60 protein-coding genes (1 of these 60 running past the window's edge) are annotated in these 57,671 nt (G+C 31.7%); 53 read left to right on the top strand and 7 right to left on the bottom strand.

Going from position 1 to position 57,671, the window contains the following annotated elements; translation table 11 throughout:
* The 43 genes from CLMAG_RS25890 to CLMAG_RS32695 form a co-directional block, all read left to right on the top strand.
* Positions 1–1,121 carry the 3' portion of a methyl-accepting chemotaxis protein gene (locus CLMAG_RS25890; RefSeq protein WP_066629680.1) on the top strand. It extends 76 nt beyond the left edge of the window, so only the last 1,121 of its 1,197 coding nucleotides appear in the window; the start codon falls outside the window, past its left edge; it ends in the stop codon at positions 1,119–1,121.
* Between the two features lie 214 nt (positions 1,122–1,335).
* Positions 1,336–1,941 carry a hypothetical protein gene (locus CLMAG_RS25885; RefSeq protein ID WP_066629671.1) on the top strand — a complete coding sequence of 202 codons (606 nt, stop codon included), beginning with the start codon at positions 1,336–1,338 and terminating at the stop codon, positions 1,939–1,941.
* A 294-nt stretch (positions 1,942–2,235) separates the two neighbouring features.
* Positions 2,236–3,198, top strand: a complete 963-nt coding sequence (locus CLMAG_RS25880; RefSeq protein ID WP_139264314.1) for a thiamine pyrophosphate-dependent dehydrogenase E1 component subunit alpha — start codon at positions 2,236–2,238, stop codon at positions 3,196–3,198.
* 20 nt (positions 3,199–3,218) lie between these two features.
* Positions 3,219–4,199, top strand: coding sequence for an alpha-ketoacid dehydrogenase subunit beta (locus CLMAG_RS25875; RefSeq protein WP_066629669.1), 981 nt, complete (start codon positions 3,219–3,221; stop codon positions 4,197–4,199).
* A 13-nt stretch (positions 4,200–4,212) separates the two neighbouring features.
* Positions 4,213–5,589 carry a dihydrolipoamide acetyltransferase family protein gene (locus CLMAG_RS25870; RefSeq protein WP_066629667.1) on the top strand — a complete coding sequence of 459 codons (1,377 nt, stop codon included), beginning with the start codon at positions 4,213–4,215 and terminating at the stop codon, positions 5,587–5,589.
* A 94-nt stretch (positions 5,590–5,683) separates the two neighbouring features.
* A complete protein-coding gene (gene lpdA, locus CLMAG_RS25865) occupies positions 5,684–7,402 on the top strand; it encodes a dihydrolipoyl dehydrogenase (protein WP_066629664.1) in 1,719 nt (572 codons plus the stop codon).
* A 324-nt stretch (positions 7,403–7,726) separates the two neighbouring features.
* A complete protein-coding gene (gene lipA, locus CLMAG_RS25860) occupies positions 7,727–8,587 on the top strand; it encodes a lipoyl synthase (RefSeq protein WP_066629661.1) in 861 nt (286 codons plus the stop codon).
* A gap of 340 nt (positions 8,588–8,927) precedes the next feature.
* Positions 8,928–9,773 (top strand): MBL fold metallo-hydrolase, encoded by an 846-nt coding sequence (locus CLMAG_RS25855; protein WP_066629657.1) that lies wholly within the window; start codon positions 8,928–8,930, stop codon positions 9,771–9,773.
* Between the two features lie 153 nt (positions 9,774–9,926).
* Complete coding sequence (locus CLMAG_RS25850) at positions 9,927–11,162, top strand: NAD(P)-dependent malic enzyme (RefSeq protein ID WP_066629938.1); 1,236 nt, start codon at positions 9,927–9,929, stop codon at positions 11,160–11,162.
* 180 nt (positions 11,163–11,342) lie between these two features.
* Positions 11,343–12,371, top strand: coding sequence for a type II glyceraldehyde-3-phosphate dehydrogenase (locus CLMAG_RS25845; RefSeq protein WP_066629653.1), 1,029 nt, complete (start codon positions 11,343–11,345; stop codon positions 12,369–12,371).
* Positions 12,356–13,612, top strand: coding sequence for a phosphoglycerate kinase (locus CLMAG_RS25840; RefSeq protein ID WP_066629650.1), 1,257 nt, complete (start codon positions 12,356–12,358; stop codon positions 13,610–13,612). The genes CLMAG_RS25845 and CLMAG_RS25840 overlap by 16 nt, the downstream gene beginning before the upstream one ends.
* Before the next feature lie 173 nt (positions 13,613–13,785).
* Positions 13,786–15,030: a nickel-dependent malate racemase, LarAH6 family gene (gene larAH6 / locus CLMAG_RS25835; RefSeq protein WP_066629648.1), complete on the top strand. Its 1,245-nt coding sequence runs from the start codon at positions 13,786–13,788 to the stop codon at positions 15,028–15,030.
* Positions 15,031–15,247: 217 nt separating this feature from the next.
* Positions 15,248–16,198 carry a 3-hydroxyacyl-CoA dehydrogenase family protein gene (locus tag CLMAG_RS25830; RefSeq protein WP_066629646.1) on the top strand — a complete coding sequence of 317 codons (951 nt, stop codon included), beginning with the start codon at positions 15,248–15,250 and terminating at the stop codon, positions 16,196–16,198.
* Positions 16,199–16,324: 126 nt separating this feature from the next.
* On the top strand, positions 16,325–16,795 hold the full coding sequence (gene moaC / locus CLMAG_RS25825; protein WP_066629639.1) for a cyclic pyranopterin monophosphate synthase MoaC: 471 nt from the start codon (positions 16,325–16,327) through the stop codon (positions 16,793–16,795).
* Between the two features lie 79 nt (positions 16,796–16,874).
* Positions 16,875–17,555, top strand: a complete 681-nt coding sequence (locus CLMAG_RS25820; RefSeq protein ID WP_073393576.1) for a GntR family transcriptional regulator — start codon at positions 16,875–16,877, stop codon at positions 17,553–17,555.
* A 132-nt stretch (positions 17,556–17,687) separates the two neighbouring features.
* Positions 17,688–18,182, top strand: coding sequence for a MogA/MoaB family molybdenum cofactor biosynthesis protein (locus CLMAG_RS25815; protein ID WP_066629635.1), 495 nt, complete (start codon positions 17,688–17,690; stop codon positions 18,180–18,182).
* Between the two features lie 369 nt (positions 18,183–18,551).
* The gene (locus CLMAG_RS25810) at positions 18,552–20,918 is read left to right on the top strand and encodes a xanthine dehydrogenase family protein molybdopterin-binding subunit (RefSeq protein ID WP_066629632.1); all 2,367 of its coding nucleotides are present in this window, start codon (positions 18,552–18,554) and stop codon (positions 20,916–20,918) included.
* A complete protein-coding gene (locus tag CLMAG_RS25805; RefSeq protein WP_066629629.1) occupies positions 20,918–21,430 on the top strand; it encodes a (2Fe-2S)-binding protein in 513 nt (170 codons plus the stop codon). The genes CLMAG_RS25810 and CLMAG_RS25805 overlap by 1 nt, the downstream gene beginning before the upstream one ends.
* A 3-nt stretch (positions 21,431–21,433) precedes the next feature.
* On the top strand, positions 21,434–22,312 hold the full coding sequence (locus CLMAG_RS25800; protein WP_066629627.1) for an FAD binding domain-containing protein: 879 nt from the start codon (positions 21,434–21,436) through the stop codon (positions 22,310–22,312).
* A 77-nt stretch (positions 22,313–22,389) separates the two neighbouring features.
* Positions 22,390–22,752 (top strand): transketolase C-terminal domain-containing protein, encoded by a 363-nt coding sequence (locus CLMAG_RS25795; protein WP_066629625.1) that lies wholly within the window; start codon positions 22,390–22,392, stop codon positions 22,750–22,752.
* Between the two features lie 34 nt (positions 22,753–22,786).
* Positions 22,787–23,911 carry a DVU_1551 family NTP transferase gene (locus tag CLMAG_RS25790; RefSeq protein WP_066629622.1) on the top strand — a complete coding sequence of 375 codons (1,125 nt, stop codon included), beginning with the start codon at positions 22,787–22,789 and terminating at the stop codon, positions 23,909–23,911.
* On the top strand, positions 23,889–24,911 hold the full coding sequence (locus tag CLMAG_RS25785; protein ID WP_066629619.1) for a molybdopterin-binding protein: 1,023 nt from the start codon (positions 23,889–23,891) through the stop codon (positions 24,909–24,911). Before CLMAG_RS25790 ends, CLMAG_RS25785 begins: the two co-directional genes overlap by 23 nt.
* Before the next feature lie 20 nt (positions 24,912–24,931).
* Positions 24,932–25,882 (top strand): GTP 3',8-cyclase MoaA, encoded by a 951-nt coding sequence (moaA, locus tag CLMAG_RS25780; RefSeq protein WP_066629611.1) that lies wholly within the window; start codon positions 24,932–24,934, stop codon positions 25,880–25,882.
* A gap of 32 nt (positions 25,883–25,914) precedes the next feature.
* Positions 25,915–26,346: an MOSC domain-containing protein gene (locus CLMAG_RS25775; protein WP_066629609.1), complete on the top strand. Its 432-nt coding sequence runs from the start codon at positions 25,915–25,917 to the stop codon at positions 26,344–26,346.
* Between the two features lie 88 nt (positions 26,347–26,434).
* Entirely contained in the window at positions 26,435–27,190 is a 756-nt protein-coding gene (locus tag CLMAG_RS25770; protein ID WP_066629606.1) for a sulfite exporter TauE/SafE family protein, read from the top strand.
* 105 nt (positions 27,191–27,295) lie between these two features.
* Positions 27,296–27,958 carry a GntR family transcriptional regulator gene (locus tag CLMAG_RS25765; RefSeq protein ID WP_066629604.1) on the top strand — a complete coding sequence of 221 codons (663 nt, stop codon included), beginning with the start codon at positions 27,296–27,298 and terminating at the stop codon, positions 27,956–27,958.
* A gap of 109 nt (positions 27,959–28,067) precedes the next feature.
* On the top strand, positions 28,068–29,162 hold the full coding sequence (locus CLMAG_RS25760; protein ID WP_066629601.1) for an XdhC family protein: 1,095 nt from the start codon (positions 28,068–28,070) through the stop codon (positions 29,160–29,162).
* A gap of 82 nt (positions 29,163–29,244) precedes the next feature.
* Positions 29,245–29,532 carry a putative quinol monooxygenase gene (locus tag CLMAG_RS25755; protein ID WP_066629597.1) on the top strand — a complete coding sequence of 96 codons (288 nt, stop codon included), beginning with the start codon at positions 29,245–29,247 and terminating at the stop codon, positions 29,530–29,532.
* Between the two features lie 140 nt (positions 29,533–29,672).
* Positions 29,673–30,236, top strand: coding sequence for an RNA polymerase sigma factor (locus tag CLMAG_RS25750; protein ID WP_242873140.1), 564 nt, complete (start codon positions 29,673–29,675; stop codon positions 30,234–30,236).
* 39 nt (positions 30,237–30,275) lie between these two features.
* Complete coding sequence (locus tag CLMAG_RS25745; RefSeq protein ID WP_066629594.1) at positions 30,276–30,440, top strand: YvrJ family protein; 165 nt, start codon at positions 30,276–30,278, stop codon at positions 30,438–30,440.
* Positions 30,441–30,521: 81 nt separating this feature from the next.
* Positions 30,522–30,746 (top strand): DUF1659 domain-containing protein, encoded by a 225-nt coding sequence (locus CLMAG_RS25740; protein WP_066629591.1) that lies wholly within the window; start codon positions 30,522–30,524, stop codon positions 30,744–30,746.
* A 47-nt stretch (positions 30,747–30,793) separates the two neighbouring features.
* Positions 30,794–31,036, top strand: coding sequence for a DUF2922 domain-containing protein (locus CLMAG_RS25735; RefSeq protein WP_066629588.1), 243 nt, complete (start codon positions 30,794–30,796; stop codon positions 31,034–31,036).
* Between the two features lie 53 nt (positions 31,037–31,089).
* On the top strand, positions 31,090–31,770 hold the full coding sequence (locus tag CLMAG_RS25730) for a peptidoglycan recognition protein family protein (RefSeq protein ID WP_066629581.1): 681 nt from the start codon (positions 31,090–31,092) through the stop codon (positions 31,768–31,770).
* A 293-nt stretch (positions 31,771–32,063) separates the two neighbouring features.
* Entirely contained in the window at positions 32,064–35,183 is a 3,120-nt protein-coding gene (locus CLMAG_RS25725; RefSeq protein ID WP_066629577.1) for an AAA domain-containing protein, read from the top strand.
* The gene (locus CLMAG_RS25720; RefSeq protein WP_066629574.1) at positions 35,155–36,456 is read left to right on the top strand and encodes a hypothetical protein; all 1,302 of its coding nucleotides are present in this window, start codon (positions 35,155–35,157) and stop codon (positions 36,454–36,456) included. Before CLMAG_RS25725 ends, CLMAG_RS25720 begins: the two co-directional genes overlap by 29 nt.
* Positions 36,457–37,764: 1,308 nt before the next feature.
* Complete coding sequence (locus CLMAG_RS25715) at positions 37,765–38,235, top strand: SpoIIIAH-like family protein (RefSeq protein ID WP_066629571.1); 471 nt, start codon at positions 37,765–37,767, stop codon at positions 38,233–38,235.
* An 879-nt stretch (positions 38,236–39,114) separates the two neighbouring features.
* Entirely contained in the window at positions 39,115–39,423 is a 309-nt protein-coding gene (locus CLMAG_RS25710; RefSeq protein WP_066629568.1) for a hypothetical protein, read from the top strand.
* Positions 39,424–39,496: 73 nt separating this feature from the next.
* Positions 39,497–39,655 (top strand): hypothetical protein, encoded by a 159-nt coding sequence (locus tag CLMAG_RS33100; RefSeq protein WP_169809821.1) that lies wholly within the window; start codon positions 39,497–39,499, stop codon positions 39,653–39,655.
* Positions 39,656–41,128: 1,473 nt separating this feature from the next.
* A complete protein-coding gene (locus CLMAG_RS25705) occupies positions 41,129–41,734 on the top strand; it encodes a DJ-1/PfpI family protein (RefSeq protein WP_066629566.1) in 606 nt (201 codons plus the stop codon).
* Positions 41,735–41,919: 185 nt separating this feature from the next.
* Positions 41,920–42,819, top strand: coding sequence for a DUF4747 family protein (locus CLMAG_RS25700; protein WP_066629564.1), 900 nt, complete (start codon positions 41,920–41,922; stop codon positions 42,817–42,819).
* A gap of 17 nt (positions 42,820–42,836) precedes the next feature.
* On the top strand, positions 42,837–43,634 hold the full coding sequence (locus CLMAG_RS25695; protein ID WP_066629561.1) for a hypothetical protein: 798 nt from the start codon (positions 42,837–42,839) through the stop codon (positions 43,632–43,634).
* A 232-nt stretch (positions 43,635–43,866) separates the two neighbouring features.
* Complete coding sequence (locus CLMAG_RS34005) at positions 43,867–44,037, top strand: hypothetical protein (RefSeq protein WP_242873139.1); 171 nt, start codon at positions 43,867–43,869, stop codon at positions 44,035–44,037.
* A gap of 31 nt (positions 44,038–44,068) precedes the next feature.
* Entirely contained in the window at positions 44,069–44,242 is a 174-nt protein-coding gene (locus tag CLMAG_RS32695) for a hypothetical protein (protein ID WP_161487034.1), read from the top strand.
* Between the two features lie 385 nt (positions 44,243–44,627).
* Here the strand turns inward: CLMAG_RS32695 and CLMAG_RS34000 are convergent, their stop codons facing one another.
* Complete coding sequence (locus tag CLMAG_RS34000) at positions 44,628–45,218, bottom strand: thermonuclease family protein (RefSeq protein WP_242873138.1); 591 nt, start codon at positions 45,216–45,218, stop codon at positions 44,628–44,630.
* A 249-nt stretch (positions 45,219–45,467) separates the two neighbouring features.
* On the opposite strand from CLMAG_RS34000, the gene CLMAG_RS25680 reads away from it, so the two are divergent.
* The 8 genes from CLMAG_RS25680 to CLMAG_RS25650 all read left to right on the top strand — a co-directional run bounded on the left by CLMAG_RS25680 (position 45,468) and on the right by CLMAG_RS25650 (position 52,817).
* A complete protein-coding gene (locus tag CLMAG_RS25680; RefSeq protein WP_066629555.1) occupies positions 45,468–46,757 on the top strand; it encodes a hypothetical protein in 1,290 nt (429 codons plus the stop codon).
* A 301-nt stretch (positions 46,758–47,058) separates the two neighbouring features.
* Positions 47,059–47,376 (top strand): winged helix-turn-helix domain-containing protein, encoded by a 318-nt coding sequence (locus CLMAG_RS25675; RefSeq protein WP_066629553.1) that lies wholly within the window; start codon positions 47,059–47,061, stop codon positions 47,374–47,376.
* Between the two features lie 67 nt (positions 47,377–47,443).
* Entirely contained in the window at positions 47,444–47,659 is a 216-nt protein-coding gene (locus CLMAG_RS32025; protein WP_153041007.1) for a hypothetical protein, read from the top strand.
* Between the two features lie 34 nt (positions 47,660–47,693).
* The gene (locus CLMAG_RS32690; RefSeq protein ID WP_161487033.1) at positions 47,694–47,867 is read left to right on the top strand and encodes a hypothetical protein; all 174 of its coding nucleotides are present in this window, start codon (positions 47,694–47,696) and stop codon (positions 47,865–47,867) included.
* Positions 47,868–48,298: 431 nt separating this feature from the next.
* Positions 48,299–49,897 carry a hypothetical protein gene (locus CLMAG_RS25670; protein ID WP_066629550.1) on the top strand — a complete coding sequence of 533 codons (1,599 nt, stop codon included), beginning with the start codon at positions 48,299–48,301 and terminating at the stop codon, positions 49,895–49,897.
* 845 nt (positions 49,898–50,742) lie between these two features.
* Positions 50,743–51,147 carry a helix-turn-helix domain-containing protein gene (locus CLMAG_RS25660; protein ID WP_066629546.1) on the top strand — a complete coding sequence of 135 codons (405 nt, stop codon included), beginning with the start codon at positions 50,743–50,745 and terminating at the stop codon, positions 51,145–51,147.
* Between the two features lie 10 nt (positions 51,148–51,157).
* The gene (locus CLMAG_RS25655) at positions 51,158–51,976 is read left to right on the top strand and encodes an ImmA/IrrE family metallo-endopeptidase (RefSeq protein ID WP_066629934.1); all 819 of its coding nucleotides are present in this window, start codon (positions 51,158–51,160) and stop codon (positions 51,974–51,976) included.
* Complete coding sequence (locus tag CLMAG_RS25650; RefSeq protein WP_066629544.1) at positions 51,945–52,817, top strand: hypothetical protein; 873 nt, start codon at positions 51,945–51,947, stop codon at positions 52,815–52,817. Before CLMAG_RS25655 ends, CLMAG_RS25650 begins: the two co-directional genes overlap by 32 nt.
* A gap of 312 nt (positions 52,818–53,129) precedes the next feature.
* Here the strand turns inward: CLMAG_RS25650 and CLMAG_RS25645 are convergent, their stop codons facing one another.
* The 6 genes from CLMAG_RS25645 to CLMAG_RS25625 are packed head-to-tail and all read right to left on the bottom strand — an operon-like array spanning position 53,130 to position 55,616.
* On the bottom strand, positions 53,130–53,348 hold the full coding sequence (locus CLMAG_RS25645; RefSeq protein ID WP_066629541.1) for a helix-turn-helix transcriptional regulator: 219 nt from the start codon (positions 53,346–53,348) through the stop codon (positions 53,130–53,132).
* A gap of 17 nt (positions 53,349–53,365) precedes the next feature.
* Positions 53,366–53,554, bottom strand: a complete 189-nt coding sequence (locus CLMAG_RS31155; protein ID WP_073393498.1) for a helix-turn-helix transcriptional regulator — start codon at positions 53,552–53,554, stop codon at positions 53,366–53,368.
* 8 nt (positions 53,555–53,562) lie between these two features.
* Positions 53,563–54,417 carry an ATP-binding protein gene (locus tag CLMAG_RS25640; RefSeq protein ID WP_082832091.1) on the bottom strand — a complete coding sequence of 285 codons (855 nt, stop codon included), beginning with the start codon at positions 54,415–54,417 and terminating at the stop codon, positions 53,563–53,565.
* Positions 54,356–55,120: a conserved phage C-terminal domain-containing protein gene (locus tag CLMAG_RS25635; protein WP_066629537.1), complete on the bottom strand. Its 765-nt coding sequence runs from the start codon at positions 55,118–55,120 to the stop codon at positions 54,356–54,358. Before CLMAG_RS25635 ends, CLMAG_RS25640 begins: the two co-directional genes overlap by 62 nt.
* A 23-nt stretch (positions 55,121–55,143) precedes the next feature.
* Positions 55,144–55,371, bottom strand: a complete 228-nt coding sequence (locus tag CLMAG_RS25630; protein ID WP_066629534.1) for a helix-turn-helix domain-containing protein — start codon at positions 55,369–55,371, stop codon at positions 55,144–55,146.
* Positions 55,372–55,394: 23 nt separating this feature from the next.
* Positions 55,395–55,616, bottom strand: a complete 222-nt coding sequence (locus CLMAG_RS25625; protein WP_066629530.1) for a helix-turn-helix transcriptional regulator — start codon at positions 55,614–55,616, stop codon at positions 55,395–55,397.
* 234 nt (positions 55,617–55,850) lie between these two features.
* Between CLMAG_RS25625 and CLMAG_RS25620 the strand changes: the two genes are divergently transcribed.
* Both CLMAG_RS25620 and CLMAG_RS25615 read left to right on the top strand, forming a co-directional pair.
* Complete coding sequence (locus CLMAG_RS25620) at positions 55,851–56,411, top strand: helix-turn-helix domain-containing protein (RefSeq protein WP_066629528.1); 561 nt, start codon at positions 55,851–55,853, stop codon at positions 56,409–56,411.
* 69 nt (positions 56,412–56,480) lie between these two features.
* Positions 56,481–57,671 (top strand): site-specific integrase (locus tag CLMAG_RS25615; RefSeq protein ID WP_066629526.1); only part of this gene is annotated, 1,191 nt, incomplete at its 3' end.

The raw sequence follows: 57,671 nt of genomic DNA, 5'->3' as shown, positions 1-57,671 counted from the left end.
AAACTAGAAGGATGTTAGAACTGTTACAAAGTGGTAATTCAAAGACTAGAGGTGAAATTAAGGATGCTAAGTCTGAAGAAGTAATTAATAATATTAATAAAATGCTGGATATAATGCAAGATTCAATTGAAACTATTGATAAACAGCATGAAGTGACAATTAATACACTAAATGATAATTTACGAGAAATGCAAGCTGAAAATCAAAAATTAAAGGAGCGATTGGAATTTGCAAATAAGGTAGCTAAAATTGGTTTATGGGAAATAAATATTATTAATGGTGATGCAATGAATGAAAATAACACTGTTAATTGGACTAGTGAATTTCGTAATCTTCTGGGATTCTCTGATGAAGATGATTTTCCAAATGTTCAAAGTAGCTGGAGTAGCAGAATTCATCCTGATGCGGTAAAACTTGTTACAGAACTATATACAAAGCATGTAAATGATCCTTCTGGCAGTACACCATATAGCATACCATATAAACTTAGGTTAAAAAATGGAGAATATAGGTGGTTTCATTCAGAAGCTCATACAATTAGGGATAAAGCAGGTGTTCCTATAAAAGTTGTTGGTTCTATAAGAGATATTTCAAGCGAAAGAATTAAGGAAGAATTAGAAAATGAACTTGCAAATAAAATAACGGATTTTTCGCAATCTATGAAAGAATTAGTTGCAAGTATTGAAAGTATAACTACAACTGCCCAAGACTTAGCTAAGTATCAAGCAGACACAATGAAGGTATCACAAAAAATGAGATCTAGTACTGATGAAACACGAAAAATAACTGAATTCATTAAAAATCTATCAAATCAGACTAATTTATTAGGACTTAATGCATCTATTGAAGCAGCCCGAAGCGGAAAAGAAGGTCTTGGGTTTAATGTTGTGGCTACTGAGATTCGTAAATTATCTACAAGTAGCTCCAATGCAGTTGGTCAAATTGACAATAGTATCAAGGATATGAGTGAATTAATTGAAAAAATCACCATAAACGTTGAAAATATTAATGATATAACACAGACTCAGGCATCATCTACAGAGGAGATAAGTGCTTGTGTGGAGGAACTAAACATTAAAGCTGAAGACTTACTACATCTTGCAACAAAAATAGTAATATAAATATATTTTTGTATCTACTTTAGAGTAAATACAAAATATTGCATACTATTATAAACGATTATGAGTAATCGTTTAGTATCACGGGGTTTCTAAGTTTGAACTTAAATTTATATGCGTTAGAAGTATTGAAATTACCAAGTTTCAATTAATGTACAGTTTAAGTTTTCGGTTAGAAACCCTATTGTTTAAAACTAAAATAAATTGGGGGATAAATATGTCTTATCTAAAGAATATATTTAGTGTATCAAATGAAGAAACTGGTGATATAAATTCTGTATTTCTGATGGAAGATCATAAATTTTTAGTTGAAGAAGTCAAAGATGGAAAAAGGAATTGCTCTATTTATTCAAGCTTGGAAAATTATATAAAATCTTTAACTATACATAGGTGGATTGTTCAGAAAATAGATAAAGAACAATTAAAAAATCTAAAGAAAATTATTAAAACTCATGAACCTTTTGTTTTTAATAGTAGTTTTATGAAAAATGGCATGGTATATGTAGATATATTGTATAACTTTGATAAATTTGAGATTGAGTATGACTATGAGTTTAATGAGTATAGCATTGTTGGTGGATTTAAATTAAATGATGGATTAATGAAGATACTAATCCATCTATCACAAATAGAAATCTCCAATAAAACAAGGTATTACTATTGTAAACGTTGTGGTGATAAGTTCGTAAGTAAAAAGTTTGTAGATGATACCAAATGTATCTTATGTCCAAATAAGTGTGGTAACAATGGATTGATAGATATATCAAATGAGGAGGAAAGAGATAGCTATTTAAAAAGAGAATTTAAATTAGAAGTTTGTTAATCATTAAACAATTCAAAATTGTCCAATATTTAGCTTTACAGCAAAGTCAAACTATGATAACATTATATACATAATCGATTATATATAATAGTTTATTTGTACAATGTTATCATTTGATTAGCTGTACAGCATGCCCATATACATTTTAGAAAGATCCTAATATTGTTTAATTGATTTTATGTGCTTAAAAATCAAAAAAAAGTTTTTTGGTGAAATCGATTTGAGCAGAATTGTCGATTAAAGACTTAAGGATTTTTCAAAACATTAAAATAATATGAATTAGAGGTGTGTATTATGATAGATAAAGAACGTATGCTATGGATTTATAAGAAAATGCATGAAATCAGGAAATTTGAACTTAAGGCTGTGGAATTATTTGAAGCCGATAAACTAAGGGGTTCAGTACATTTATATGTTGGTGAAGAAGCTGTTGCTGCTACAGTTTGTTCCTCATTAAGAGATATAGATTATATTACAAGTACACATAGAGGTCATGGGCACTGCATTGCAAAAGGAGCTGAACTTGCACCAGCTTTAGCAGAACTTATGGGTAAAGCTACAGGTTACTGTGAAGGAAGAGGCGGATCTATGCATATTGCAGATGTTACAAAAGGTAATCTTGGAGCAAATGCTATAGTTGGTGGAGGGATCCCAATTGCAGTAGGAGGAGCTCTTGCTGCTAAATTGAAAGGAACAGATCAAGTTGCAGTAACTTTCTTTGGTGATGGTGCTTCAAATGAGGGAACTGCTCATGAAGCAATGAATCTTGCGTCTGTTTGGAAGTTACCAGTAATATTTGTTTGTGAAAACAACGGATATGGTATATCTGTACCACAGTGGCAAAGTACTTCAGTTGAGGATATAAGCGTTAGAAGTGTTGGTTACAATATGCCTGGTTACACTGTTGATGGAAACGATGTACTTGCAATTAATGAAGTTATGAATAAAGCTCTTGAAAGAGCGAAAAGTGGACAAGGACCTACTCTTATCGAATGCAAAACTTATAGATGGCTTGGTCACTGGACAGGCGATCCTCAAAGTTATAGAACTAGAGAAGAAGTTGAAGCTTGGAAGGAAAAATGTCCAATAAAGAGATTTGAAGAATATATGGTTAACAACAATATTGCAACTGCTGAGGAATTACAGAAAATTGAGAATGATGTTATTGCAGATGTTGAATATGCAGAAAAATTTGCATTAGAAAGTCCACAACCAGATACTTCTAAAGTTATGGACTATGTATTCTATGAAAATTAATGATGAAGGGCGGGGTTCAAATGACTAGAAAATCATATGTAAATGCTATTAGAGATGTATTAGCTGAAGAGATGAGACGTGATGAAAGAATTTTCATTATGGGTGAAGATATAGAAACACTTGGTGGTGTATTTGGAGCTACTAAAGGACTTGTTGATGAATTTGGTCCAGAAAGAGTGAGAAACACACCAATATCAGAAGCTGGATTTGTTGGAGCAGGCGTGGGTGCAGCTTTAGCAGGGATGAAGCCGGTAGTTGAACTTATGTATATGGATTTTACATTCGTAGCTGCAGATCAAATCCTTAATCAAGCTGCAAAGATAAGATATATGTATGGTGGAAAAGCTGAAGTGCCACTAATAATTAGAGGTCAGCAAGGAGTAGGGAGAGGTAATGCTGCTACACATTCTCAAAGTACAGAGGCAATATTTATGCATATACCAGGACTTAAAGTAGCAATGCCATCAACTCCAGCGGACGCTGCAGGGTTATTAAGAGCAGCTCTTAGAGATAATAATCCAATTATGTTCTATGAACATAAAGCGCTTTATGCAACAAAGGGGGAAGTGCCAGATGATCCGGACTTTGTAATACCTTTTGGACAGGCAAATGTAGTTAAGGAAGGTAAGGATGTAACTATAATAGCAACACATCTATATGTTAATAAATCTTTATCAGTTGCAAAAAAACTTGAAGCAGAAGGAATAAGTGTTGAAGTTATTGATCCAAGAACTCTTGTACCACTTGATACTGAAACAATTGTAAATTCAGTTAAAAAGACAGGAAGAGCAGTTGTTGTTCATGAAGCTCATAAAAATGCTGGTCCAGGAGCAGAAATTGCAGCTACGATTATGGAAGAGGCATTTAAATATTTAGATGCACCTGTATTAAGATTAGGAGCAAAATCTTGCCCTCTACCATTTAACCTTAACCTTGAAAATGCAGTAGTTCCTCAAGAAGATGATATTGAAAAGGCAGTTAAAGCTGTACTTTATAAATAGGTAGGTGATTTAAGTGGCAACAAAGGTTATAATGCCAAAACAAGGACTTCAAATGACAGAAGGAACTATAACAAGATGGATAATTGCTGAAGGTGGAAAAGTGGAAGTAGATCAGCCATTATTTGAAATGGAAACTGATAAGCTTACAATTGAAATAACAGCACCGGCATCAGGAACATTATTAAAGATTGTAAAAGGTGAAGGGGATGTTGTACCAATAACAGAAACAATAGCAGTTATTGGCGAGCCAGGAGAGGATTACTCCTCATTACTTGGAGACGCAGTACAAGCAAATATTGAACCAGCTGAAGCTTTAAAGGAAGAAGCTCAAAAGTCAGCTACTGCTGAAGTGACTGTAAGTGATAAGGTTATTAATAGAGATCCTTCAGAAAGAGTTTTTATAACTCCTAGAGCAAAAACTACAGCAGCAGAAAAAGAAATTGATTACTTAGAGATTTATGGTACAGGTCCGGAGGGACTTATTATAGAAAGAGATATACTTGCGTATATAGAAGAGGCAGCTAAAAATAAAATTAGAATATCTCCAGTTGCAGCTAAAATTGCTAAAGAAAACAATATTGATCTTTCTTTAGTTACTGGAACTGGAGTAAGCGGAAGAGTGATGAAGGAAGATGTTGAAAAATTCCTTGAAGCAAAAGCAACAGAGGTAGTTAATACAACAGAAGAGTCACTACCATCAGCTAAAACTTCAGGCAGAAAAGGTACAATAGTTCCATGTAAGGGAATGAGAAAAGTAATTTCTGATAGGATGATGGAAAGTCTCCATGGTATGGCGCAAGCAAATCATAGAATGAAAGTAGATATGACCGAAGCAATAAAATTAAGAGAGCAGCTCAAAAAGGCTGGAATCAAAGTTTCATTCAACGATATTTTGACAAAAGTGGTTTCAAAAGCTTTAATTGAGTTTCCATATATGAATTCTTCCATGGTAGAAGAAGGCATACTATTAAAAGATTATGTCAATATGGGCTTAGCGGTATCTGTTCCAAATGGATTAATTGTTCCAAATATTAAAGATGCAGATCTAATGTCATTACCTGAAATTGCAGCAGCATCTGCTGATATAATTCAAAAAGCTCTTAATGGTAAGTTAGGTCCAGATGAGTACACAAATGGAACATTCACAATATCAAATCTTGGAATGTTTGATATTGATGTATTTACAGCAATAATAAATCCTCCAGAAAGTGGAATTTTAGCAGTAGGTAAAATCGAGAAAACTCCAGTAGTTGAAGGTGATAATATAGTTATTAAACCATTGCTAACTTTGAGCTTGACATATGATCATAGGACAATTGACGGTGCATTGGCAGCTCAATTCTTACAGAGAATAAAACAACTTCTTATGAATCCTTACCTGTTATTATAACAGATGCAGCAATAATTTGTTTATTAATATGGCAGGAGTATAAGATTAAAAAGGCAGTTAGAACTGTACTTAAGAAAATAGGTGGGTGGTTTAAGTGGCAACAAAGGTTATAATGCCAAAACAAGGACTTCAAATGACAGAAGGAACTATAACAAGATGGATAATTGCTGAAGGTGGAAAAGTAGAAGTAGATCAACCATTATTTGAAATGGAAACTGATAAACTTACAATTGAAATAACAGCACCAGCATCAGGAATATTATTAAAGATTGTAAGAGAAGAAGGAGACGTTGTACCAATAACAGAAACAATTGCAGTTATTGGAGAACCAGGAGAAGATTACTCCTCACTACTTGATACAGCTACGTTGGCAGCGGTTACACAAGCTTCCGAACCGACAAAGGTGGAAGATGTAAAGGTAGAGACTAAGAAGAGTGCTAATCAGTATGACATAATTATTATTGGAGGAGGCCCAGGTGGATATCCTGCAGCTATATATGCAGCCAAAAAGAATGCAAAGGTTGCAATTGTAGAAAAAGATGAGTTTGGTGGTACTTGTTTAAATAGAGGTTGTATTCCTACGAAAACTCTTATTAAAACTGCAAGTTTATATAATGAAATTAAAGCTTGCGAACAGTTTGGTATAGAGGTTGAAGGAGTAAATATTAAGTGGGACAAGGCTTTGGCTAATAAGGACAAGGTTCTTAAAACTTTAAGAATGGGTATTTCTGGACTTCTTAAGAAAAATAAAGTAGATGTGTACAAAGGAAATGGACTCTTAGTTGATGAGAACACGGTTAAAATAGAAGGTAGTAAGGAAGAAACTATTACTGGTGACAAGATTATTATAGCATCTGGTTCTCTGCCAGTTACAATTCCAGTTCCAGGAGCTGAGCTAGAAGAAGTAATTACTAGTAATGAAGCTCTTGAATTTAAGGAGATTCCAAAGTCTATGGCTATAATAGGCGGTGGAGTAATTGGAATTGAACTAGGGTATGTATATAGATCATTAGGTACAGATGTTACAGTTATTGAAATGTTACCTGAAATATTACCAAGACAAGATTTAGATGCAATAAAAGTATTAAGAAAATCATTAGAAAAGAGCGGTATTAAGATTCTTACTGATACTAAATTAGCAGGTATAGAAAAAGACAGCAATGGACTTAAAGTAAATTACGAGACAAAGATCGGAAAAGATTGTGTAGTAGTGGAAAAGGTATTGATGTCTGTAGGAAGAAAGCCTGAGTTAGGTGTTATCAATGGGTTACCTATAGAAACTGATAGAAAGGGAATCGTTGTTGATGACTATTTAAAAACAAGTATACCAAATATATATGCAATTGGCGATGTTACAGGAAAAGTTATGTTAGCGCATGTTGCAACCCATCAAGCTATTACTGCAGTTAGGAATGCTTTAGGCCATGAAGAAAAAATGAATTATAAAGTAATTCCAGCATGCATTTATACACATCCTGAAATTGCTTCAGTAGGTCTTACTGAGGAAGAGGCTAAAGAACAGTATGGAAATATAAAGGTAGGAAAGTTTTCATTCTCAGCTTGTGGTAAGGCTATGACAATAGGTGAAACTGAAGGATTTGTAAAAATAGTATCTGATACTAAATGGAATGAGATACTTGGTGTGCATATTGTAGGACCTCATGCAACAGAATTAATTGCAGAAGGTGCACTTGCTATAAAACTTCAATGTACAGTAGAAGAACTTACGGAAACTATACATGCCCATCCAACACTTTCTGAATGCGTAATGGAAGCAAGCTTAGATGTGATTGGAGAGGCAATTCATAAATAGGTTACAAAATCATATTATGTAGATAAAATAATGATTTAATCAAAGTCATGGGCTTAAGCTACAGACTGATTATATTTTTATTATTTAATAAACTGCTAATAAATAACTAGTCAGTGTGCACATTTGACTCATATAGAACTATTAAACTTGGATTCAGCCTCCAGATAATAGTCAATTGAATTTATTCCCTTCTTTAATGCAAGTTGTATACTGCACTTTGGCTAGTTATTATTGGTTGTTTGTAGGACAAAATGTCTTTGAATATTTACCAGATATAATAAAGTAATGTATGAATTGAACTTTAAGGAATTGAGGAGAGATAAAATGCAGCAAAGGAAACCAGAATGGTTAAGAGTTAAGGTCAGAGGAGGAGAAACTTCAGGTAATGTTAATGAGGTAGAAGAGATACTAGAAAAATATTCCCTTAACACTGTATGTAGAGAGGCGAACTGTCCTAACAGAATGGAGTGTTTTAGTAATAGGACGGCTACTTTTATGATATTGGGAAAAAATTGTACGCGTAATTGTACATTTTGTAATGTTACAAAAGAAAAGCCTGAATCAGTTGATTCAAATGAACCTTATAACATAGCTAAGGTTGTAGAAAAGTTTAACTTAAAGCATACCGTTATTACAGCAGTTACAAGAGATGATTTACCAGACGGAGGAGCTGGACATTTTGCAAAGGTTATAGAAGAGATAAAAAAATTAAATAAAAGCACAACCACAGAAGTCTTAATACCAGATTTTAAGGGAGATGAGAAGGCTTTAAGAAAAGTAATTAATGCAAAGCCAGATATTATAAATCATAATGTTGAAACAGCAGCTGCCCTATATAGTAAAGTAAGACCAATGGCTGTTTATGAGAGATCATTAGAATTATTATATAGAGTTAAAAATGAGAATAAATCTATTTTAACTAAATCAGGATTTATGCTGGGACTTGGGGAAACAGAGGAAGATATACTGGGTATACTTAAAGACTTGAGAAAAATAGATTGTGATATTGTAACTATTGGTCAATATTTGGCACCATCACCAAAGCATCACCCAGTTATAGAATATGTTCACCCAGATACTTTTGAAAAGTATGGAAAGGTTGCTACCCATATGGGCTTCAAACATGTTTTTTCAGCACCATTGGTTAGAAGTTCATACCATGCAGAGAAAGTATTTAATTTATAAATCTAATTGGTGGTTAATAAAAAAAAAATAAAATCGATTATATATAAAAAATAATTGACTGTATCAAGGAACATGTTATAATTTTATTATAAAATATAATCGATTATATTTTATAATAAGGTTGTATTATTAAAGAAATAAGCTTAAAGGATAAATTCTAGATGATAGTGTCCTTGAATTATTAATGTAAAGTTGTAGATAATCCAAGCTTCCCAAGTGGTCGAAAAAAATAACATATTTAGTAAAATGCAACCGTTGTCATTAAGTGCGTATAAAGTGTTAATAATGAAAATTCAATATATTCTTTGTCCTTAAAAATTAAAAGAAAGAGGGTAATAAAGTGGAAAAGATAACAGAAAACGTGTATACAGAAACCAAAATAAGAGGATGTAATCCTAGTATCGTATTTACAAAGGAAGGTGCAGTATTTATAGACAATGCGCAATGGATCAGTACATTGTTAGAAATGATTGATTTTGCAAAAAGCAAAGGTCCAATCAAATATCTTATAAACACAGAACCACATATTGATCATATTTTTGGAAACCACTGGTTTGCGTCTGAATGTCCAGTTATTGGTCATGAAAAGATTAAAGATACTTTCTTCCTTGTTCCAGGTGAGATGGATGGATACGACTATAGTGTTGATGTTTTACAACGTCAGGATGAAAAATCACTTCATTTTATGCCATCAAGAGAGGATTATATCGTTAATATGCCACAAATCACTTTTAATGATAAAATGTCTTTTAAATTAGGGGATCACACATTTAATTTATATCATACACCAGGACATGCTGATTCACAGATAGCAGTACATGTTCCTGAGGAAAGAGTTGTATTTGTAGGTGATACTATATTCTCAGAGTGTCAAACATGGCTTCATAGTGCAAATATTGATGATTTGATTAATTCATTACACTTCCTTAAAACTTTAGATGTAGACTATATAGTTCCAGGTCATGGACCAGTAGTAACAAAAGCTTATATAGATGTTCAGCTTGCAGTAATATACAAATGGATTGGCGCAGTAGCAGATGGAATTTCAAAAGGTTGGTCGAAAGATGAATGTATTAAGAATATAAAATTCGAAGAACTTCCAGTAGATATCGGACAGGATGAAATGATGGAGTATATCCAAACAACAAATGTAATCAAATGTTATAACTACATATCTGGAAAATAGTTTTCTAGAATACGTATGGGGTGAGGCTATTTTTTCACTAGGTAGTATATATAATTTTTATTTATTATAGGAGCGTATTTAATGATAGTAAAAAAGAAATGGTTTAACTTTTTTAAGTTTAAAAGTTCAGCTAATTTAGAGGGAGTGAAAAATTTGAGTTTAAGAGAAACAGCATTGAAATTTCACAAAGATAACGAAGGTAAAATAGCCTTAGAGTGTAAAGTACCAGTAAAAACTAAAGAAGATATGACACTTGCATATACGCCAGGAGTTGCAGAACCTTGTCTAGAGATTGAAAAGAATCCAGAAACTATCTATGATTATACTTCAAAAGGGAATTGGGTAGCGGTTGTAACTAACGGAACAGCGGTACTAGGGTTAGGAGATATAGGAGCAGCAGCAGGACTTCCAGTTATGGAAGGAAAATCAGTATTATTCAAAGCCTTTGCAGGAGTAGATGCTTTTCCAATATGTCTAGAAACAAAGAGTATAGACAAGATAGTAGAGACTGTAAAGCTAATGGAGCCTACTTTTGGAGGAATAAATTTAGAAGATATAAAAGCTCCAGAATGTTTTGAGATAGAATCTAAACTTAAAGAAATAAGTAATATACCAATTTTTCATGATGATCAACACGGAACAGCAGTAGTTTCTTCAGCGTGTCTTATAAATGCATTAAAATTAGTAAATAAAAAATTTGAAGATATAACTGTTGTTATAAATGGAGCAGGAGCAGCTGGAATAGCTATCACGAAATTACTTATAAAAATGGGGACTAAAGATGTTATTTTATGTGATACAAAAGGACCTATATACAAAGATAGACCAGCAGGTATGAATAAATATAAAGATGAGATAGCAGAAGTAACAAATAAGAAACTAGTAAAAGGAACTCTAGCCGATGCACTAAAAGACGCAGATGTATTCTTAGGAGTGTCTGTAGCAAATTGTGTAACTCAGGAAATGGTTAAGTCCATGAATAGGGATTCAATTATAATGGCAATGGCAAATCCAAATCCAGAAATAATTCCAGACTTAGCTTTAGAGGCAGGAGCTAAAGTAGTATGCACAGGAAGGTCAGATTATCCAAATCAAGTTAATAATGTACTAGCTTTCCCTGGAATATTTAGAGGGGCTTTAGATGTAAGAGCAAGCGAAATAAATGATGAAATGAAAATAGCAGCGGCATATGCAATAGCTGAACTTGTAAGTGAAGATGAATTAAAGTCAGAGTACGTTATACCACAGGCATTTGATTTAAGAATAGCACCAAAGGTAGCCTACTATGTAGCTAAGGCAGCTATAGATACAGGAGTAGCAAGAAAGACACAGGTTACTCCTGAAATGGTAGAGAAGCACACTAAGGAATTGTTAGCAAAATTGAAATAGTTAAGTTATGTGGTTTTTATAGTATAAGGAATAATCAACCCAATAGCTATAAAACAACATTTAAATTATATAAAAATTGTTAGGAGGTTAAAGTCCTAAATGGACTTTAACGGGTAATTTGTGAGCGGGAGCGAACGGGTTAAATTACCCCGTGTTTCCGACTAAAAGGAGGAATTTTTTATGATAAAAGTAGGAGTTGCAGGATATGGAGTTATAGGTCAAAGATTGGCAGATGGCGTTGCTGCACAAAAAGACATGGAACTTGTAGGAGTTGCAGATGTTGCACCTACCCTTTCAGTAAGAGCATTAAAAGAGAAAGGAATGCCTTATGACTTATATAATTCATTACCAGATAACCAAAAATTATTTGATGAAGCTGGTATACCAATAAGTGGAACACTTGAAGATTTAGTTCAAAGAGTAGATATAATGCTTGATGCAAGCCCTGGTGGAATAGGAGCAAAGAATAAAGCAATCTATGAAAAATATAATAAAAAAGCAATATTCCAAGGAGGAGAAAGTAACAGTGTTGCTGATGTATTCTTCCATGGTTATGCAAATTATGAAAAAGGTGTTGGACATCAATTTTTAAAATTAACATCCTGTAATACTACTGGTTTAATAAGAGCAGTTGACTGCCTAGATAGAGAAGTTGGCATAGAAAAGGTTGCAATTACAATCATAAGACGTGTTGCTGATCCAGGTGATTACCATAGAGGGCTTACAAATGCATTACAAGTTGACAAGGCACCGAGCCATCAAGCGCTAGATCTTATGACAATAATGCCACATGTAGATGCAACTGGAATACTAGTTCATACACCAGTAACTCATGGACATATAATTACTGTTTTAGCTACACCTAAAAAAGACATATCAAAAGAACAATTGATAGAATTGTTCAGTAAGCACCCAAGAATAAGAGTTGTAAAACTTGCTGATGGATTCCAAGGAAATGCTTCTTTATTTAGATATGCAAGAGACCTTGGAAATCCAAGAGGAGATATGTATGAAATAGCATTATTTGAAGAGTCTATTGTTAAATCCGGTAAGGATATAATGTTTGCAATAAATATTCCACAAGAAGCTGTAGTTATACCTGAAAATATGGATGCTATAAGGGCAGCGATGGAAATGCAAACAGACAGACTTGAAGGTGTTGCAGAGACAAATAAGTATTTGGGGTTGGGAAAATGGATACAAAAATAGGAATCAAATCAATTGAAGAGTTCAATTATAAAGGAAAAACTGTTCTTTTAAGATTAGATATAAATTCACCTATAGACCCAGAGACTAAAAAAATAGTTAGTGAAAATAGAATTAAAAAGAGCCTTCCTACACTAAACTATCTTATAGATCAAGGCGCTAAAATAGCAATAATAGCACATCAAGGAGATACTTTAGATTATCAAAATTTAATACCAATGGAAGAGCATGCAGAAAAATTATCTAAACATCTAGGTAGAGAAGTTAGATATATAGATGATGTTTGCGGGCCAGCGGCTATCGAGGAAGTAAATAAACTAAAAGAAGGACAACTTATTTTCCTTGGAAATTTAAGATATCTTACAGAAGAAATATCCACTTTCGAAGATGCTGTTAAACTTGAGGCTAAGGATATGTTAAATACCTATCTTGTAAGAAGTTTGGCACCAGTTGTAGATTGCTATGTAAATGATGCTTTTGCAGCAGCACATAGAAATGCTCCTTCAATGGTAGCCTTCCAGGAAATACTTCCTACCGCAGCAGGACTTTTAATGTTTAAAGAATTAAGCGCACTTACAAAGGTTATGAAAACACCAGACAAGCCTTCTGTATTTGTACTGGGAGGATTAAAGATATCTGATGCTTTTGGCATGATGAAACAGGTTCTTGAAAACGGAAGTGCTGATAAAATACTATGTTCAGGTATAACAGGACATATAATGCTGATAGCTAAAGGATATAATCTTGGACAAACAAATTTAAAGTTTATTAAAGATAGAAATCTTGATGTATTTGTAAAGCCAGCTAAGGAGTACTTGGATAAATATGGGGATAAGATAATATGCCCTATAGACCTTGCTTATGAAGAAGATGGTGAAAGAAAAGAGATAGGTATAGAAGCCCTTCCAACTGATAAAATGTGTATGGATATAGGTCACAAAACTATAGAAGTATTACAGACAGAGATAGCAAAGGCAGGTACTATATTTGTAAATGGACCTGCAGGTGTATATGAAAGTAAAATCTTTGAAGATGGGACTAAAGCTATATGGAATGCTATTGCAGAAGCTAAGGGTTATTCTGTAATTGGTGGAGGAGACACTGTAAGTGCAGCTCAACGTTTCATAGATACAGATAAAATAAATTATGTATGTACCGCTGGTGGTGCTATGGTAAGATTTTTATCTGGAGTAGAGATGCCTTTAATAAAGGCTATGAAAAATGCTTTTAATAAGACTCTGTAAACTATAAAAAGTATTTGAAAATAAAAGGTTACATTTTGAAGTTATTTACAGATAACTTCAAAGTGTATTTTTTTAGCAAATATTAAGCCTTATTAGATAAAATGATGCTATTTTTGTACTTAAATTGTAACTATTTAACCTAATATTTATCTTAATAGAAGGGAGATTATTAGATGAATTATAATTTAGGATTTGCCAAAGGAAAGATGGAGCTAAATATAGATGAAAAGAATATTTTAGATGTATTGGTTCCTAACGAAGTAAAAATAGAACTTACAGGGGAAGCAGAAGTTAAAAGAGCGCTAGAAAATCCTATAGGATCAGCTAGATTAAAAAATATAGTACAAGCTGGAGAGAATGTTGTAATAGTAACAAGCGATATAACTAGACCTATGCCAAGCAAGGTGGTTTTACCTTCAGTTATAGAGGAATTAAATGAGGCTGGAGTGAAGGATGAAGATATAACTATAGTACTTGCATTAGGAAGCCATAGAGCTCATACAGAAGATGAAAAGAAATATTTAGTAGGAGAAAAGATTTATAACAGGATAAAATGTATAGATAGTAATTCTACAGAGTATATTCATTTAGGGGTTACAAGTAATGGCACTCCAGTGGATATAAATAAAGTTGTGGCTGAAGCAGATAAGAGAATATGTTTAGGCAATATTGAATATCATTACTTTGCTGGTTATAGTGGAGGGGCCAAAGCTATAATGCCTGGTGTCTCTACAAGAGCTGCGATACAAGCTAACCATAGTAGAATGGTGGAGGAAGAAGCAAAAGCAGGCAATATAGATACCAACCCGGTAAGATTAGATATAGAAGCGGTAGAAAAGTTCGTGCCTATCCATTTTATATTAAATGTAGTTTTAGACAGTAAAAAAGAAATAATTAAAGCTGTAGCAGGACATTATATAGAAGCTCATAGAAAAGGTTGTGAGTTTTTAGATAGTTTTTATAAAATAAAAATAAAAGAAAAGGCAGATATTGTTATAACTACCCCAGGAGGATACCCTAAAGATTTAAATTTATATCAGGCACAAAAAGCATTGGATAATTCTAAGCATGCAGTAAAGGATGGAGGTATAATAATACTTTTAGCTTCATGTAAGGAAGGCTTAGGAGAAAAAGAATTTGAAAAATGGATGACTGGTACAGAGAAATCAGAAACTATGATTGAAGACATAAAGAAAAACTTTGTGCTTGGTGGACATAAGGCAGCAGCAATTGCTATGGTATTGAAAAAGGCTAAGATATATCTTGTTTCAGAGTTAGAAGATGATTTTGTTAGAAGTATATTTATGGAACCTTTTGAGAATGTTCAGCTTGCATTAGAATCAGCTTTAAAGGAATTGGGAGAAGATTCAAAAGTAATAATAATGCCTTACGGAGGATCTACATTGCCTCAAGTATAACTGAAAAAATCCTATTATAATATTATATAAATATGAATGAATTTTTATTAAGTTTGCTTTAAATAGAATAGAACTAAAAAAATTGACAATCGATTATATATAAAATATAATAGATAATAAAAGATTATCTGATTTTTTATTAAGAGTAGAGTAATGGATTTTAATTACGGATATGAGATTTTTAGAGATTAAATTAACTTATTAGGGGGATGAATTTATGAAGTTAGATAACGTAAACCATATAGCGATTATCGGTACAGGTATGATTGGTGCCAGCATGGCAGTGCTTTTTACTGGCAATGGCTACAAGACAACAATGTATGCTATTAATGACGCAGAAATTGCTAAAGGAAAAGCTAGCTACGACACTTATTATAAGGATTTAATTGAAAAGAAATTGGTAACACCGGGACAAGCAGTAAAATGTGCCGAGTTACTGAATTTTACACAAAAATATGAAGATCTTGCAGACGCTGATTTTATATTTGAATGTGTTGTTGAACGTCTCAATGTTAAGCATGCTGTATATAAGGAGATAGAGAAGCATTGCAAGAACTTCAAGGCTATTGCTTCCTCTACATCTGCAATTTCTGTTGATAATTTAGCTGAGGGATTAATACAAAAGGATAAGCTTTCAGTTGCACATCCTTGGAATCCGCCTCATCTTGTTCCTTGTGTTGAGGTTGTAAAGGGCAAACAGACAAGTGATGAAAGTATTAAATTTACTAAAGAAGTATTGGAATCAGTTGGACGTCAAGTATCACTGATGATGAAAGATGCGCCAGGTTTTATAGGGAACCGTCTACAGCATGCTCTTTATAGGGAAGCTGTTTATATGGTAGAACAAGGGATTGCAACACCTGAGGATATAGACAAGACATTAAAATATAGTTTTATTCCTCGTTATACATCTATAGGATTATTTGAGCATTTTGATTATGCAGGGCTGGACATGATTGTAAGTATAGATGACTACCTTTTTCCAACACTCTCAAATGCTGATAAAACACCAGATTATATAAGAAATCTCCATGATTCTGGTAATTTAGGCTTTAAAACAGGTAAGGGTGTTTATGACTGGAGTAAAAAAGATATAGAAGAATTCAGACATTGTGCCAGTGAGCCGTATATTAGATTTTTCAATTGGAGTCTGCCTGAAGATAAATAAATTAAGACTACGCCGCATCTTTGTATTTTGATGCGGCTATATCATTATGTAGGTCTTGGGTGCATTACAAAGATTACTAATTAAACATTTTATATTATAAAGAGAATAAGAAAGGGAATAAATGAAATGGAACTTACACATTTAAATGAAAAAGGCAATGCCAGAATGGTGGACGTTGGAGAGAAGCAGGATACAAAAAGGGAAGCAACAGCACAGGCTGTAGTTACAATGAAAGAGGAAACACTATCATTAATTATTTCAGGAAAAGTGAAGAAGGGAGATGTATTTTCCTGTGCAAGAATTGCTGGAATAATGGCTGCTAAAAAGACTTATGAACTAATACCGATGTGCCATTCATTGCCGATTTCGGGCATAGAACTGGAGCTTTTACCTGAACCTCCTAATAAGGTGAGAATTCTAGCGACAGCAAAGTGTGTTTATCGAACTGGTATTGAGATGGAAGTACTAACAGCTGCATCTGTTGCTGCACTTACAGTATATGATATGTGCAAGGCAGTAGATAAGGGCATGGAAATAGGAGATATTGTATTGTTGAAGAAGACTGGTGGAAAATCAGGCGATTTTGTTCGAAAATAATCGATTAAATAAAACTTTATTTGCCAGGATGACAAGATTTGATATAATAGTAGATATAACACAGCAAGGAGGAACAGTGATGCTTGAAAAAAATGAAAAAAGGCCACTCAGAAGTCGTACTTTATTTCGAGAAGAAATTCGAGATCGTATTATAGACGCAATTTTATCAAATGAATTAAAGCCTGGTGAACGTATTGTTGAAACACGTTTAGCAAAGGAACTTGGGGTTTCACAATCTCCAGTAAGAGAAGCAATCCGTGAGTTGGAGATGATTGGACTTGTTGAAACTCGACCATTTCAGGGTTCATATGTTAGAGAAATAACACTGAAAGATGTAATGGATTCAGAGAGGGTGCGATTAGCACTTGAAAAATTAGCCATAAAAGATACAGTTGAAATTATTAATGATGAGCAGATTGAGGAATTGAAGAAAATTTTAATTGAAATGGAAGAAGCTGCGAAAAACAAAGAGATTGATTTATTTGTAAGAAATGATGTATTATTTCACAAGAAGATAGTTGAAATTCCTAATAATCAAACACTTTTTCGATTGTGGGATCAATGTCACATCAAAGATTGGACATTTATTTTTACAAAGCTGACATACAAAGATCTGGATTTTTTAGCGCTTCGACATGAAGATATATATAATGCTTTAAAGTCAAGAGACAAGAAAAAGGCTGTGGATTCAATTATTAATCATCATGACGGATTAGTGGAAATGTTTAAGACTGCAAAAAATGATGGTAGTAGCTATTAAAAAATGAAAGTATAAGATTAGTGGAAGCACCACCATAAAGTTTACTATAAATTTTTTGATGATAGTTCAGGCTGTTCTTTTTGGTTTTACTATAATAATAACGAAATAGTTTTAAGGCTGGAGGTGTGTACATTGATAAGAAGTGCTATTTTAACAATGAGTGATAAAGGATCTAGAGGGGAAAGAACCGATGAAACCGGTCCTGCCCTTAAGATGTTTTTAGAGAAACATGGGTATAAGATTGAGTATTATAAAATTATAGCTGATGATGAAGAATTGATATGCAAGGAGCTTATTTCCTTGTGTGATGATTTAAAAGTTGATTTAATAATTACAAATGGGGGGACTGGATTCTCTAAAAGAGATGTTACACCAGAAGCTACTAGAAAAGTAATTGACAAATATGTGCCAGGCATTGGAGAAGCAATGAGAATGAAATCAATGCAAATTACTATGAAAGCAATTCTTTCAAGAGGCATTGCAGGAATAAGAAAAGATACATTGATAATTAATTTACCGGGCAGTCCTAAGGGAGCTTTAGAGAATCTTCAGTTTATTATAGATGCTTTGCCCCACGGAATTGATATTTTAAAAGGCGCAGCATCGGAATGTGCAGAACAGCAATAAGAAGAAAGTCATTTTCTATTTGAAAATGGCTTTTTTTATGTTTATTTTTGTAATAGGAGAATTGAATAGAAAAAAGTATCAACAAACATTATGATTAGTTAATTATTTTTTTTTGAAATCGATTAAATAAAATTGATTAAAGATTGTTGACAATTCCACAAAATATGATATTATAATATTAAACATAATCGATTATAAATTAAATATAAAAGATTATGTTTAAATCTAAATAGATATAATAGCAGCAGTGGAACAACTTGGTGAGAGGTTAATATTAATAGGGTAATTACTTTTGGTAGACTGTAATTCAACAAAACGTCCAGTCTATCTAGAGTAAATATAAAATAATGATTATGGGGGTTTTCATTAATGACGAATTACGTTGGAAAAGCAGAGAAAAGAACTGATGCCTATGAAAAGGTTACCGGGAAAGCTGTATATGCAACTGATGTTGCTACTCAAGCTAAAAATGCTGTTTACATGCATGCATTAACAAGTCCATATGCACATGCAAAAATTACAAAATTAGATTTAAGTAAAGCAGAAAAAGCACCAGGAGTAGTTGGAATAATTACAGGTGATGAACCAGGTGCTAATTGGGAACTGTTTCCTAAAGATGCAGTGCTAGCTCAAAATAATGAAGTAATATGGGCAGGACAAATTATTGCGCTTGTTGCAGCAGAAACTTTAGAACAGGCAAAAGACGCAATTGAGTTAATAGACATAGAATATGAAGTGCTACCACATGTTCTAACTTATTGGGATGCTATAAAATCAGATACACCATCTGTTATTGACCCAATGTTTGGAAAAAGAAACACTGCATCAGATAGACCGATGGATCAAATAAAAGATAGAAAATCACCGAATGTTGTTGGAGCATTTAAGCTTGATACAGGTAACGTAGATGAAGCTATGAAAATAGCAGATGTTATTGTTGAAAGAGATTTTTATACTGGTAAGAAAACTGCCAGCCAATTAGAAACTCCTTTAGCAGTTTGTGAATATGATCCTTATGGAAAATTAACAATAAGATCAAATGGTATGGGTATTCACGGTGTTGTAAAAATGTCGCTTTCTAAAATGATAGGTGTACCAGAAAATAAACTGAGAGTTTTAGCTCCTACTAGTGGAGCAAGTTTTGGAAGCCGTTTGGCTCCTATCATGGAAGTATTAGTTGCAATGATGGCTAGGAAAGTTAAAAGAACTGTAGTTTACAGATTGACAAGAGAGCAGCAGTTTACTACAGCTCCATCTAACTGGCCTGTTATTTCAAAGATTAAGCTTGGTGCTAAAAAAGATGGAACAATCGTTGCCCTGGACTTTTATGTTGGTGAAGAGATTGGTGCAGCAATAAATAACAGTTACTTTACTGGACGTATGGCAGCATCCGGTGCAAATCCTGTTTACAATTGGGGTGAAGCAAGAATTGATGCAGAGGCAGTTACTACAAATACAGTACCAGCTGCTGAGTATAGAGGCTTAGGTGTTCCAGAATCAGAGTTCGCTATTGAATGTGCAATAAGTGAGTTAGCAGATAAGTTAGGAATGAGTCAAGTAGAAATCAGACAGAAAAACTTCATCAAAAGAGATGAAAGAGACTGCGTAGGAGAAATTGTAACAAGTACTGGTATTAGCAAATGTCTTGATGCTGTTGCTGAATCAATAAAAGTAGATGAACCAAGTGTTCAGGATGGAACTGTTTGGAAAAAGGGAAAAGGTGTAGCAGCAGGTGGAAAACAAAATACACCACTCGGACGTGCTGAAGCCAAAATTAATTTTAACAGTGATGGAACAGTTACTTTACTACTAAGCAGTGATGAAAATGGTATGGGTGCTACTACAGCTCTAAAACAAATGGCTGCAGAAATATTAAAAATGGATATAGAAAACATAGAAGTTTTAGCTAGAGATACTGATGTAACTCCTTATGACAACTATGGAGCATCAAGCAGAACAACATATACTACAGGAAATGCTGTAAAGGCTGCTGCTTTAGATTTAATACAAAATTTAAGAGAAGCAGTTGGAAGAGAAATAGGCGTTCACTGGATGAACGTTGAAATAGAAGGAACAAAGGCAATTATAAAAGGATATCAAAAGAAAGAAATTGAGATTGCAAGCCTATTTAGACCAATAAACTTTTTCGAACAAGGTAACTACGGTATGATGAAAGGTACTCCAGTAGTAGGATACGGCGTATATTGCCCAGCTCCAGTTCTACAATGGGGTGAAGACGGCAGATGTGACAGACAATGGAACTGGTATCAATTCGCTGCAACTGCTGTTGAAGTTGCAGTAAATGAAGAAACAGGACAAGTTAAAGTTCTTAAATATGCATGTGCTGCTGACACAGGAAACCCAATCAATCCCAAACTAGTAGAAGGACAGATTGAAGGCGGAGTAATGATGGCAATTGGTTTCGCTGTCACTGAAAATCATTATTATGACAATAACGGAAAGATATGGAATGCAAATCTTGGAGATTACAGAATTCCAACAATACTTGACGTTCCAAAAGCTGATGACACTTATTCACATATTTGTCCAGATTCACTACCTGACGGACCATGGGGTGCAAAGGGTATGGCAGAATCAATTACTATTGCACCAGGACCTGCAATTGCAGAAGCTATTTACCAAGCTGTAGGAGTTAGAGTAGATTCATATCCTATGACAGCAGAAAAAGTTCTTAAGCTTATAAAAGAAAAGAAGGCAAAGGAGGCTGGAAAATAATGAGTATTATTGATAAAAGCTTTGAAAGTATTATTGTTGATTTAGAAGTAAATGGAAAAGAATATACATTACAGGTTCCACCATACAAGACACTATTAGAGGTTTTAAGAGAGGACTTAAACCTTATTGGTACAAAAATGGGATGCGAAGATGGAAACTGTGGAGTTTGTACATTACTTATGGATGGAATGGCAGTAAAGAGCTGTTCAATACTTGCTGCTCAGGCAAACGGCAGAAAAATTACAACAATCGAAGGATTAGAAGGCAAAAATGACTTACATCCATTACAACAATCTTTCATAGACAATTTTGCACTTCAATGTGGATATTGTACTCCAGGGATGATTTTAACAGCAAAGGCTATTTTAGATGAAAATCCAAATGCAACAGAAGACGATATAAGAGAAGGGCTGCATGGAAATATGTGCCGTTGTACAGGATACAAATCAATTGTACGAGCTATCGAAGAAGTACGTGATGGCAAGTATAAAGAAGCTTGCGGGGAGGTATAGGATATGGCTATGTTTAGATTTGAAAGATATTATGAACCAAAGTCTGCTGATGAGTGTGTAGAAATACTTAAGAAATATGGAACTGATGCTAGAATGGTTGCAGGTGGAACTGACTTAGTTCCAAAACTTAAAAATAGAGTTCTTAAGGTTAAAACAGTAATCGGATTACAAAGCGTTCCTGAAATAAAAGGTATAAAGAAGACTACAGATGGAATTGAGATTGGAGCTTTAACAACACTTCGTGTAATCTCAAAATCTGAAGAAGTAAAAGAAAATTGGTTAGCATTAGCAGAAGCTGCTGGACATGTTTCAAGTATGCAGATAAGAAATATGGCAACTATTGGTGGTAATGCATGTAATGCATCTCCAAGTGCAGACGCTGTACAAGGTCTTATAGTTTCAGATGCTATTGTAAATATAGTAGGTGAGAATGGGACAAGAACTGTTCCGGTAATAGATTTCTTTACAGGCGTAGGTAAAACAGTTTTAAAAGAAGGAGAATTTGTTATAAGTTTCACTATTCCAGCTCCAAAGGCAAACACTGGTGCAACTTACCAAAAGTTTGCTATTAGAGGGGATACAGATATAACAATAGTTGGTGCAGGAAGCAGTATAACATTAGATGCTGATGGAAAAGTTGAAAAGGCAATAGTTTCACTGGCAGCAGTTGCACCAACACCAATAAGAGTTGAAGCGGTTGAAAAACTAATCACAGGAAAATTTCTTACAGAGGATCTTATTGAAGAAGCAGGTGAGTTAGCAGCAGATTCATGTAATCCTATAACAGACCAACGTGCTACAAAAGAATACAGAGTTGAAATGGTTAAAGTATGGACTAAGAATGCTCTAAGAGAAGCATTGAAAAGGGCAAAACAGGCATAAGAAAACTTCTGAATATGGAAGAAGATGAAGAACTTTTATAAAGTTCTTCATCTTCTAATACTAACGGAGGGGTTAGAATGTGCGAAATAATTGATAACGGAAAAACTAGAATTGTAAATAATGGTGTAGATATAGCGATATTTGCAGGTAGTGGCACAGTGGCAGATGCGATGAAAGCATCAAGATATATAGTAGTTAAGGGGGTAAGTACAGCAGTTATAGAGGTACTGACTATAGACCTGCTGGATGAAGAAACATTTTTAAACTTTGCAGATAAAACAGGAGCGATGGTTTTTGTAGAGCAGCAAGTATATGAAGCTGCTAAAGAATTATTGGGCAGACAGCAGTCTGTAATTGTAGAGCTGGTTGAAAAACCAACAGTACAGTGTATTATTAACACTGCTTTTGAAGTAGTAAAACGTAAATTAGGAAAACAATAGATATGTATCTATTTATATATAAAGGAGATAGACTATGAGTAATAAAATAACTGCTGGTTTAGTGGTGGCAGCAGGAATGTCTTCTCGTATGAAAGCATTTAAGCCACTAATGAAGCTAGGTGAGAAAACACTTATAGAGTATGTAGTTGATACTTTAAGAGAAGGTGGAGTACAGGAAATTGTTGTTGTAACAGGCAATAGAGCGATGGAAATTGAAAAACAATTAGCCAGTAGAAACATACATTTTATTAGAAATGAAAATTATGCAACTACATCTATGTTTCAGTCAGTAAAACTTGGTCTTAAGTATTTAAACAACCGCTGTGATGAATTTTTCTTTTTACCTGGGGATATACCACTTTTCAAAGTTTCAAGTCTCCGAGCGATGAAGAAAGAAATGTGTGGCAGAAAATGCACAGTAGTACAACCTATGTACAATGGGAAACATGGACATCCTTTATTGTTCTCAGCAGATTGTATAGAATATCTTCTGCTCCATGATGGAACAATGGGGATGAAAGGTGCAATGGAGAGCCTGATTGGTGAAAAGGTTGAATTAATTTTGCCGGATAAAGGAATTCTTATGGATGCAGATACACAAGAGGACTATAAAGTTCTCAACGCTTATTTTTTAAATATGAAAATACCTGAAGAAAAAGTATGTATGGAGATTTTAAGATATTTTAAAGCTGATGAAGGTACTATAGAACACTGCATTGTAGTGGCAGAACTAGCAACAGATATTGCTATTAGACTAAAAAACAAAGGACATACGTTGAATATAGCGCTTGTACGGGCAGGAGCGTTGTTGCATGATGTTGCAAGGAGGCAAAATAACCATGCTGAATGTGGAGCAGAGTGGTTAAGGGAACTTGGGTATTACGAAATAGCTAGGGTTGTGGAAGAACACATGGATTTATCGGAGGAAGCAGTAAAGCTTCTGGATGAAAGGGCAGTGGTGTATTTAGCGGATAAATTGGTTATTGAAAATCAAAGAGTCAGCATAGAGAAGCGTTTTCAGAGAGCAATTAATCGTTTTGGTGAAGATAGTGATGCAATGGATGCAGTAAAAATTCGTATGAGGAATGCGAATGAGATTTTAAAAACTATAGAAGAGAAAATAGGAGGAATAACATATGAAAACTATATCCGTATATGAAGCTGTAGGAACAGTTTTAGCACATGACATGACACAGATAATTCCAGGAGAATATAAAGGAAGCAGGTTTAAAAAGGGTTATGTGGTTCAGGAAGAGGACATAGCTGTATTGCTTCAAATGGGTAAGCAAAATTTATATGTTCTTGATCTTAAAGAGGATGATGTACATGAAGATGAGGCAGCAATGAGGATTGCAAAAGCATCCTCAGGAGAAGGTGTTGAACTTAAAGTTAAAGGTGAAGGTAAGGTAGAGCTAGTCGCAAAATATGATGGATTGCTTCAAATAGATGTAGATAGGCTAATGGAGCTTATTGATCAGGATGATGTGATGTTTGCTAGTCTGCATAGAAACCAGATGGTAAAACAGGGACAGGTGGTAGCAGGAACTAGAATAATACCATTGTATACCTCTAATGAGATTGTTACTACAGCAGAAGCGGTGTGTAAAGATAATCCTATAATTAAAGTAGAGAAACTCAAATCTTTAAAAGTAGGTTTGGTCACTACTGGAAGCGAAATTTATCATGGGAGAATAAAGGATGCATTTGGACCTATTTTAAAGAAGAAGTTTGAAGAATTGGGAAGTGAAATTGTTCATCAGATTATTACAGATGACAATGATGATGTTATTGCTAATTCAATTAAACAATTATTGGATGAAGGTGTAGACTTTGTAGCAGTTACTGGTGGGATGTCAGTTGACCCAGATGACAGAACTCCATCTGGTATTCGTAAGGCAGGAGGAGAAATTGTAACTTATGGTGCACCTGTGCTGCCTGGAGCAATGTTTTTATTGGCATATATAGGAGATGTACCTGTAGTTGGGTTGCCGGGATGTGTTATGTACCACAATGCCAGCATTTTTGAATTAATGGTTCCAAGGATAATTGCAGGACATAAGCCATCAAGGAAGGATATTAAAGCGTTGGCTCACGGAGGCTTATGCAGAAACTGTGAGGTGTGTACTTATCCAAACTGCAGCTTTGGTAAATCATTTTAACAGGAAAGGAGGCATTAAAAATGAAGGATTGTATGGGTCGGGAAATTGAGTATCTTAGATTATCAGTTACAGATAGATGCAACCTTAGATGTGTATATTGTAGAGACGGTTCGGAGCAGTGTAACAAGGAGAAAGAACTGACTGTAGATGACATTGATCGAATTGTAAAAAGTATGGTATCTTTGGGGGTAAACAAGGTTCGTCTTACTGGTGGAGAACCATTGATGCGTCCTGATTTAGAAATGATTGTAAAAAAAATTGCACAAAATGACAGAATAAAGGATTTATGTATGACAACCAATGGACAGGGGCTGTCATACAGAGCAAAAGCGCTAAAAGAAGCAGGGCTTATGAGATTGAATATAAGTGTAGACTCTCTTGATCCTGCGCGTTATAGCCGAATAACCAGAGGCGGTAAAATAGAAGAGGTAATCAGAGGTATAGATGAAGCTATTGCATGTGGACTTTATCCAATAAAGTTAAATGCAGTTATAGTTCGTGGAGAGAATGATGATGAAATCGATGATTTTATAGCTTTAACTAAAGATAGACCAATTGATGTTAGATTTATTGAATTAATGCCTATTGGAAAGTTAGGACAAGATAAGGAGAACAGGGTGCCTAGCAGTGAAATATTAGAATCAAGATCTTATTTGAAAAGAGTTATGCCTCGTTATCCTAGCCAGCCTTCAGAAGATTATAAAGTAGAAGGTTATCAGGGAAGAGTAGGTTTTATTAGTCCAATGTCCCATAAATTTTGTAATATATGCAACAGAATACGACTTACAAGTGATGGTCAAATAAAGCCCTGCCTAGGCAATAATGGAGAGGTATCTTTAAAAAATGCTCTACTGATGGGCGATGAGATGCTAGGAGCAGTTATAAGAAAAGCAATTTTTAATAAGCCAGAAGGACATAACTTTGATAAAAAATTTACCTCTGATCGTGTTATGAGCCGTATAGGTGGTTAAATGCATTAAATAAAAGAATCGGGAGGAAAGATATGGCGAAAATTACAGCAGTTAATATAAGTACAGTAAGAGGTATTATAAAAACACCTATTGATGAAGGAAAACTTGTAGTGAATTTTGGCATAGAGGGTGATGCTCATGGTGGTGATTGGCACAGGCAAATCAGTTTGCTAGCACAGGAGAGTATTGATAAAATGACAGCCATGGGGGTGGAAGGACTAGACCCTGGCAAATTTGCAGAAAACATCACTACAACAGGTATAGAGCTACATACGCTACCTGTAGGCACAAAATTGAAATTAGGCGAATGTTTAACTGAACTAACTCAGATTGGAAAGAAGTGTCACCATCACTGTGAAATTTATAAAAGAATCGGTACATGCATTATGCCGCATGAAGGTATTTTTGTAAAGGTATTAGAGGGTGGTATTGTTAAGGCAAATGATGAAATTAAAGTAGTATAGAAACATAAAAAGGAGACAGATATAAACTACTACAAAACGGATTTCTATCTATGTATATAAATTTTATTAAAATGAGGTGAGGAATAGAATGGAAGTTCTCAGTACATTTAATTTATCAATGTGGCAATGGTCTTGGATGATAGTATGCGCTCTGTTAGTTGGTTTCTCAAAGAGCGGAATTAGTGGGTTCCTAATACCAGTCATACCTATTGTTGCTGCTATTTTCGGAGCCAAGTTATCTACAGGTATCATTTTACCCGTACTAATAGTTGGAGATGTTTTTGCAATTTACTATTATAAACAGCATGCAGATTGGAATAAGATAAAAAAACTTCTTCCGTGGACTTTAGTAGGACTAATATCTGGTGTTATAGTAGGAAATTATATTAATGATACACAATTTAAGATTTTTATAGCTATTTGTGTTTTAGTATGCCTTATTATTTTGATATATACAGAAAAAAAAGGAGAAAAACTTAATGTTCCCAGTAGTATATGGTTCTATGCTTTAATGGGGATACTTTCTGGCTTTGCATCTATGATAGGTAATGCTGCAGGTGCTTTATTCAATATCTATCTGTTAGCTATGCGTTTTGAGAAAAATGATTTTATAGGAACAACTGCCTGGTTTTTTTTTATCGTAAATATATCCAAAGTACCTTTGCAGATATTATTTTGGCATAATATTTCATTTGATACTATTTTCCTTACTACTCTTATGATTCCTGCAGTTGCAGCTGGGGCAATGCTAGGAGTTTTAGTAGTTAAGAAGATTAATGAAAAATATTTTAGAATTCTTATTAATATAATGACAGTTATAGGATCAATAAAATTGTTAATATAAGTTTAGAGTTCCGTTATTTTGGAGTTCTAGAAGGTTGAGTAATAAGGTGTATTACATATAAATTAATTATATAGTATACACCTTATTAAGAATTAAGGAGGAATAATGGATCTAATTAAAAAATCTACATTAAGAGAAAATGTAACTAACAGTATAAGAAGAGCAATCGTTAATAATAAAATAGAGCCTGGTGCAAGAATTATAGAGACCAAAATAGCAAAAAAGTTAGGAGTTTCTCAATCACCAGTAAGAGAAGCATTGAGGGAACTTGAGCTTATGGGACTTGTAGAAAATAAACCATATCAGGGGTGTTTTGTAAAAACACTTACTAGAAAAGACATAAAGGATGCATACAAATTAAGAGCTTATCTGGAAATGCTTGCTGTTCGTGAGGCAGCTGAAAACATAACAGAGAATGATTTGAAAAATATGGATAGCCTTATAAAGCAGATGAAGTTATTTGCCCAAAGTGGATTTAAGGAAGAGTTCATTGAAATGGATATAGATTTTCATAAGTTAATTATACATGTGGCTAATAATCACTTACTGGAAAAAACGTGGAACATGGTCAATCTTGGACAATGGACATTTATTACAGCAAAAATTTCTGGAAAAAACCTCACTGAATTAGCAAGCAGACATGAATCGATATTTGAAAGCTTAAAAGAAGGAAATGGAGAAAAAGCTTCTCAGTATATGAAAAATCATATTGAAGAATTAAGTGAAGAATTAAGTGAAGAAATCCTTACGAAATTTGAGGATGATTAAAAGTGGGTACAGGTAGTTGATTTAAATTCTAGATATGAAGTATTGCTTTTAGTTCTATATAAGGTATAACTATAATTTATTAGATTTTTTAAACTATATATGAAAAGGAATGGTTAATGTGGAGGGAAATATTTATAAAAAGTTATTAGAGGAATTAGAGTTAGGTAATAAAGCAGTAATGATTACAGTTATGGACGATAAAGAATGTGGAGAAAAAAATTGTAATAGAAAAATTCTTTATACGGAAGATAACATTGCTAATAGTTGCATATCTGATTTAAATAAAGTAGTTTACGAAAAAGCTAAACAGTCTTTAGAAACAGGAAATCTTGAGTTTGTTCAAGTGAATGAAACTGAATCATATTTGATTGAACCATATTTTCCAGAGCCTAGGCTAATAGTTTTTGGTGGAGGGCATATTGCAAAGCCCTTAGTTGAGTTTGGTGCCAGAGCAGGATTTTTAGTCACAGTTATTGATGATAGGCCTTCTTTTGCTAATACTGCAAGATTTCCTGGTGCTGAGAAAGTAATCTGCGAAAGCTTCGATAAGTGTTTTGATTTAATTAATTTAAATAGATCAACATTTGTGGTTATTGTAACTAGAGGCCACAGACATGACATGGAGTGTCTTAGAGAAGTATTAAAGCATGATACAGCCTATGTTGGAATGATTGGTTCAAAACGAAGAGTTAAAGGCGCAATGGAACAACTAGTTAATGAAGGATACTCTAAGAAAAAGTTGGACAAAGTCAATGCTCCTATAGGCATTGAAATTGGGGCAGTTACTCCAGATGAGATAGCTTTCTCTATCATAGCTCAGGTTATTAAATATAGAAGATTGGCTGATGGCAAAGAAGAGAAGAAAATACTTTCCAAAGTAAATTGGCCTGAAATTGATAGAGATGTATTAATGGAATTGTGTGAAGAAGATAGTTTACCAAAAGCGATTATTACAATTATTTCTACTAAGGGTTCTGTACCAAGGAAAGCTGGGGCTAAAATGCTTGTGTGGTCTAATGGCAAGGTCTCAGGAAGTATTGGCGGAGGATGCAGTGAAGGAGAGGTAATAGTTAAATCTAGGTATCTCCTTAGGGATAGAGAATACGAAGTTCATAGAGTAGATATGACTGCAGAGGTAGCTGAAGAAGAAGGAATGGTGTGTGGTGGAATCATGGATGTATTTCTCGAACCATTCTGGAATTAAGGTTTTATTTAAATTATCTTTACATGGTTTACAAAATCAACATTTTTGTCTAAAACAAACTAAAATTTAAGGAGTTGGTAAAGTGATACAAATTGTAGCTAAATATAAATTGAAACCAGGTGTAAAGGAAGAATATTTAAGATTATCAAAAGAACTTATTGATGAAACTAGAAAAGAAGAGGGATGTATACATTATTCTATTTATGAGGAAATTAATGACTCTTCAATACTTGCAATGCTTGAAGAGTGGAAAGATGAAGATGCTATAGTATCACATAATAATAGCGATCACATGAAGAGAATTATTCCAGAACTTAAAAAACTTCGAGAAAGTACAGAGATAAATCTCTACAGAGAAATTGATTTTTAGTATATCTATAAGGTAAAAACAAAATGGAACGTAATTTAAGAATTAATGTTAAAATTGATGAGAGATAATTATATTTTTTAATAAAAATCTAGTTACCATTTTGTCAACTATAAATATAACAGCACCTTATTAATTGTATAATGATGGTAAATACAATTAATAAGGTGGTGTTTATCATAGAAGAACTTATTAAAAGAGCTAAAGGCGGAGACAGTACTGCAGTTAACGAAATCATTGAGAAATTTAAATGCTTTATTATTAAACAGGCAGCTAAATACAGGATACCTTCCTATGACTTTGATGATTTAGTTCAGCATGGATATCTTTCTGTAATAAAAGCAGTTAATCTTTATAAGACTGGAAGAGGATCCTTTACTACATACTGTACCAATGCAGTTATAAATAATTTTAAGGCACTTTTAAAAGGTGAAATAAAGCACTTAAGAGAAGTTCAGGATGATACCATAATTGATTTAATGCCCTATGAATTTACTTTAGAAGATGAAGTTATTGCATATGATGAGTCACAAAAGGTTAATAGGGCTTTGGACAAGCTTGAGAGTATAGAAAAAGATATTATTAGACTTGTATATATTGAAGGTAAAAAACTAAAAGAGGCAGCTGCTGATTGTGATATAAATTATAGAAAAGCTATAGAAATTAAAAAAGAAGCATTAAATAAACTGAGAAAATATCTAAAATAGCATATATATTTTTTATAAGGGTAGGGGAGGGTGATATGTATGTATGACCAGCTAGTTAGTTTAATTAGTTCCGTGGGGTTCCCAATAGCAGTTAGTATATATCTACTTATAAGATTTGAAGATAAGATTGGCTTATTAGTTCAATCCTTACAAGGTCTTAGAGAAGATATATCAGCCGTTATAAAAAACCAGGAAAGGAAGTAGGACTAAGTCTTATTTCCTTTTTTACACAAATTTTTAGAAGAGCATATATATAGTTAAAAGGTAAGGAAAGGAGAGGATATCATGGCAGCTGTATCAACTAAGCTTTCATCTGATCTTGTTATTGTAGTACAGACAGGAGTAGATGTACAGGGTAAGGAAGTACTTAAAAAATCAACAATAGGCAAACTATTGTTAACTGCAGCGGACCAAGACATTTTGGATGTGGTGCTGGGAATAGAAAAGGTATTAAACTACTCAGTAAATGAAATCCAAAAAAATGACCACAACGCAATTACTAGTGTATAGTAATTAGACTTTAAAAGCACTATTTAGTAGGAAGGAGGAGAATATAAATGGGACATAAACTTGTTATGAGATTTACCACAGAGGAAGATGGCAAATATTTTTCAATGAGTATAGATAATATTAAGATAGATGAAATAACAGGACAACCTTCTGTTACTGAAGCAGAAGTCAATACCCTTATGGATCTTATAGTTCAAAAGAAGATCTTTGCAACTAGCTATGGCGCAATAGTTGGTAAAAAGGATGCTAAAGTTGTCAGCACAACATCACAAGAATTTACTATTGCCTAGACTTTATAGCCCTGCAGTTTCTGCAGGGTTATTATAATTTTGGAGGTGCTATTTTGAATATTATAAATGCTAATTTGGTCTTTAGGGATGGATTGAATTATGGAAACAATCCTAAAATGATAATACTTCACCATGCAGATGCATCAGTATGCAGTATAGAGGATATACATAAGTGGCATATGGATAATGGATGGTCCGGCTGTGGTTATCATTATTTCGTAAGAAAGAATGGAACTGTATATGTTGGAAGAGATGAAAAAGCTATAGGAGCTCACTGTATAAATTATAATGCAGTTTCTATAGGTATATGTGCAGAGGGAAACTTTAATTGTGAAACTATGGGAGAAGTGCAGTATAATGCGCTGCTGCAGTTAACCCGCTCTAAATTAGGTAAGTATGGAATAAGTAGAATATGTGGTCATTTTGAATTATATTCAACAGATTGTCCGGGGAGTAATTTTCCTTTAGATAGAATAAAGAAGGAAGCAGGAGCAGCGGGAGAAATAAGTTATTCTGGATATTTAATTAAAATGAATTCAGGGGTGTCGGATGAAAATGTAAGGATTATTCAAAGGAAGCTTATAGAGAAGGGGTATGATGTAGGAAGCAGTGGAGCTGATGGATATTTTGGTGAGGGGACTTTGGAGGCAGTTAAGAAGTTTCAGGAGGATATGGGACTTGAGGTTGATGGGGTTGTTGGGGGGAATACCTGGGAGAGGCTTATAGGAAGATAACAGATAGAAAAGTACATATGATTTAGTTATAAAAACTGGTATTACTTAGTGATGCCAGTTTTTTATATATTTATATTTGATGAATAATTGATATGTCAGTTTTACTGGTAAAAAGTTAAATAATATGGAGTATTATGTAATTAGGTGATATAATTTACAATAGGGTATTTGAGTATATTAACATGTGAGAATATATGGAGTTATTATAATTTGATTAAGTTATAAGAAGCATATTAAAAAATTAAAAAGATTTAGCTAATGTTTTCTAATATAAAGGAAAGAGGTATATAGAAATGTTTGAGAATTATGAAGAAGTTGGAACTATTTATTATAATAAAATTACTGGATCCAGAATTAAAGAATTGAAGGACAAGGAAACGGGAGAATGTTATGCAGCTAAGATAGTTGGTCCAATAGATGATTCGTTAAAAAATACAATATTTAATAGGGAATTAAATGCATTAAAGGTTTTAAACAAATATGATAATATAGTTACTTTACATCACAATGAAATGGGAATAAACAGAAAAGATAACAAGCGATATGGAATATTATTATTAGAAAAAATTAATGGTAAAAGCTTAGATAAGATTCAACTTAGTGATATTGAAGGAACAGACAGATATAAAATAAGTATCGGAATAATAGAGGCAATAAATAATGCACACATAAATAGCATTATTCATAGAGATATAAAACCAAGTAATATAATGATTGAAGGAACTAATGTAAAAGTAATTGACTTTGGAATAAGCAAAATTAAATCGTGTATTGATGAGGGAACTGTTCAAGACATGAAATCAAAAGAGTATTGTGCACCAGAGGTAGCATTGAGATCAGATGCGTCTGAACTAAGTGACATATATTCAATTGGGGCAGTGATATATAATTTATTTACAGGACAAAAACCGCCGCAACCAGCTCAATTTGAAGAAACAATAGATAATTCTGAGTTACGGGAAGACTTAAAAGAAATATTAAAGAGAATGTTGAAGGAGCTTCCAGAAAAAAGAGAGAGTAATCTGGAAAAAATAAAAAAAGAGCTAGAAGAAACAATTAAAAATGTAAACATTAATCAATATAAATACTATTTTTATATTGATAGTAAAGTTTTTAGTAATGCAAAAATGAAAATGATAATAAAAAATTCTATTAATATAAATGAGTTTACGAGAGCAGTTTTACCTAAAGATTTCAAGAGCTCCTATGGATTTATAAAAGACAATGGTGAATATGAGTTTTTAGGTGAGGAATATATAATGAAATGCATATTAGAGAACAATATTTTCTATATTTATGAGATATATAATCCAATGGAAGATCAGAAAATTAGATTTAAAAAGAAAGCACTGAGAATCGAGGGAAAACTAATATTTAATAGCAGTAAAATTGAAAACAACTCAAATAGAAAATTAGATGTAATGCTAAATAATCAAAAAGATATTTATAATTCAAAAACAGAAAAAGACAATGTATTTTTTAATTATTTTAAATTGTGGAAAAATTACCTGTGTGACAGTATAGATCATGAGAAATGCAAAGGTGTTGAATTTTCATACAAAGAATATAAAATTGAAAATAAAAAAATAATATTAAAAGTAAATGACTTTTTAAATAGAGATGTAGATGATTTAAAAGATGATACTAAATTTATAATTGAGCATATAGAAGCTGGAAAGCAAGCTATAACTAGAATAGGAAGCTTTGAAGGAACTGAATATATTGACGGTGACACATATATTATTATAAACATAGATGAGAAAGAATCTAAAGGTAGAATTAAGAGATTATTAGATATGGGGTTAAACCTAAAGGATGATTATACATATAAAATAAAAGCTTACAAAAAACAAATAACTGCAATAAATCAATTAAGGGATGATAATTATGAGTCAAAAAATTTAAAGGATATAATTTTAGATTATACAAAACCTAAGTTGATTGGTAATTTAAAAGAGGTTAAATTTAGAAGTAAGCTAATTAATGAATACCAAAAAAGTTCGGTAAGAAAATTTCTATCATCTGAAAGTATAGCTTTGATACAGGGCCCGCCAGGTACAGGAAAAACTACTGTGATAAATGAAATTATATTTCAAATACTACAAGAAGGTAAAAGATTCATGAATCTTCCTAAAATTTTAGTGGTTTCCCAATCACATACAGCAGTTGATAACATTTTAGAAGGATTGTTAAAAGAAAATTTAGATATTAAAATTTTTAGAGTTGGAAACGAAAAAAATATATCAGATAGAATAAAGGATGAATTTACAATTAGTGTTCTGAAGGAAAAATTTATTGAACGAATAAAAGAGAAATGTAGTGAATATTCAAAAAGATTTAATGAGATAAACAAAAATGATGAAAAGAATATGAAAATTATTGAGATTCAAAAGGAATGGCTAGAGAGAATTAATTCAAGTGATGATATAGAGTGTCAAATAATAAATAGTGCAGTAGTTGTTGCTGGGACATGCGTTGGATTTTCATCAAATCAAAACATTAAGGAAATGTTATTTGATTATGTTATTGTTGATGAAGCTGCAAAAGCAACTACTCCTGAACTGCTAGTATCAATAATAAAGGCAAAAAAAATTCTACTGGTCGGGGATCATATGCAATTACCGCCTTATGTAAATGATAATGGAATTGAGTGGGTAGATGAAGAAACATTAAAAGAGTTAAAGACAAGCTTATTTACTACGCTATTTAAACCTTTAGGATTACCTGAAACACATAAGCAGAAGTTAGGAACCCAATACAGAATGCATCCTAATATTGGAAATTTAATCAGTCATGTATTTTATGAAGACACAATAGATTCAGGTGTATCAGAAGCAGAAAAGCAACATCCGATTGATGAATTAAAAGAATATTCAATAATTTGGTATGATACTTCTGGATGTGGAAAAAAAAAGCAGCATAAGAAGACTCCTGGAAATTCATATTATAATAGTTGTGAAGTTGAAATAATTAAGGATTTTATAAGAAAGTATTCTGAGTTAATATCTAATGAGGGTAATGACATTGGTATAATAACAGGATATTCAGCGCAAAAGGCATTGATATCAAAAGAGATTAGTAACTATAATTTAGATAACAAAATAGATGTTAATACTGTTGATGCTTTTCAAGGCAGAGAAAAAGACATAATAATTTATTCAACTGTAAGAAGTAGTGATAAAAATACTAGTATTGGTTTCCAGAAAGAAGCAGAGAGAATAAATGTTGCATTCTCGAGAGCTAAAAAGCTTTTAATAATAGTAGGGAATATGAATATGTTTAGCGTATGGGGCACTGACAGGGAAAGATTTCCGGAAGTAGTTTTGTATATAAAAGAAAATAGTGAAAAATGTTTAATAGTAGACTGTTCAAAGGAGAAAATCAATGGAAGAATATTTAAAGAAGCTAACTAATAGAATTCCAAAAGAAAATAAAGGGTATAGTTATATTACAAACATTGAAATTAGTATACCTATATTATGTTTAAATGTTAATGCAATAAAAAGAAAAGAAGTTGGTTTGCAGCTAGCTGAAGAAATAATAATGAAACTAATAGATAACGATATAACGACTGTTTGTGATATTGCTGAAATAATGGGATTAGAAGAAGATGTGGTCAACATTACAATAGGAATGCTATACGTAAAAGATTTAATAATAGTAACATCAGGTAACTGTATATTAACGACTATGGGTAAAGAAGTATTAAAAAACCTTAAAGAGATTAGGCTTGAGCCAGAAAATATTTCACCTGTATACATAAATTTGTTAAATGGTGAAATGTATACTGACAAATTTAATAATCAGGTAGATAAATACGGAAAATCAGACAATGTATTGGATGCTAAAATAAAAGTTGATAAAGAATATATTAATAAGAGATTCACTGATATAAGAGATATATTTAATGAGCAACAAAAAATATATGGTGCATCTAATTTATCACAAGCCCAATTGTACAAGATAGAAAGTATAGAAGAAGATAAAATTCACTACTTAAATATAAAAAGTGGTATATTTAAAAGTAAATCAGGAGAAGAAATAGAGATAAGTTCTAGTAAGCATAGTATTGTCAATCAAATACAGAGTGATATATTGGAGCAAATAATAAGAGGTAAAAAGTTTAAATATATATTTAGAAATAAAAACACAAATAAAATATTACTAGATGATGAACTTCGAGAGCTTGGTAATTATAATAATGAATATATCAGAGAGTTAGTTAATAAATTTAATAAAGTAAATAAAGATGAACGACAGAAAATTATTGATGAATTTTATAAGATATATAGAATAGAACGGGCATTACTTGACAACGAATTAGAACTTATTATTGATGATTTGGTTAAGGATGTAAAAGAAGTGAAAGTATGCACTGGAAGATTAGGTGATGTAATATTTAATGATGAGTATATGTTGCCAATATGTAAATCAATAAAAAAAGGAACAAAAGTATGTATTTATTATAATTTTGAACGAGATATAAAAAAATCCAAGAGCACCGCGGAGAAGACATTCCCAGAAATAAAAGATATAAAAATTATTGAGTATAAAGAGAGATTTCATAATACGATAATCCAATTTGATGATAGTTTTCAAATAGAAACATCTTATTATGATATTAAAGTATTAGATGGAAAATATATAACTAAAACAATAAGTACCTTAAAGAATATTAAGGCATAAAAAAATATGGTTTAGGATCACAAGTAGCTTTTGACAACGATTGATACCAGCAATATATCCAATGAAGCAATGGACTAGATTTTCCTCTTCGCCTACTCAGAAGAAAATCTGGTCCATTGGCATTGATTTATAATGGATGCTCCGCCCAAGCCAGGCAGCGGTTCTCTGCGGGTCTTAATAATAGCTCCTTTACAGTCGAAGGAAGCTTTATACATGCATATAATGGCAGGAGGTTTTGAGGTGTTTATAAGTTTTTACTAATGCCCAAATAGTTTCATAATACAATTTTAAGTCAGCCATAATATGCTTGTCCAAAGCAAAAAAATAATGGGGAGCACCCCAACCTCACTGAGGTATTCCTCAGGGGTCAAAACATGATACAGCTTTTATACTTTTAAAGAGTGAAGGAGTATTTGCTGCATCACCTATGCCTAAAGATGAAAGAATTTATAATAATTTTATACAACTCTATAAATACTATATATGAGTTGCATGCAGTATAGATTACGTAGATGATTCTACTACACTTATAGTAGTTATTAATACATCATCTGGGAATAAGATCAACTTTTATTTCAGCCTCAAGTCCAGCATTTTTTAGTCTTCGTCAGCCTGTTTAAGAAAGCTATTAAATTTAAAAAAGCAGCAGGCTTCCTGCGGATAAAATGCTTCTGTAGTAAACTCATAAAAAGGCTAAAGCCTAGCAAGGTTTAAGCATTCCTCTGAGGTCATTCTAGGGTATTCCTATAGGGTCAAATCTACGAAATTAATTCGTATGAAATTAAAACTTAATGTTCCGCACCGCGCCTGGGCTGGACAAGCTCCCTACATTTATCTTCCTGTACAAGCCGTTAAGGTCATGTCCAGATAGGCACGTAGCAAGACTTGTCCAGCCTAGTCTAATTATAGAGGATTTTTAAAGAAGTTCCCTGGAGCCTCCTTATGCACGGATATAAAAAATAGCAAGTAGAAGCTTTAGTTTACGCCCGACGCAGCCCTAAAGGGTGGACAGCCCCAGGGGAGTCCACTTTGTCCAAGCACTTAACAGGGCTTAGACAAAGCTGCTAAGTTTTTATCTTATGGTAATAGTTACTGTATACTTTCATAAGGAGAGTGTGGCATAAGTATCTGTAAAGAATAGAGGAGTATTATAAAATAAATAGTACTATTTATTTTATAATACTTGTGTAGATAGTAATTTTTAAATCTAACTTTCAGCAGTATATACTGTGGGGGAAAAACATGTATTACTTATCAACTGTTATGCATAAACATTATGTATATTAATAATCATTTTGGAGTGCATTTATGGAGTGGAAGTTCAACTTAAGAATTAAGGTATTATTGATAATTTCTTGTTGTATAATTCTTATTTTAAGCTTAATAGTAGTTTACCAAGCAAAAATAATTAATGAGATTAAAAATAAGCAAACATCAGAATTTTTTCTTGAAACAAAGCTTAAAAAAGATCAGATGCTTGCTAATACTTTAAAGAGATTAAAAGATTTAATAGATGATAAAAATGTTTCCAAGGAAAATAGAGATAAAGCTGCAGGTATATATACTAACCTAGCATTGGCTGCTAATTATGAGTTTAAAATTGAAACAATTTTGAAGAGTAAGGGTTATGAAGATGCAATTGCAACAATATCTGATGATAAGGCTAGGATTATTATTGAATATAATAAAAATTTAAAAAGTAAACAGCTATCAGAAATACAGGATGTAGTTAAAGATATAACTGGAATTAAGGATGTTGAAATTGAGTTAAAAAAATAAGATTTATTTATCAAATACAACTTTGTAGTTTATCTTTTCTTAGTACATATATAGCAACTTCATGAGAATTAAAATTATTAGTGGAAAATATCTCTTTATCAGAAACTCAAGACTCTAAATCAACGTCATCATAGTAAATGTTCCTTTTCCCCTTATACTATTATGGATTAGTAGTATAAGGGGATTTTGTTTACGCAAAGGGTTCGTTGTCAAGCTGCAATAATTCGATAACGCTTTGCTTTTAACGAATTATTGCCCTTGACAACTACAGAGGAAACTAATTTTTTTATTACGCCCTTCTTCTGTTGTTAGGGGGAAAAGGAGATAAATGTACAAGTTATCCTCAGATGTTGTGGATAATTTATCCATTTAATGTTTATTTATCTAGCAATAAAAAGTGATTTTGGCATATTAAAAAAATTAAGAAACAGTTTCTTAATTATATAGTCTTTATAGTATAAAAACTGAGGAGTTAAAGAGTTTACTAGGATATCAGGCTTTTACATGAGTTTTTAAAGTATAATAGCCTAAGGCTTTTTAAATTTAAGCACTAGTATTCATTAGATTTCTTCCTCCAGTAAATATTGTTCGTACTGCATTACATAAAATTTATCACATAAAAGGTTGTTTTTTATAAACCTCTTATAATGGCTTATATTTTCAAAGCTCTTAAATACTCTTAACCAGGCTTTAAAGGTGAATTTTTTATACATGATACTTCCTTCTAAAGTGTTGATGTTACTATGTTTATAGTATTGATATGCTACATTTTTCTATACAAAAAATCTTACATATCTTGTTACATTTTTATGTATAAAAATTGTTACATTTGGAAATAATATAAACATAAGGTAATAGAAATTAAGGAGGTACTTAAAGATGAATAATGCAGAAAAGATATTAAGTAATTATGATTTAAAGGTGGTAAAAAAATATGGATTTCTAGCTATAAGTAAAAAAGGTGAAAATAATTATAAGTGTGTACCCCCAAATAAGAAACAGAGATTATACTTTATGTTCGGAAATGAGTTCAATAAAGAAACAGTGCAGGACCTTATAAGAGAAAGAAAAGTAATAAAAGTAACAGCCTATCAATTATATAAAATGCTATTGAAAGAAGAAGCTTTTAATAGTGTATTAGAAAGGTATAAGAGATATAGAGAATTGAACAAATTACAGCAATATTAAAAGTTGCTGTAATTTTAAATGTATGAAATTTTGTAACTGTGTTAAGAATACAGAAAAAAGGAGGTAATATTCTATGCGAAAAGATAAACCTAAGAAGGCAAAAAAAGAAATGAAGCAGATACATTTTGATATGGATCTTGAAACATACATAAAGGTAGAAAAGGCCATATATGATAAGGGATATAGTTTAGCAGAGTATTTTAGATTGAAGGCATTAGAGGTTCTTGAGTAATAATAGAAAGACTAAATCTATTATTACTCAAGAACTTTTTTAGTTAGAAGCAAATGGTGAAAAATGACTTACTAAGTTTCTTCTTGGAGCCTTTCATAATTCCCGGAAGATGCTAAAGCAGTAAATTTTTACTTAAGGCTTATTTGCTACTTTCCAGCAGCTTTGTACTAGCACTGATAAGGGCCAGTACAAAGTGGACTCCCCTGGGGTTGCGGTGTGCGTGGGATAGAACTTACGTTTTGATAAAAACTTTGAGCGTAGAAGGACCCAAGAGGAATACCCAAGCAGCTCATTTACTACCAGCAGTGTTTTTGGGCTTTATTACAGAAGCACTTTATCCGCAGGAGGTTTGCTAATTATTTTGGATTTATAATCTTATTAGGATAAACCGACGAGGATTAAAAAGTGCTGGATCTGGAGCACAAATGAAACTTAATTTATAAACATAAAAAAATAAATAAGAATTAGTAACATTAATACTTATAGCAGTGACATAGAAATTAAAGTTTAGCTTATAAACTTATATTTAAAGTATAAAAAACAATTAGATAAACAGAAGAATACGGATTTTAGAATATATAAGATGTTATTGAATAGAAGGTTGGTATAAAAATCCTTTAGTATAGATCTAGGAAATAGTAATATAAGAATCATCACCATATAAAATACAGGGAGATTATTGAGTAACTTAGAAAATTTTCGTTTAAGCTTATCTTTTCACTTTGGACTAGCTATTGTTTTGAACGTAATGAGTGCAGCTTTTGACCCTAAAGGAATACCTAAGGCTTGCTAAGCAGCAGCGAGTGGAGAGAAAAATAATAGCTAGTCTAAAGTTTCCTTGCTACCAGGGGGAGCCTATTATAAGACCCCAGAGCATCGATTCCTGGGTTTGGGGCGGAGCAGCCCATTATATTTAATGCCTATGGAACAGCTTTTATTCTGAGGTAACGAAGAGTTAAAGCTAGTCCGTAGCTTCTTTGTTATTCCATCAATAAGCCTAATAACCGTTTAAGGAATTACTAAGAGGAATTGTATATCTAAAATATATAATAATAGGGTATTACTGTAACAACTTAAGTCTGTTTTCGGCAAGTTGAAGATGCAACTTTCGGCAGTCCATATTTTGGTCTAAATCTTATGTATAAAATACAACTGTATGGGGTAGTATGAAACAGTTATTTTGTAAAGTATTTATTTCACAGTTGTAATTTATACTTCAGCTTAGAGCAGATGATATTCCCTAGTTTTGAGACAAATAGTGAATAGAATACAGCATAAATGCTGTAAATTGAAATACGAACGCTGGTCTTTGAGAATGGAATAATACAGTGTTAAAAATACCTATGTTTTTTATAAAGTAATGAAAATATATGTAAGTTATGGTATGATTTTGGCATTGATTAAATCGCAGTTTTAATTTTGCGAATCAATATGATACTATAATTAAATTAAAAGACATTGGGGGGTATAAAAATGTTAAAACAAAAAAATGTTGGTATTTTACTTTTTAATGAAATTGAGGTATTAGATTTTACTGGTCCATTTGAGGTATTTTCAATTACTACATATACCGAATGTAACGAAAAACCGTTCAAAGTGCATACAGTTGCTGAAACAAAGGAATTAATAAAGGCTCGTAATGGATTGAAAATTCAGCCTGATTATGATTTCTGTGATGCTCCACAGTTTGATATTTTAATTATACCTGGAGGATATGGAGCAGAAGAAATTGAAATTCATAATCCTAAGATTATAAACTGGATTAAGAATAATATGAATAATGTAGATATAATGGCCTCTGTATGTACTGGTGCATTTTTATTGGCTGAAGCTGGTTTATTAGATGGAAAACAAGCTACAACACACTGGATGGACATTGATAGGTTAGAAAGGGAATATACTAGAGTTAAAGTTCAACGTAACATTAAGTTCATTGATGAATCTCCTATCATTACTTCAGGTGGCATATCTGCTGGAATTAATATGTCATTTTATATTATTAAGAAACTTCTAGGTGAGGAAATAGCTAATATTACAGCTAAAAGGATGGAATACGATATTAATATACAAAGTATTTAATTAAAGATAGTAGTATGGAATTTTCTTATTTAATGTTACAACAACTAAAAAGACGAACAATTTACTAGAATACTGTATTGTTGAAACTTGAATTTTACAGTGTTTTTACGTCGTAATTCAAAAAGTTTTAGAAGGATTTTTTCTTTTTTTGTATAATTAGTTATATGGAGAAAGGGGATAATAGTATGCCATTAATGTACATAGCAAAAATCAATCTTAATTCTAAAATTTTTGATGTCTATGAAGAAAGATTAAGACTAGGTGAAGTTCTAAATGAAATATTTGAAAAGATGAATGAGAAAGATAACTATAAAATACGTAAGAGAAAAGAATTTAAAGATAGTCTAGGGAATACAAAGGTATATATAAAAACATCAGAATACCAATTTAATGAACTAACTAAGTTTGAGGAAGAAAAGATTGTTACAGGTAAAGTAATTAGAACTTATAATAGACCAACAGAAGACTTTAACGAAAAAAATGAGTTAGTTGATGTATATGTTCAAGAACATGTAAGTATATATTTTTACTTTGATGTAAGAAAAGAATTAGTTACTTTTAGTGTTAGACAGGCTTTCGGATACAATCAATTTATAGAAGCATTTAAATATTTATTAAATATAAGTATAAAAGATTATGAATTTGAAGTGTTTTTAAAGAAAGATCAAAACATGCTTGAAAGAAAACTCAAAAGCCTAAGAAAAGTAAAAAGAGTGTCTGCTACATTAATTCCACCAAATTCAAATGAAGGTGAGTTAAAAGCTTTAAGAGAGTCAATAGGTTATATAGCTGAATGTAGAGACACTAATGCTAAAAAAATCAAGTTAGATTTAATTGATACTGATGATATTGGATTGAATATGGAAGCAAAAATGATGAGAGAAACAATAAGTGCAGCTGTTAAAGGTTATGGAGACATTACAACATATGGAATAAATAAAAATGGAAGAGAGCAAATTGTTAAGTCTAATACAGATGCTGCATTAACACGAGTTGTAAATGAAAATTTAACAGAAGATGACTATAATGTGGAGGCCAGAGATTTTATTGCAGCAGTAAGAGCAGAAAGTATGCTTAATATATAAATAAAGGATGTAAAAATATGAATAACGAATCTTCATTTAGTAAGGTGGTTAGGTATAAAAAATATAGAGATATTTATAACACAGATACTATGGAAGTAAGGGTCTCGTTAATAAGTTCAATAATAATAACTACGTTAATAATTATAGTATTTAATCAAGCAAACATAGATAATATTAATAATCTAATGAGAGAGATGACAAAAGAGATTGCAATTGTACTAATTGGATTCTTAGGTTTTGTTATTTCAGGCCTAGCAATACTAACGTCTTCTATATCTAACAAGTTTATAAATATATTAAAAAGACAAGATAAGATTAATATTATTGAAAAGATTTTGCTGAGTTTTTATTTCTTAGGATTAATTGTTGGAATAGATATAATAAGTAGTTTAATTATGTATATAACTACATACTCTACTTATCCATATAATATTCTTTGCATAGGTATTTGTACATTTTTATATACATATACGATAGTATTTATAATTTTTTATTCAATAGCTTTAATTGGAAATTGCATTGAAATTTTTAAAATCATTAATACAGTAGATGAGGATATAGATGCGAGCCATGAGAATATAAATGATGACAGATATTTGTATATGAGTTTTAGGATGACTGCATTAGAAAACGTTTTTTTTACAAATCAAAGTAATGATACTTTAGAAAAGATAAAAAAATATTATGAATTAATGAATAAATTGATTGATGAAGGTTGCAAAGATGAAATACAAAAAGGAAGATTGAAGGCTATTTTGAAAAACAAATTCAATTATTTAGATAAAAACTCCAAGTTAAACGACAGTAAAAAATGATTTCAAAATTTGAAGAGGTGATAAAGCAAACATTTGATTTTCCTATTGATCAAGCCCGTAACAAATGGTTGCTTTATCACTATCTAAAAAAATCCTATATTAATATAGGAATGAATGAGAAAAAAGCCGAAGAACTAACGGATAAAAGAATACTAGAAAACTCTAAGAATTTGTTTGGTTTCCATTGACTTGCATGGCAACTGGTGAGACAAATAAGCTTAGAGTTTTTTGTATGTATTTTTTACAAGGCATCTATTTACCTAAAGAGAATAATGCCGCAGCTTCTTTGGCTTTAGTTCATGAAGAATTATGGCATGATATTCAAGAGTCAATTATCTATGTGGGTCCAGAGCAGTTAGGAAGAGTTTTGTCAAAAAGAACATACGATATATTCTGTAAATGATGAAAACCCTAACAAAAATTTAGGAGGAAGTATGACTACTTCTGAAGAATGTTCTCATTGCAAAACTCCCAATATGTTTAGGGGATATGAACTTAAAAGAGGGGTTGAGACAGATAGGTTTACAATAGCGATTTATGACTGTAAATGTTCTAAATGTAATAAAGAATTTGAAATTTTAGACATATACGATATGTTTGAAGATTAGTCGCAATACAACTATTATATTTATCTATCGGAAATTTACAATAGATAGACTTTTTTCACATAAAACGGCGCAAGTCCTATTATTTTAAGAGTATTAATGAAGTACCCTTTTAAGTGGTATTAATATACAACATTTAGAGGGGTTTTTTATGTTTAAATATTTATACTACTATTATTTTAATAGTTATCAGCTTGTATTGACTGAGTATTTATACATTCTTAATTTGCCGAGTACATAAGTCGTTACAGTAATATAGGATGTATAAGATAGAAACAACTTATCTACAATTTAAAGGGTCTTATTTTAAAACCCTGGAGAAATCCAGAGTTAGACTACTAGTATAAAGTTTTAACATAAATTTAAAAAGTATGTTGTTAACTAAATCTTATCTTTTAGATTTTCTATACCCAGCTGCTTGTGCTTCTGCTTCAGTATTAAACCACTGCTCAGGCACTGTCTTATCGTAGAATTGGCCTCCAGGAACATGGTAAATTTTCTCGCCCTTAGAATTAATATTACCCTTTATTAATCCATGCCCTGATGATGAAGGAGCAGTAGAGCTATTTGAATTGGATGATGAACTATTTGATTGTTTACTGCTTTCAGGAATATTGCCCTTTGTAGTTCCATTATGATTAATAGCCCAAAGACCTTTATTTGCATTTCTAGCTTCGTAATTATATTTAGTAAAATACTCTTGATACTTGACATCCGGTGGATAGGTGGATACTTCTGCATAACCATTCTGCACTAATATAGCGTTAAACATTTTTGACCTTATTTCAGAGTCGCTTATTTCATTAGGTATACTTAGCCATATATATCTTAATAACCTTCCATATTTATCAGTTTCAGAAACATCCTTCTCAAGATATACTGTCTTACCTGTTAACTGACTTTTAGTATAGTCACTTGCTTCCTTGCCATAAGGCTCTGTTCTAGTAGTTGATTCCGGAGTATTTACTCCTATAAGCATTACCTTACTTCCATCTGAAAGCTTATCATGGAAGGGTGAAAATGATATACATTGTTATATAGTATTAATATAATATGTACTTTAGGTATTCAATAGAAAAGAATAAACATAGGAGGGAAATTAGGTACTTAACGTATCTAAGTGAGAGCTATGGTATAAATATTGTATGTTTTTACAAAAAAATATAGATTGTTTATTTGTAAAAATATATAATTTTGTATGTAGATAGAATTATTTTAGGAGGAAAATATGGGGAACACTAGAATTTTGAGTTGTGGAAAATCTTTAGAGAATTACTATATATGTATCAATAATAAGGTTGTAGGTTTTACACAGAGGTCAGGTGAAAAGGGAGATTTAATATATTTTTCAGTCAAGGTGGATAAAAAGACTGTTTGTGGGGCTAGGGGAATTCTTGATGAAGTAACAGATTATAAACCTTGGGAAGATTCTGATAGGTATGTTCAGGTTTTTAGAGTAAAAAATATAGAATATTGCAATCCATTTGATTTGAGTATTCTAAAAGAATATGGTGGAACTTATTATGGTGCAAAGTATTTTCAGAGGTCAAAAAGTATAAAAGAAGTAGATGCTGTCAATAGACTAGATATAGAATTTGCTAATAATAAGATTAGTAAACTTTATGTATTTGAATCAAACGTAGAAAGTGATATAGATAATTCTACGGAAGAACAGGATGAAAGTGAAGATTTAATTACAGATAATGATAAACCTACTGAAGCATTTGCAGAAGATGATAGATTAGATATTATGGGAACTTTTCAGACAATAAAGTTTAAGAATGAAACCGACCCTATTATGGGACTAGAACCTTTAGTTTCAGATTATTTTTTTAAATTATTTACACATTTTAAAGAAGAAAATACTATACTGATTGCTCAAAATAGGTTATTTGGAACAACATCTTTAAAAAATATAAATAATGAGACAATACCAGGGATTAAAGGTATTCCAGATGCATTGTTAATATCATATGATAAGGAAAATATAAATACATCTATAAAGATAAATTTAATAGAATATGAATGCTATGGTGAAGGTAAAATTAAATCAACTCAAAAATTTAATTATTTAAATGGGATAGTTATACCGCAACTTATAAGGTTTGCATCTACTTTTAGTATAGTTACAGACGATAAAATAAGAAAAAATACCATTGATGAATGGGTAGATAAAATAATGAATTACATAGATGGTGAGGAGGTTCTAACAAACAAGATTAAAGGGTGGATAAAAGAATTAAATCCAAATGTCAAGGAAAGACAGATAGATAGAATGTTTGATAAAGAATTAAGAAATGCTTTTGAGAGTAATATTAGAATAATTTTAGTTATAGATGAACTTACACCAGAACAAAAAGAAACCATAAAAAACATAATAAATTCATTTAAACTAAATAATACAAATAGTAAAAACAAAGATAACTTTATAGAGTTCAGTTCCTATATAGTAAGATTAGAACAAAAGATAGGTATTATAGATAAAGAATCAAGCTTTGCTCTATCGTTTCAGGAATAAGCAGGATATATTTCTGCTTGTTTTTTTATTTATGTATGAGAGTCTTAATAAAAATTAATAATTTTTTATAAAAACTAGAAAAAACATAAAAATAGCATAAAAAAATACTTTGAAAATGAGGCAATTCTCTTATACTTCTTAGTAATGTCTTTAAAGAGAAATAAAACTCCATTTATTTAATGGTTAACTCCATACCTTAAGTTTATTATCTTCAGCATCTTTCCCGAAAAGGAGACAGATTCTATTATTCTTTTTACAAGCATATAAATATTAATGTAAAAAAGAATAGGAGGTACAATATATGGGTCTTAAAAGAGCAGATTTACCAAGTGTAGGGGTAACAGGGTTCCAAGTTCTTCTGTTTCTATATGCTATTTCCTCAAATAGTCCTTTTCCATGTGCGGAAATATATGAACTTTTGGCAAACATTTTGGGATTAACACAGTCCCAAGAAAATCTTGAAATGAGGAGAGATAAGAGAAATCATTGGCAGAATCGAGTACAGTATGCTAAGAGAAAGTTGGTAAGAGAGGGTCTTGTGACAACACCTAGAAATGGTCAATGGTTAATTACTGCAAAAGGAATACAAGCTATAAAAGTAATGAAAGAACCAATATAATAAATAAATTAAGCATCCAAGATGGGTGCTTAATTTATTCTACTGGAAACTATAAAATTTTAAACCCGTGGATAACTTCAAAACACAATGCAAGAATGTTGACACATTGATAAAAAAATATGACGATGGTATAGTAAAAGAAGATGAGCTAAGAGAGTTAACAGGGCATAATTTTACATTAGACACAAGTAATCAACTATCCTTTCATACTGAAAGAGCAGTTGAATTATTAGTATTTAAAGAAGAGGTGATATATCGTGTAAGTAAGAAAGTCTCTAGATAAAGATTATAATGATGCTTATATTTCAGAGATAAAGTTGCACTTAAAAAATCAATATAATATTGATCAAGATGCTATTGATTTACTTGTTTCACGCTTTAAATTAATTCTTGAAGAGGACCCAACATATGTATTTCACTATGATGCTGAATATTGGGCTAAGTATATAGCTGAATCTTCGGGATTAATAAATAAAAGAGCTTATGCTTAAAAAAGTATTTATATTTTAGGTAGTAGGGATTAATAGTAAAGAATCTTAGGATATATTTATAGAGCCAAAATGAGTTGTGCAGCGATGTTGTTATTTAGATAAGAATATATTATATTAAAAATTAGTATGGAGGCTTATTACCATACTAATTTTTTATGCATATTGATAAATATACTATATGTACTATAATTGAATTGTTTTAAAACTAATGGAAAGCAAATTCTAGCTTTGATACCCATTAGTTTTTTATATAAGTCTATAAAAATATATTCCTACGTTATCAGTAAGTACACGAATAAGGGAGTCTATTATAAGACCCCATAGCTTCTTTTGTGTGTAAACGATTTACTTAATTGATTATATATGGTAACATCTATTATGCTCGATAATATTAAAAAACAAGTATTATAATAACTTTTGGATGGTGGTATATGGTAAAAAAGACTAATAAAGATAAAGGCAAAAATTTGGACAAGGTATTAGAACAGTTAGTAAGAATCAGGTTATATGGTGACATGTATCATAATATTTGCAATGAAAAACAAGATGTACAATCCACAATTAGTTTAGCTGTGGAATTATTGTATAGTGAGCTAGAACAATTAGATAAAATAAATTATGCTAATGCGGTGTGTATATTAAGTGATTTTGAAGATTTTGCTTTTTTAATAGGTGATCATGTTCGTTATAAAGGTACAATGAATGATATTTTGATTCACGAAAAAATACTGAGTAATAAAGACATAAAATTTGTTATACAAAATGCAGTTCAGAGGCTAAATAGCCATAATATTAACTTAAAAGAGCTACTTGATTTTTTTGTTGACACAACTCTTTTTAGCAATAAATCTCCATTATTAACTTTCTTAATAGATACAATATTTTTATATGTAATGATATTAGTAACTTATAAAATAAAAATTAAAAATAATAAGTTTTTAGGATTGGTTGAAAGAAATGAATCCTTTGAAATAAAGTATGGAAAAGATCAAGTTATATCAAAGGATGCTTTTGTTAAGCTTTCAGAAATTGAAGAAAAAGTTGAATTTGTTTATAGTCACAAAGGTTTTTGTGAGTTTTTCAATAGTTATTTTGAGTTGTCTAAAAGTATTCTTCAAATAAGTGTAGATAAATTTAGGGAAAACATAGTTAAATTAGGACCAGGGTTTTCGTATAATGAGGCTAAATATGTATATCTAAAAGAATCTTTTAGTAGAGCATATCCTTTTATCGAGACAAAAGAGTTTAAGATAAATAGAATTTTTAATGATCCTAGAGAGAGCGTAGAGTGTAATTTTATGCTTCTAGATAATAATTTATCAGATATACTAGGTAATAGAAAATATGCTTTAGGTAAAAATGGGGCTATAATTGAGTTTCTTAATAAAAATAAGGCAGTTGATTTTGTTGAAGTAGTTGAGAATAATGAAGATTATTATTTTAAAGTTAGATATTTTAATAGTAAAGGTATTTTATATGAACATAATATAAATGAAGTTACAAGTTTTGCAAGAAAAGTCAACTTAGAATATACTGATCACATAATTACCTGTAATAAGGAAGAGGTTAATAGCCTTATTAGTAAGATTGCAAATGATGGCTTAGAAGCAAACCTCAAAGTGATTTCAAAGTTATTTCAAACATGCAACTATATATTTATAGTTGATTACGAAGCGGTAAAGCAAAAGAAAATAACTAACCAAGAGTATACTAATAATCATGAACATAAAATTAAACAAGGTGTTATGCTTCTAAATTGTTTATATGTACTTTATTGTGATATTAAAAATAAAGAGGTAAGAATTTATAACAGGAAGATAGAGGATAGCCCAAAGGGGACAAGGATAGTAAGAGCTGTTTATAGAACTGCATATATAAGAAAGTTACCTGAAGGTTGGCAAGTAAGTGATGAGGCTAAAAGTAATGCTGGCAGATTAAGTGTTATACTTCCAGATGGCTATACTTTTGTAAGGGAGCATATTCCTCCGGAGAGAAAAGATAGTAAAAGAGTTGTTAAGATAAAAGCATAAAATAACTTTAGATATGACTGCAATAGCTATAAGTAGCATTGGTGTGTATAAAGATAGGTTGGTCAATAAAAGTATCTCCAGAGTAGGTCAAGGACTGGAGATACTTTTTATTTAGATGTGTATATTCAGGAGTAATAATTATTAAAGGATCATTATTGAGGATTAGGCAAGCAAATGGTTCAAGAACATATCCGGTGGCAAAATTGAATTTTCCCACCCATGAAAAAGTTATAGCAGGTTTTAATATAATATAGTAAAGTATAGAAAATTTTATTAAACCGGTATAAATCAACGGTTTAAGGGTATATAAAAATATAATATGGTATAAAAAAAGACGGGAAGGACAAACCTAAGGTACACACGCCTCATATCGAAACTGTGGTTAAGTTAACATATGAATGAAATGCTGGGCTATTATTGAGTAACTTGTAAAATTTTCGTTAAGCTTATCTTTTAACTTTGGACTAGCTATTGTTTTGAACGTAAGGAGTGCAGCTCTTGACCCTAAAGGAATACCTAAGGCTTGCAGAGCTGCAGCGAGTGGAGAGAAAAATAATAGCTTGTACAAAGCTTCCTTGCGACCAAGGGGAGCCTATTATAAAAGACCACAGAGCAGTGCTTCCTGGGTTTGGGGCGGAGCAGCCCATTATATTTAATGTCTATGGAGCAGCTTTTATTCTGAGGTAACGAAGAGTTAAAGCTAGTCCATAGCATCGTTATATTTAATAGATCTGCTAAGGATAGAATGTATCAACATCAAGTAAAGATACATATGTAAAAATTATTTTTACATATGTATCTTTTTTTACAATATTGGCATATAATATAGTTATGGAGGTGTTAAAATGAATTTGCCAGAAAGATATAATGAAAATGAAATAAAAGCCTATATTTATGAAAATAGATATAAAATAGGTGTAAATCTTCTTGATTTTATTAAGGATAATGGATATACAAAATCATCAATCTCAAAACTAACAGGTATTTCAAGACCGACTATTGATAAATTAATCAAAGGTGAAATAGATAACAATACAACACTTAAAAATCATATAGATAAGATAGTTATGACTTTTAATATAAATCTTGAACAATTAATAAATTATAAGCATTTAGAATTAGAAAATAGTGATAGAATGGTTGCGTCTAATAATGCACCAGAGGAATATGAAGTAAGTGACAAGGCTAAAAAAATGTTTGCTATCTTAAATGATATAGTAGATCTTTATGAAGTCTATGATAATAGGTAAGGTGATGAATATGTATAAATATATAACATCTGACAACTTGAATGAAGTAATAGAGGCAAATAAGAAAATAAAAAATGAGATAGATAACTTTAAAAGTAATTTTTTCATTAATTATAATAAAACTGGAATAGTTGGTCCTGACAGATTAGCTTTTGAAGTATTAAAGAAAAACTATAATTTAATACAATTGCCAATAGATGATAAGTATTGGGGTGGAGCCATATTTATTAGAGGTAATCTAAAGATACCAGTTATTAATTCTGAACAGCCTAGAGTTTATCAATTCTTTGTTGCATGGCATGAGTTATTTCATTTACTTTATGATACTTCGATAGTTAAAGGACAGCATAATATACAAGCTGAAGAAATGGAGTTAAATGAAAGAAAAGCAGATTATTTCGCTGCAAAGATGCTGTTAGGGGATGTTTATAGATATTATTATTCATTAGATGAGGATGAATTTGTAAATAAAATTGCTAGATGTATGGATGTATTTAAAGCACCTTATAAGGCTATATTAATTCAATTATATGATGATGCTGTAGAGGTATTTAATGATATGGGCTTAAAAAAGCTAGTGATAGAAAACTTTGATAAAAAGCCTAAGGATTTAATCACGCTATTTGAAAAATTGGAATTAGATACTGATTTAGTTAAACCTTCTAATATAATAAGCTTTGGTGGGTTAGATAAAAAGATAAAATTATTATCAGAGAAGGAGTTAGATGTTAACTACCATAAGGATAATTTACATTTTTTAAATAAACTGAAGGATCTAATGAAAGGGGAAATAAGCAATGGAAGCGATTCAAGCAGCAAAGTTGATTGAAATCCTAAATTCCAGCACTCCTAAAAAAATTGGAATCCTTGATAACAACACAATTAGTTTTTTTACAAAGATAAATAAGTACACATATTTGGATAACATATTAATGAATTATGATTTACTATTAATACCTAATTGGGTTTATGAAGAGGTAAAAGATTCAGAGGAAAGAGTAAATTATATAGAAAGCATTTTTAATAAAACTATACAAATTTATGCAATAGATGAAATTGACTATGAGGAGTTAGCAGAATATAAGTCAGGATGGCTTTATAAGTTTTTCTTGTATTCCTCTTTTATGATTGGAGAATTAAAAAGTTTTATAAAAAGGAATATTGAAAAAAATCAGCCATTAGAGGAATTGGACAACTATGAAAATTGGTTAAAGTTGTTATATGATGATGGTTTTAAGGGCAAAGTACTTAAAAATGAAAGAATGAAAAAGAAGAACGCTGGAGAGATTTCAATAAGTGTTTTAGCTCTGATTATGTCGTATATATATTCTGAAAAGAACCACACTATAACAGTGCTTTCTAATGATAGAGGTACATATGATTTTATTAAGCAAGCAAAGCTGAAATTGGTGCAGGATAAGATGTTTGAAAGGCTAGAAAGCAGCATAATAACATTTAAGTCTAATGACTTTATAATTAAGGAGATTTATATGAATGATTTGATACTTGAAGGACAGGATATTTACTCTATTATAGAGTTTAGAGATGAGAAGAGAGTTAAATTTACAAAAAATGCATTGGATAGCTCTATAGAAGAACATGATGAGATTCTAAATAATGAAGCTTTTATAAAAAATTTAAAGGATGAAACTTTTAATATTATATTTTAGTATAGAAAAAGTCTAAGGTAATATATACGTTAGATTTTTTTATATAAAGTTTTATTTTAGATTATGGAATTTCGGAAGAAAGTATAAATTTCAATGTGCTGTTAGTTACTGGTTAGTAAAAAGAAAAGTAGCGATAAGTAGCGATAAAGTAGCGATAAGTAGCGATAAAAAAGCAGATATTATATTTTAAATGAAAATAAGCAATAAATTTAGATTTAGATATCCTATATTTTCCTGTTGTAAATTATTCTTCTTAGCATTTATAGTTTGATAAATAAAAGGAAGGGCTGAAATATCAGCTCTTCCTTCGTCTTATTCATCACTAAACTTAAATCGAGACTTTCCGCTCCTTATCCACTTGGTCATCTCACACTTAGGTACTCTTATACTTTTAGCTGATATTCTAAGCACTGGAAAATGCTTTTTATAAATAATCTGATAAGCAGCCCCTAATCCTATATTTAAAAACAGCGCCATTTCCTTTACTGTTAATAGTGCTGGTAATCCATTCAACATTTTTTCAGTTATCATAATATTTCTCCCAACCTTTACTTAAAAAATCCATAAAAAAATAATTCCTCTATACTTGTTTTAAAAAATTTAGACAATTTTACCGCTTCATCAATAGTAAAGCTTCTTTGTCCATTTTCTTTGCGACTATATGCTGGCACTGTCAAATTCAAGAACTTGGCCATAGTCTTTTGAGTTAAGTTGTTTTTAATTCTTAATTCCTTTATCCTATTATTTACCCCATACTTTTATCTCCTAGTAATTCCTTTATAAATCTATCAGTCTTTTCTTTTCCCTGAATTTTTCTTATATCCTTTCCTGTGTTTTGTATAAAGCTGCACATGCTAGTTAAGCGACTGTAGGTTCTATCATCATATCTTTCCTTTAATTCAGAAATGGTTATGTTAGTTGTTATAATAACAGGAAGATTCATAGTATTTCTTTTATCTATGATTTGATATATCATAGATCTTGTCCATTTGTTATCCACCTCTGCTCCTAGGTCATCTATAATCAGTAGATCCGCATTTTCCAAAGCATTAAGTACTGTGAAGATGCCTTCATCACCCCATGTTCTTTTACTCTGACCTATTCTTTCAGTAAGGGCTATAGCTCCAACGCATATGACAGGCACCAGCCTATCCAGTAAAGCATTTGCTATGCAAGCCGAAAAATAGGTTTTACCATTGCCAGGATTACCATATAAAAGAATTCCCTTATTCTCTGATTTCATCTTGGCAAACTTTAATATATACTGTTTTGCAATACTATATAAATTTTCATTTCCAAACTTATGATTCCAGTTTTCTAAAGTGCATTTTCTAAAGCTTGAATTCATCATACTGTTGGAAATTACCTGTTTAAGCCTAATTTGTTTTTGTCTATTTATATCCTCATTCTGTTGCTTTTCATAGTTTTCTCTTCTACATCTGCAGGCTCTAGGATATACTCTAGTTCCAAAAGACATTTTTACAGCTATACCAACAGCTTCACCACAGGTTTCACATTTTGGTATGTTATAAACATCTTTACACAGTGAAGCCGAGTCCGTCTGATTGAAGTTCTCTAGTGCCATCTTCAACAGCTCCATCTTTTACATCCCCTCTATTTTTTTGATTTAAATACCCCTCGAACTTAGGTCCAAATAAAGTTTCAGGCCTTAGATATTTTTCCATAGTTGTATTCATCCACTCAGAAACTTTATTATCTATTACTTTATAAAAATCCTCTACAGAAAATCCATCCTCTATTCTGACTTTGATGAGCTTCTTAGTCTTATTGGTTGTTGCTTTGTACTTTGTATCCGCTGCTTTATTGAGATAGTCTATAACTTGACTATATATATTATTATCTTTAATAGATTTATCTTTTAATAGATTAATCTTTTGTTGCGGATTTAAATCCGTAGGGGGTACGGATTCTAATCCGTAAGGGTACGGATTTAAATCCGAGGGCTTCGGATTAGAATCCGATAGCAATTTTATGTAATTACTGCCGATATTGTAGTAGGAGTATGTTCCTTTATTTATTACTGTTCTGTGGTTTAGAACGTTATTTTTTGACATATTCTTTAATCTTCTATAGACACTGTCTTTTTTTAAAGCAAGTATGGGAAGTTCCTTTAATATTCCCTCATAATGAAGCCAGTAATACAGTTCTCCTTCAATTGTTTCCTTTACCATAGTACCGCTGTCTTTAAAATCTACAAAATACCTAAGTAAAGCCGCATCTATTACATCTAATCCTAGTTCCACCAATTTAGCTTGATTATATCCTAATATAGTAAACTTCATGGAATCACTCCCTCTAAGTGTTACTAAATAGATGGGTCATTTTGAAATGTCAGTTCCTTTATGTTTCCAAGATCTGACAAATCCTTTCCGTTATATTCATTTAAAAAACTTAGTAATGTTGACTTTGTTACTTTAAGCCTTCCAAGCTTAAGTGCTGTTAAAAAGCCCTTTCTAATTAAATCGTACACTGCATTCTTATTAACCTTTAAAATTGCAGCTACTTCCTCAACAGTATATAAGTACACTTCCATAAATTTTCCCCCAGTCCTATATATTAAACAGGAAATATATCTGAAACGTTTACATTAAAAGCATCAGCTATTAATACCTGACTTCTTTTTCTAGGATAATTTTTTCCATTCTCCCAGCTCCAGTACATCTTTTGATTAGTACTGCATTTTTGAGCTGCTTGACCCTGAGTCCAATTGTTAACTATTCTTAGTACCTCCATTTTCTTATTCCAAGTTAAATTACTTAATAATTTACCCCTAATCATATTTAACCTCCCTTACTGTTTGAAACGCTATTTACGTTAGCATTACTATAACATCGTTAAACATAATTTTACAAATATGGAATTGTAGCAAAAAGGTAAAAAATATTGAATTTTCACGCATTTTCTCTAATAATCTCTATTTTACGTCTATTTACGTTTAAGTGTTGACGTCATAACGTCAAATACGTTATAATGTATAACAATATACTTCAATTTATTAGGAGGTGATATATTTTGATTTTAAGTAAAAAAGAATTGGGAGAATTAGTGAAAGGTGCTAGGAAGATAAAGTCTGAAAAGATAGGTAAACTATATACTCAGAAAATGTTAGCAAGTGACTTAAATAAATCACAAAGCTATATTGGGGATATAGAGTCCGGCAGAACATATCCTAGTTTTGTACTTTTAACTCAAATTGCTGATGCATGTGGAGTTTCAATAAGTTTCTTCCAAGATGAAAATTTAAATATAAATATAGAAAAATTTATTAAATCCAGATTGAATAAGGAAAAGGATGAAGATGTATCCCATATAGTGGACCACATGAAAAGTGATCCTGAGTTAGATATGGATTATATTCATGATTACTTAAAAAATAATTCAGAGGGTAGGAGTAATTTTCAAGGTAATTTATTTAAGACTCCAGAAGAAGCTGTAAAGTTTCTTTTGAATCAACCTGTAATAGCAAGCTTTTTAGGAGTGAATATAACTAAACTTAGTGATAAGGATATGTCTGAGTTTATAGATGATTGTCTAAAACAAATAAAGCTTATTAGCTACAAATATAGAAAATAGTAGTTTTTCTAAAGTTAAAAATCAGTTAATTATAACTGTTTTTATAAAATCATAAAGGAGAGGTTTCTCATGACAGGAGGAGTAAGAAAAAGGGGCAGTGTCTGGTATTATTATTTTGAAGTTGGAGCAATTGGCGGTAAGAGAAAGAGAATAGAAAGGAGGGGAGGAAAAACAAAAAAGGAAGCACAAACAGCTCTAGCAGAAGCTATTGTTAAATTCAATACGGGGTATGTAGAACCTAAGAAAGAAACCGTAGGGGATTACTTAAATAATTGGCTAGAAAATCATATCAAGGAGAATAGAAAAATAAGTACCTACCACCGTTATCGTGAATTTATAAGAAATAATATCAATCCTAATATCGGAAACATAATGTTAAAAGATATAAAGCCTATTCATATTGAAAATATGATTTTAACTGCAAAAAGAAAAAAACTCAGCGGTACTACATTACAGTCCTTATACGGAGTAATTAATTCTGCTTTTAATAAAGCGGTAAAACTGCAGGTAATTAATAATAACCCTTGTAAATACATAGATAGACCTAAAAGAGATAAGTTTGTTGCAAGTGTTTTAACTGTTGAGGAATTTAACACTATAATAGACTCCTTAGACGAAACTATTTACTATGACTATGCATTTAAATTAGGTCTAAATATTGTAATAGAACTTGGCTTAAGACGTGGAGAACTTGGAGGTCTAGAGTGGGAGAACGTAGATTTTAACAATCACTGCATTAACATAAAGAATAATTTAACTTATTCTAATGGAAGAGTAATGATAGGAACCACTAAAACAGATGAAAGTGAAAGAACCTTATATATTTCGGATAATCTAATTAGGATATTAAAAGAACATAAAAAGATTCAAAACAAAAACAAGGTCAAATATGGACCAGACTATATTGATAATGTGTTTAACGGTAAAAAGTTTGATTTTATCATGACATGGGAAAATGGTCACTATGTTCATCCAAATTATTATACTTCAAAATTTAGAAAGATACTAAATAGTATGGAATTTGAAAAGAGTATAAGATTTCATGACTTGAGGCACACAAATGCAAGTCTTTTATTAGAACAGGGAGTAGATTTTAAAGTTATTCAGACACGATTAGGACACTCTGATATAAACACAACTCTTAACATTTACTCCCACATAAATTTAAAAATGCAGCAGAATGCTACTGAGAAATTAGCTGCTGTTTTGAGCGGTGGCAAACCGGTGGCAAAAAATAAAAATAGCACTGAAAAGTCAGTG

The sequence above is a fragment of the Clostridium magnum DSM 2767 genome (assembly GCF_001623875.1).
Lineage (GTDB): Bacteria > Bacillota > Clostridia > Clostridiales > Clostridiaceae > Clostridium_AM > Clostridium_AM magnum.
This window is presented reverse-complemented; position numbering and strand designations above follow the sequence as displayed.

Coding starts and splice junctions, on each gene's coding strand:
- CLMAG_RS25775 (WP_066629609.1), top strand. CDS start 25,915: ATGGCGAAAATTACAGCAGTTAATATAAGTACAGTAAGAGGTATTATA.
- CLMAG_RS25840 (WP_066629650.1), top strand. CDS start 12,356: ATGGATACAAAAATAGGAATCAAATCAATTGAAGAGTTCAATTATAAA.
- CLMAG_RS25875 (WP_066629669.1), top strand. CDS start 3,219: ATGACTAGAAAATCATATGTAAATGCTATTAGAGATGTATTAGCTGAA.
- CLMAG_RS25785 (WP_066629619.1), top strand. CDS start 23,889: ATGAAAACTATATCCGTATATGAAGCTGTAGGAACAGTTTTAGCACAT.
- CLMAG_RS32695 (WP_161487034.1), top strand. CDS start 44,069: ATGACTACTTCTGAAGAATGTTCTCATTGCAAAACTCCCAATATGTTT.
- CLMAG_RS25770 (WP_066629606.1), top strand. CDS start 26,435: ATGGAAGTTCTCAGTACATTTAATTTATCAATGTGGCAATGGTCTTGG.
- CLMAG_RS25805 (WP_066629629.1), top strand. CDS start 20,918: ATGAGTATTATTGATAAAAGCTTTGAAAGTATTATTGTTGATTTAGAA.
- lipA (WP_066629661.1), top strand. CDS start 7,727: ATGCAGCAAAGGAAACCAGAATGGTTAAGAGTTAAGGTCAGAGGAGGA.
- CLMAG_RS25650 (WP_066629544.1), top strand. CDS start 51,945: ATGGAAGCGATTCAAGCAGCAAAGTTGATTGAAATCCTAAATTCCAGC.
- larAH6 (WP_066629648.1), top strand. CDS start 13,786: ATGAATTATAATTTAGGATTTGCCAAAGGAAAGATGGAGCTAAATATA.
- CLMAG_RS25750 (WP_242873140.1), top strand. CDS start 29,673: ATGATGGTAAATACAATTAATAAGGTGGTGTTTATCATAGAAGAACTT.
- CLMAG_RS25845 (WP_066629653.1), top strand. CDS start 11,343: ATGATAAAAGTAGGAGTTGCAGGATATGGAGTTATAGGTCAAAGATTG.
- CLMAG_RS25695 (WP_066629561.1), top strand. CDS start 42,837: ATGAATAACGAATCTTCATTTAGTAAGGTGGTTAGGTATAAAAAATAT.
- CLMAG_RS25670 (WP_066629550.1), top strand. CDS start 48,299: ATGGTAAAAAAGACTAATAAAGATAAAGGCAAAAATTTGGACAAGGTA.
- CLMAG_RS25800 (WP_066629627.1), top strand. CDS start 21,434: ATGGCTATGTTTAGATTTGAAAGATATTATGAACCAAAGTCTGCTGAT.
- CLMAG_RS25760 (WP_066629601.1), top strand. CDS start 28,068: ATGGTTAATGTGGAGGGAAATATTTATAAAAAGTTATTAGAGGAATTA.
- CLMAG_RS25635 (WP_066629537.1), bottom strand. CDS start 55,120: ATGAAGTTTACTATATTAGGATATAATCAAGCTAAATTGGTGGAACTA.
- CLMAG_RS25645 (WP_066629541.1), bottom strand. CDS start 53,348: ATGATAACTGAAAAAATGTTGAATGGATTACCAGCACTATTAACAGTA.
- CLMAG_RS25720 (WP_066629574.1), top strand. CDS start 35,155: ATGGAAGAATATTTAAAGAAGCTAACTAATAGAATTCCAAAAGAAAAT.
- CLMAG_RS25715 (WP_066629571.1), top strand. CDS start 37,765: ATGGAGTGGAAGTTCAACTTAAGAATTAAGGTATTATTGATAATTTCT.
- CLMAG_RS25820 (WP_073393576.1), top strand. CDS start 16,875: ATGCTTGAAAAAAATGAAAAAAGGCCACTCAGAAGTCGTACTTTATTT.
- CLMAG_RS25705 (WP_066629566.1), top strand. CDS start 41,129: ATGTTAAAACAAAAAAATGTTGGTATTTTACTTTTTAATGAAATTGAG.
- CLMAG_RS25740 (WP_066629591.1), top strand. CDS start 30,522: ATGGCAGCTGTATCAACTAAGCTTTCATCTGATCTTGTTATTGTAGTA.
- moaC (WP_066629639.1), top strand. CDS start 16,325: ATGGAACTTACACATTTAAATGAAAAAGGCAATGCCAGAATGGTGGAC.
- CLMAG_RS25880 (WP_139264314.1), top strand. CDS start 2,236: ATGATAGATAAAGAACGTATGCTATGGATTTATAAGAAAATGCATGAA.
- CLMAG_RS25660 (WP_066629546.1), top strand. CDS start 50,743: ATGAATTTGCCAGAAAGATATAATGAAAATGAAATAAAAGCCTATATT.
- CLMAG_RS25630 (WP_066629534.1), bottom strand. CDS start 55,371: ATGGAAGTGTACTTATATACTGTTGAGGAAGTAGCTGCAATTTTAAAG.
- CLMAG_RS25710 (WP_066629568.1), top strand. CDS start 39,115: ATGAATAATGCAGAAAAGATATTAAGTAATTATGATTTAAAGGTGGTA.
- moaA (WP_066629611.1), top strand. CDS start 24,932: ATGAAGGATTGTATGGGTCGGGAAATTGAGTATCTTAGATTATCAGTT.
- CLMAG_RS25680 (WP_066629555.1), top strand. CDS start 45,468: ATGGGGAACACTAGAATTTTGAGTTGTGGAAAATCTTTAGAGAATTAC.
- CLMAG_RS25790 (WP_066629622.1), top strand. CDS start 22,787: ATGAGTAATAAAATAACTGCTGGTTTAGTGGTGGCAGCAGGAATGTCT.
- CLMAG_RS25640 (WP_082832091.1), bottom strand. CDS start 54,417: ATGGAGCTGTTGAAGATGGCACTAGAGAACTTCAATCAGACGGACTCG.
- CLMAG_RS25735 (WP_066629588.1), top strand. CDS start 30,794: ATGGGACATAAACTTGTTATGAGATTTACCACAGAGGAAGATGGCAAA.
- CLMAG_RS33100 (WP_169809821.1), top strand. CDS start 39,497: ATGCGAAAAGATAAACCTAAGAAGGCAAAAAAAGAAATGAAGCAGATA.
- CLMAG_RS25675 (WP_066629553.1), top strand. CDS start 47,059: ATGGGTCTTAAAAGAGCAGATTTACCAAGTGTAGGGGTAACAGGGTTC.
- CLMAG_RS25885 (WP_066629671.1), top strand. CDS start 1,336: ATGTCTTATCTAAAGAATATATTTAGTGTATCAAATGAAGAAACTGGT.
- CLMAG_RS25810 (WP_066629632.1), top strand. CDS start 18,552: ATGACGAATTACGTTGGAAAAGCAGAGAAAAGAACTGATGCCTATGAA.
- CLMAG_RS34000 (WP_242873138.1), bottom strand. CDS start 45,218: ATGCTTATAGGAGTAAATACTCCGGAATCAACTACTAGAACAGAGCCT.
- CLMAG_RS25830 (WP_066629646.1), top strand. CDS start 15,248: ATGAAGTTAGATAACGTAAACCATATAGCGATTATCGGTACAGGTATG.
- CLMAG_RS25700 (WP_066629564.1), top strand. CDS start 41,920: ATGCCATTAATGTACATAGCAAAAATCAATCTTAATTCTAAAATTTTT.
- CLMAG_RS25625 (WP_066629530.1), bottom strand. CDS start 55,616: ATGATTAGGGGTAAATTATTAAGTAATTTAACTTGGAATAAGAAAATG.
- CLMAG_RS34005 (WP_242873139.1), top strand. CDS start 43,867: ATGTATTTTTTACAAGGCATCTATTTACCTAAAGAGAATAATGCCGCA.
- CLMAG_RS25745 (WP_066629594.1), top strand. CDS start 30,276: ATGTATGACCAGCTAGTTAGTTTAATTAGTTCCGTGGGGTTCCCAATA.
- CLMAG_RS25765 (WP_066629604.1), top strand. CDS start 27,296: ATGGATCTAATTAAAAAATCTACATTAAGAGAAAATGTAACTAACAGT.
- CLMAG_RS25655 (WP_066629934.1), top strand. CDS start 51,158: ATGTATAAATATATAACATCTGACAACTTGAATGAAGTAATAGAGGCA.
- CLMAG_RS25795 (WP_066629625.1), top strand. CDS start 22,390: ATGTGCGAAATAATTGATAACGGAAAAACTAGAATTGTAAATAATGGT.
- CLMAG_RS25725 (WP_066629577.1), top strand. CDS start 32,064: ATGTTTGAGAATTATGAAGAAGTTGGAACTATTTATTATAATAAAATT.